Source organism: Rhodococcus sp. OS5 (genome assembly GCF_056837585.1).
The window spans coordinates 3,180,209-3,237,879 of the sequence record NZ_CM166368.1; the positions used below are offsets into that span (position 1 = coordinate 3,180,209).

Genomic DNA, 57,671 nt, shown 5'->3' on the forward strand with positions numbered 1-57,671 from the left:
CGCGCGAATCACCGGACGAGTCGACGTCGGGCAATTCCACCTCGTCACCCTCGTCGGGGATGCGGCCCAGTTCGGTGAGCACCAAGCCGCCGAGCGTGTCGTAGTCGCCTTCGGGAGCGGTGTACCCGGTAGCCGAAGTGACCTCGTCGATGCGCAGGAGACCGGAGCACGACCATCCGTCGCCGACGCGCTGCACGTCGAGTTCGGGTTCGTCGTGTTCGTCGCGCACATCGCCGACGATTTCCTCGATGAGGTCTTCCATCGTGACGATGCCGGCAGTTCCGCCGTACTCGTCGACGACGAGCGCAACCTGCATGCCGTCGGAGCGGATTCGCTCCATGACGGTGTCCCCGTCCAGGCTCGACGGCACGACGGGAACACGTTGAGCCAGACTGTCGACGCGCGTCGTGCGCCGACGTTCGGCCGGAACGGTGAACGCGTGCTTGATGTGTACGACGCCGACCGTGTCGTCGAGATCGCCGCGAACGACCGGGAAGCGCGAATAGCCGGTCCGCGACGCCGTCACGATCAGGTCTGCGACGGTGTCCGAGAGTTCCAGCGATTCGATCTTCACTCGCGGAGTCATCAGCTCTTCTGCCGTGCGGTCACCGAACTGCAGTGAACGGTCGACGAGCATCGCCGTGCCCTTGTCGATGGACCCGCGCTGCGCGGACGTCCGCACGAGGGACCCGAGTTCCTGCGGTGATCGCGCGGAGCGCAATTCCTCCGCGGGTTCGATGCCCAGGCGTCGCACGATCCAGTTGGCGGTTCCATTGAGGCCGTTGATGGCCCACCGGAAGATCAGCGAGAACCCTGCTTGCAGGCCCGCAGTCGCGCGGGCGGTGGGCATCGGCTTGGAGATTGCGAGGTTCTTCGGTACGAGCTCACCGAAGATCATGGAGAACGAGGTCGCGATCACGAGAGCCAGGATCAAAGACGTTGTCGAGGCAGCGGATTCACTGAGCCCGACGGCCTTCGTGACCGGTGTGATGAACCGTGCCAGGACCGGCTCGGCCAGGTAACCGGTGATCAGGGTTGTGATCGTGATGCCCAGCTGAGCGCCGGAGAGCTGGAACGAAAGAGTCTTGTGCGCGTGTTGAACCTGCCGCGAGCGTCGGTCGCCGCCACGAGCAGCTTCGTCGACGGTGCTGCGTTCGAGCGCGGTCAGTGAGAATTCGGCCGCCACGAAGAGGGCGGTGCCTGCAGTCAGCGCGATGAAGCCGACCAGGCTGAGAATGGTGAAAACGATGTCCATGTGTCATCGCCACCTGAGATGTGCACGGGGGCCGCCGGGTTTGTCTCCCGGCTCGCTAGAGGAGCCCTCCGAACCGGCGGAATCAGAAGATTCCTCGGATAAAACGACGGGTGTAGCGCCGGGTAAGTGTGTGGGTGCCTCGGGCACCGGGTTCCTTTCGTCAGAGCCGAGTAGTTCTCGGCTGTAGCGGGCTCGGTCGGGTCGCCGAAGGGCACCCGACCGAGTTTTGTTTTCTGTTTACGGATCCAATGATACCGGCGGGTGCCCGGGAGTAGGGACCCGAGCACCCGCCGACAGTCACAGAACGTGGTTCACCAACCAGACGGAAGCGGCCGTCCTTCGGCAAATCCGGCGGCGGACTGCACGCCCAGAACGGCCTTCTCGTGCAGCTCCTCGAGAGAGCGCGCACCCGCGTACGTGCAGGTACTGCGCACGCCGGAACAGATCTGATCGATCAGGTCCTCGACTCCGGGGCGCTCGGGATCGAGACGCATCCGCGAACTGGAGATGCCTTCCTCGAACAATCCCTTACGGGCGCGATCGAAAGCCGTTTCGGTGGCTGTGCGAGCGGCAACTGCGCGCTTGGAGGCCATACCGAAGCTCTCCTTGTACGCGTTGCCCGCCTGATCGACTTTGAGATCGCCGGGGGACTCGTATGTTCCGGCGAACCACGAGCCGATCATGACGTTCGACGCGCCCGCCGCGAGGGCGAGTGCAACGTCGCGGGGGTGTCGAACGCCGCCGTCGGCCCAGACGTGCTTGCCGAGCTCACGTGCCGCTGCAGCACATTCCGCGACGGCCGAGAACTGCGGGCGTCCGACGCCGGTCATCATGCGAGTCGTGCACATGGCTCCGGGTCCGACGCCGACCTTGACGATGTCCGCGCCTGCGGCGATCAGATCACGGGTTCCCTGTGCGGAGACCACGTTGCCTGCGACCAACGGGACGCCGAGATCGAGCGCCTTGAGGGTGGTGAGTGCATCGATCATTCTCTGCTGGTGACCGTGAGCCGTGTCCACGACGATCACGTCGGCACCGGCGTCGACGAGTGCCTTGGCCTTGGCGCCCACGTCACCGTTCACACCGACCGCCGCAGCGACCCGGAGTGCGCCGCGCTCGTCGACTGCGGGGTCGTAGATGCCGGCACGGATCGCGCCGGTGCGGGTGAGGACGCCGGCAAGAGTCCCGTCTTCGTTGACGATGACCGCCAGCGGATCATGCTTGGTTTCGAGCAGTTCGAAGACCTCACGCGGTGTGGCGGTGACCGGGGCCGTGACGAAGTCGGTGATCGCGACGGTACGGAGGCGAGTGAACCGATCGACATCCGCGCAGGCAGCCTCGGTGACGACACCGAGAGGCTTACCGTCCTCGACCACCACGACCGCGCCGTGAGCGCGCTTGGGAAGCAGCGCCAGCGCATCGGAGACGGCGTCGTCCGGACTCAGCGTGACCGGCGTATCGGCGACGAGGTGGCGACTCTTGACGAACGCCACGGTCTCGGCGACAGCTTCGGTGGGGACGTCCTGCGGAATGATGACCAGTCCGCCGCGGCGGGCGACAGTCTCCGCCATGCGGCGGCCGGCGACTGCGGTCATATTGGCGACCACGACGGGAATGGTCGTTCCGGATCCGTCGGAAGAATTGAGATCGACGTCGAACCGAGAGGTGACCTCGGTCCGGTTAGGGACGAGGAAGACGTCGTCGTAGGTCAGGTCGTATGGGGGGCGTTGCCCTTCGAGGAACTGCACGTTTCACGAGCCTACCGTCGATTCCGCCGTAGCGCCCTCGGTATCGCGCGCTTGTGAGCGGGAGAGGGCGATCGTGGTCATGATCATGACGGCGACGGCGCACCCGATGAGAGCAATTCCGGGACCGTCGACGCGAAGGCGTTCGTCGAGCACTGTCATCCCCAGGAAGATGGCCGCGATCGGCTCGCCGATCGTCAGGGCGGGTAGCGACGCCGACAGCGGCCCGACCTGGAACGCGCGCTGTTGCAGGTAGACCCCGATTGCGCCCGAGGCGATCAGCGCCCACGTCTGCCATGCCGAAATCACCCCGACGACGCCGTGGCCGAGTAGGTCGGTGACGTACTTGGTGAATGCGACGGCGACGCCGTAGAAGATGCCTGCCGCAGAGCCGAGAAGCAGTGCGCGCCAGCCGCCGTCGAGTTTGGACAAGCCGCCGACAGTTGCGGCCACGGCCACTGCGACCGTAATCGTCAGGGGCACAGCCCAATCCGACCATGGAGCATTGCTGTCTCCCTCGGTGGGATCGCCGACGACGAGGAAGATCGCCAAGGAAATCGCGAGCATGATCGCCAGTGACCACGCGGAACGGGTGATGCGGATTCCCGAGAATTTGGCCGAGAGAGGCAGCGCGAACAGCAACGAGGTCACGATCAGCGGCTGCACCACCAACACCGAACCCAACGACAGTGCAACGGCCTGCATGACGTACCCGCCGCCGTCACCGATCAACCCGGCCCACCACCGAGGACTGCGAATCAACGACGCCACCAACGCCTCGCCCTCGGGAACCGCGGACGCCGCCCGTTGCTGAGCGACCGAAGCGCACGCGAAGAGCAGTGCAGCGAGAAGTGCGCAGAGAACCGAGATCAGTGGAAGATCACCCATTCCCTCAGTGTGCGCGCTTGCCCGCCCGATTTCCGGCAGACGGCTTTCCTGCGCCGGGTGCGCCGCGACGCGGGGTCAAGCCCTTGGACGCCAGACGCTCCGAACGGGTCGGGACCGGAGTGCCGTCCGCACGGATCTTCTTCACACTCTTCGGATCGGTGACGCGCCGCGAGGAGGCGGCGCGCTTGTCGCCGTCCTTCTTCATCCGGCCTCCGGCAGCGGTCCGGCCTGCAGTGTCGTGTTCCTGACGGCCACGCTTGGCGGTGTGCTTGACGGCAACCGTCGTATCGGGAGCCTCGACCGGAATTCCCGTCGGCTCCATCGCACCGGTGATGCGCGTGAGTTCAAGATCGTCAGGACGAACCCGCACACCGTGAACCTTGATGCCTGCCTGCTTGGTCAACTTCTCGACCGAATCACGTTCTTCGTCGGTGACGATGGTGACGACGACGCCTGATTCCCCGGCGCGTGCCGTCCGGCCGGCCCGGTGCAGGTAGTCCTTCGCCTCGGCCGGGGGATCGACGTGAACGACGAGCGTCACGTCGTCGACGTGGATTCCGCGCGCGGCGACATCGGTGGCGACCAGGACCGGTGTTGTCCCGTCGGAGAACGACGCGAGGGTCTTGGTCCGATTGTTCTGCGTCTTGCCGCCGTGCAGAGCCCCGGCCGAGACGCCGATCAAATGCAGTTGCTGCGCAAGACGATCCACACCGTGCTTGGTCTTGACGAACATGATGGTCCGCCCCGCGCGCGAAGCGATATGTGCGACAACGGATCTCTTGTCGTCGCGGTCGACGAAAAGCAGGTGATGCTCCATGGTCGAGACGGTCGCAACCGGGGGAGCAGTCGAGTGCGACGCCGGATTGCGCAGGTAACCCGCGACCAGATCGTCGACCTTGCCGTCGAGTGTCGCCGAAAAGAGAAGACGCTGACCGTCTTTCGGAGTCGTGTCGAGAATCTTCGCAACCTCGTCGATGAAACCCATGTCTGCCATGTGGTCGGCTTCGTCGATGGTCGTGATCACGACGTCGTCGAGAATCACCGACTTCTGGTCGAGTAGGTCGAGTAGGCGCCCGGGGGTCGCAATCAGCAGATCGACGCCGCGGGCAAGGATGTCGGCCTGACGCTTGATCGGAACGCCCCCGACCGCATTTGCCACACGCAAACCGATCTCGGTAGCGGCGTCGTCGAGTGCCTTGTGGATCTGGATCGCCAGCTCACGGGTGGGAGCGAGCACCAAACCGCGCGGACGATTCCGCTTGCTCGCCCCACCCTTGAGGCGCACCAGCATCGGAAGCCCGAAGGCCAGAGTCTTTCCGGAACCCGTCGCACCGCGCCCGAGTACATCCCGACCGGCAAGAACATCGGGGATGGTTGCCGACTGAATGGGGAAGGGGGCATCGATGCCGCTTCGGCGCAACGCGTGCACCATCACGGCGGGGATTCCGAGGTCGACGAACGAACGCCCTTCGGTCGAGGTGGGCGAGTCGATCGTCGATTCCTGCATTTGTCCAGGCTACCGGGTATCGGTAGACGCAGATGACCGCATCTACCGATACCCGCTGTGAATCAGGCCTCGATTTCGCTGCGGTCACCGCTCCACAGTGTGTGGAACTTGCCCGGCTTGTCGATGCGCTCGTAGGTGTGCGCGCCGAAGAAGTCGCGCTGACCCTGAGTCAGGGCGGCCGGCAGACGCTCCGCGCGGAGACCGTCGTAGTACGACAGCGAGGACGCGAACGCAGGTACCGGAATGCCGAGCATCGTCGCGGTGGCGACCACGCGGCGCCAGCTGTCGATGCCTGCCTCGATGGCCTCGCGGAAGTACGGCGCCAGAATCAAGCTCGGCAGGCTCGGATCCGCGTCGAACGCGTCCTTGATGCGGTTGAGGAACTGCGCACGGATGATGCAGCCACCGCGCCAGATCGTCGCCAGGTCGGCAGGCTTGAGGTTCCAGTCGTACTCGGCGCTGCCGGCAGCGATCTGATCGAAGCCCTGCGCGTACGCCACGATCTTCGACGCGTACAGCGCGGCCTGGATGTCGGCGGCAAACTGCTCGGCGTCAGCAGGCTTGTCGCCGAGAGAGCCGGCAGCCAGACCCTGCGCCTGAGCTGCGGCGCGCTGATTGCGGCTACCGGAGAGTGCGCGAGCAAATACGGCCTCGGCGATGCCGGTGACCGGCACGCCCAGATCCAGAGCAGACTTGACCGTCCAGCGGCCCGTTCCCTTCTGCTCGGCAGCGTCGACGATGACGTCGACCAACGGCTTGCCCGTCTCGGCGTCGACCTGGCGGAGCACCTCGGCGGTGATCTCGATCAGGTAGGACTCGAGGGTGCCCTTGTTCCACTCGGTGAAGACGTCGGCAACCTGACCGGCGTCGTAGCCCAGAGCGTCGCGGAAGAGGTTGTACGCCTCGCCGATGAGCTGCATGTCGGCGTACTCGATGCCGTTGTGCACCATCTTGACGAAGTGACCGCTGCCGTCGGGGCCGATGTGCGTGCAGCACGGGGTGCCGTCGACGTGAGCGGAGATGGACTCGAGAAGCGGGCCGAGAGCCTCGTAGGACTCCTTCGGGCCGCCCGGCATGATCGACGGACCGTTGAGTGCGCCTTCTTCGCCACCGGAGATACCGGCGCCGACGAAGTGCAGTCCGCGGGCGCGGATCGCCGCTTCACGACGGATCGTGTCGGTGTAGAGCGAGTTGCCACCGTCGATGATGATGTCGCCGGGCTCCATGGCGTTTGCGAGCTCTTCGATGACAGCATCGGTCGGGGCGCCGGCCTTGACCATGATCAGGACGCGTCGCGGCTTCTGAAGTGCGGCAACAAACTCCTCGACGGTCTCGGTGCGCACGAAATCGCCCTCGGAACCATGCTCGGCGATCAGGGCATCGGTCTTCGCGATGCTGCGGTTGTGCAGGGCAACGGTGTGACCGTGGCGGGCGAAATTGCGGGCAATATTCGAACCCATGACGGCCAGGCCGGTGACGCCGATCTGAGCTCGGGGTGATTCGGTGCTAGTGGTTGACATGCTTACAGCTTTCCCTCTCGGTCCGCGGCTGTGAAATCCTGCGCTGTGCGCAGCCGAAAACGGTGCGGCCGCGACGCGCGTGAACATCAGACCGTGCATACAAAACACGGATGCAGATCACTTTAATTGCAGTGACCTGCATCCGTCTCGATACAGCTTCCGGCACAGCCGGAAGGTTCTCAGTGTTCAGTTGTCGAGCCGCAGCTCAGCGCAGGTATTACCGCTGATCGCGCTTCGGGCCGTCGAATCCGTCATAGCTACGACGGTCGGTGCGGCTGCGGAAGCCGCCACCGCTGGTCGAGGCTGCACGGTTGTCGCCGCCTTCGCGGTTTCCCTGGTATCCGCCGGAGGAGCGGTTGCCCTGGTAGCCGGTCGAGGGGCGGCTGTCGCGGTCTCCGTAGGACGGACGGCTGTCGCGGTTGCCCTGGTAACCACCGCTGGAGCGATCACCCTGGTATCCGCCGGACGAACGGTTGCCCTGGTATCCGCCGCGGCTCTCGCCGTCACGGCTTCCCTGGTATCCGCCCGACGAGCGGTTGCCCTGGTAACCCGTCGACGGGCGGCTGTCGCGGTCTCCGTAGGACGGACGGCTGTCACGGTTGCCCTGGTAACCACCGCTGGAGCGATCACCCTGGTATCCGCCGGACGAACGGTTGCCCTGGTATCCGCCGCGGCTCTCGCCGTCGCGGTTGCCCTGGTAGCCACCCGAAGAGCGGTTTCCTTGGTATCCGGTCGAGGGGCGGCTGTCGCGGTTGCCCTGGTAACCACCACTGGAGCGATCACCCTGATATCCGCCGCGGCTCTCGCCGTCGCGGTTGCCCTGGTAGCCACCCGAAGAACGATTGCCCTGGTATCCACCGGACGAGCGGTTGCCCTGGTAGCCGCCACGGCTTCCACCACGATCACCGAAGGAACGCTCGCCACGAGAAGAGCTCTCGCGCAACGGTTCTCCGGTCGGCTTCTTGGCACCGGTGATGCGAGCAAGTTCAGCAGAACCCGGGGTGACGGCAACGGCTGCGGCATTGACGCCGGCCATACCGGTCAGACGCTTGAACTGACGCTTCTGGTTGGGCAGCACGATGGCGACAACGGTGCCCTTCTCGCCGGCGCGAGCGGTACGACCAGCGCGGTGCAGGTAGTCCTTGTGGTCGGCCGGGGGATCGACGTGAACGACGAGGTCGATGCCGTCGACGTGGATGCCGCGTGCTGCGACGTCCGTTGCGACGAGGACCGGGGTGCGGCCGTTCTTGAAACGCTCGAGGACGCGGGTGCGCTGGTTCTGTGCCTTGCCGCCGTGAAGCGACTCGGCAGCGATGCCGACTGCGCGGAGGCGGTCGGTGATTCCCTCGCAACCGAGCTTGGTGCGGGCGAACATGATGGTGCGTCCGTCGCGGGCACCGATCTCGGCGAGAACGGAATCCTTCTGTCCACGATCGACGAGGAGAACGTAGTGCTCCATCGTGTCGACGCTTGCGCGGCCGTCTTCGGTGGAGTGGGTGACGTGGTTGGCCAGGAACTGACGAACCAGCGACTGGACCTCACGGTCGAGGGTTGCCGAGAACAGCAGACGCTGTCCGTCTGCGGGGGTCTCACCGAGGATCGAGCGAACCTCGGGCAGGAAGCCCATGTCCGCCATCTGATCGGCTTCGTCGAGTGCGGTGATTTCCACCGAGTCGAGGATGCAGGTGCCCTGACGCAGGTGGTCGCCGAGACGACCCGGCGTTGCGACGAGGACGTCTACGCCGCGGCGAAGCTGATCGACCTGCTTGGCGAACGGCGTTCCACCGACAGCGGGGCGAACCGTGAGTCCGAGTGCTCCGGCGTAGGAGTTGAGGGAGTCGACCACCTGGAAAGCAAGCTCACGGGTGGGGACGAGCACGAGTGCGCGGGGACGCTTGGCGGCCGGGCGATCTTCGTGGCGTGAGAGGCGGGTCAGCATCGGCAGGCCGAAGGCGAGGGTCTTGCCCGATCCGGTCTGTGCGCGGCCGAGAACGTTGGTTCCGGCGAGCGCGTCCGGGATGGACTGCGCCTGGATGGGGGACGGGACGGTGATGGAGTTGCGCGCCAATGCGGCAACAAGCTGCTCGGGCAGGCCGATCTCGGCGAAGGTGATACCCGGCTCGGTGGCGACTGCTTCTTCGGCAGCGGGGGTGTTGACGGTGGGGTCTTCGATGTTCTCGGAAGACGACATTTGGACAGCGTTGGTCACGCGGAAACCTCTCCGGACTACGGGCACGTCGCGGAGCGGAAGAAGCCATGCTGAAATACACGACACAGTTCGCAAAGGGACGAGCCAGGGCACATGTCACCTGGCAATCCGAACGCATACTGCGGGGAATTGGGCTGTGTGCCGTTATATGTTGACGGACCACGATGGTGGCCGTGATCCACTCTACGCCACCGGGGACACCGAAGTCAGGTAGCCCCGCCTGTGACCTGCACTACTGCACGGGGTTACGCAGGTCAAGACTCAGTATGCGTTGAAAAGCAGTCGAAGTTCGGTGAGCCAGGGCACAGCAACCGCAACCGTGGGAACAACGAGAATCGCGACCGCCCCGAGATACGCAAAAACTGCGATGCGGGGATCTGCGTCGTCGGCCGAGAGGCGTTGCACCCGGATGAGCGTCGACGGCCCGCCCGCTGCCATTGCCCCGCGGGGTGCCGTCGATCCGGCACACGCGACAAGCGCCCGCGCGAGGGGAGTGGGACCGGTAGCCCTCACGGCTGAATCGTCGGCGAGCAACTCCACCAGGAGTTGTACCGATCCGAGCGCCGACTTGCTACGGACGAAGCGGGGGAACGCGTGATTGACGGCCGTGAAAGCCTCGAGGACCAGATCGTGACGAGCTCGCAGGTGGGAACGCTCGTGCGTCAGGATGGCTTTGACCTCGGCATGATCGAGGTTCTGCAGAGTGCCTTGACTGAGAACCACGCGTTGACGCAGACCTGGCAGGCAGTACGCGATCGGTTCGTCGACGTCCAGTACGCGCAGATCGGGTGTGCGTTCCACCGACGCAGGCATGGCGCAGTCGTCGAGAAGGTCCACCAACACACGGTGACGTGCACGGCGACGTCGGGTTCTCACAGCGACCTGGATGATCGAGAAGATCAGCTTCGCGCCGATCAGGAGCGTCAGGGCAAAAACAACCACGTACAGAATCCACAGCGGGAGCCCAAGTGCATCGATTTCGGCGGTCGGGGCCGTCGTCGGCCTACCGTCAGCGCCGGGAACGAGCAGCTGGCTGGCAATGGCCAGCCCCGAGCTGAATGCCGACAACACCGCAGCAATTGCGACGGCTTGCCACAGAACCAACGCCGCGCGTGGAGCGCGGTAAGGCCACGTGGAGCGGCTCAGGAGTGCGGGAACCGGACCGGCCAGCAACAAGGCAAGCAGTCCGAAAACCAGTGCAGTAGTGGCGTTCATGTCCTACACATCATGCACGACGAAATCAGTTCGGCCTAGAAATTCCGGGCTGCGCAGCCTTTTTCGCGGACTCGCGCACCTCGAGGGCAGCGAGCGCTTCGCGGAGAGCATCGGCTTCGTCAGCATTGACCTGTCCCACGAAGTGGACGAGCGCCGCAGCGCGACCGCCGGACTCCGGAGCCTGGGCCAGAGCGTCGACCATCAGGCTCGCGACCAACTCTTCGCGCTTGTTGACGGGAAGATAGCGATGTGCGCGATCGTCACGCTGCTGAATCACCAGATGCTTCTTCGCCAGGCGCTGCAGAACGGTCATCACCGTCGTGTACGCCAATTCGCGATGCGTCGCGAGTGCTTCATGCACCTGTCGCACAGTTTGCGGTTCCGATGTGGACCACAAATGATCCATCACCGCGCGTTCGAGTTCACCTAGACCTGCCATTCTTCGATTCTACGGACTTCCACGACGAAATACGTACTACTGGTAGTAGTAACCACCTCGGTGGGGGTGTGGTATTGGCCATAGTGATCTGCGTGACGGTTACGGTGGTGTGAGACGACGGAATTCCCGACAATGACGATGCCCGATAATTGCAAGCCAAACAGTCGATCCGCAGAAAGTAGCCGCACGTAGATGACGATCGACAGTTCGCCGGGCACCGAAGAATCGACATCACGGGCGCGGGTAGTCACGCAGAAAGCTGCCGGCATCATCCGTTTCGGCATTCGCGACGCACCGTTGACGGTCGTTCTACTTCTCACCATGTGGATCGTGGGTGCCGCAACCGGCAGCCTCGTTCACGGACCGTCCCGCGATCTCGAGCACACGATCGGTGCCGGCATGGGCTCGATCCAGCACGGCCGCATCTGGACTCCGCTCACGTCGGTGCTGTGGGCAGGAAACCTGCTCGGGTACCTCGGCGCGACCGTGCTCCTGATCGCAGTCGCCGCACCCCTCGAACGCCGAATGGGAACGATCAAGCTTGCGATCGCCGGCGCAAGCACTCAAATCTTGGGAGTCCTGCTCGGGCTCGGCTGGGCGTCGTTTGCGAAGGTGTTCGATTCCAGTTGGGGATTCCGCCTCCACGTGGGCTCCGCGGTCGGAGCCAGTGCATGGATCGTCGGCGCTGCGATGGCCGCCAGCTCGAACATGGGCACCCTGTGGCGCCGTCGCATTCGCGTCGGAACTTTGGCGTTGACGATCACTTTGGCCTTGTTCAGTGGTCAGCTGCAAGACGTCATCCGATTCTTTGCCGCTGTGGTGGGTTTGGTGATCGGACAGTGGATCGTCGGACGATCGGCGCGCGGTGAGCGCATTGCCGGGACACAGCGAGAGGGTCGCGTCCTGGTCGCCATCGTCGTCGCGGCGAGTGCGATCGGCCCGATGATCGCCGCATTGTCCCCGCAGGCGGTCGGCCCACTCGCGGTCCTCCGTGACCTCTTCCGCGGAGTTCCCTGGACTGTCGCCGAGGTTCGAGAACTGTGCGAGGAGTCGTCGTCGGATCCGGACTGCCGACGAGGACTCCTCGAGCTCAGACTCTCCGGTATCGGCCCGACTCTGCTCTCGCTGATGCCGTCGATCTTCGTTCTCGTGTTGAGTGACGGGCTCCGTCGTGGCCGCAGATTCGCCTGGATTGCGACAGTGTGTGCTCAGGTCGTCCTACTCGTCCTCTCGATCGGGAACTTCGTCATCAGGTTCGTCGACGCCGTCGACAGTGACAGCTTGTTCTACGGAATCAGCGATCCGAACGTGTACCGAACTCTGGTGCCGTTCCTGACACCGCTCTTCGTACTGATCCTGCTGATCGCGACACGTCGATACTTCGACGTCGCGGCCCCGGCCAAGACATACCGACGTCTCGGTGCTGCGATCGTGACCTTGCTCGCGGTCCTCGCCGTGATCTACGTCGGCGGCGGAATGCTCGCCAGGCACGGGTTCGATCGCGAGCCCACCGTAACGATGTTGCTCGCGGACTTCCCTCAGCGCCTTGTACCGCCCGTGTACCTGCAGTTGATCGATCCGCGTCTGCTTCCCGTGGACATCGAGTCGACGTTGCTCTTCGAGTGGACCGGCGTCGTGTTCTGGGGCGTCGCCGCCGTGTTGGTGTTCGTGAGTTTCCTCAAGCCGGTCAAGACCGCCGATCCCAAAGCCGCCGAACGAGCGCGATCCATGTTGATCGCCGGTACCGGCAGCCCCTTGTCCTGGATGACGACGTGGAAGGGAAACACATACTGGTTCAGCGCGGACGGTTCGAGTTACGTCGCGTATCGCGTCATCGCCGGTGTTGCTCTCACAACCGGTGATCCGGTCGGTCCTCCAGATCGCATGCGCACGGCGATCGAGGAGTTTGCCGAGTTCGCGTCGTCGAACGGTTGGATTCCCTGCTTCTATTCAGTGACCGACGACGCCCGAAGCATCACTGATTCCATGGGCTGGAGCGGCCTGCAGGTCGCCGAGGAAACCGTGCTCGACCTCGGACAGGTCGCGTTCACAGGAAAGCGGTTCCAGGATGTGCGAACAGCACTGAACCGGGCGAAGAAGTCCGGGATCACGGCCGAGTGGATTTCCTTCCCTCATGCACCCCTCGCGATCAAGGATCAGATAGTTGCGATCTCGGAGGAATGGGTGGCGGACAAGGGGATGCCCGAGATGGGATTCACCCTCGGCGGACTCGACGAGGTCGACGACGAACAAGTGCGGTGCCTGATCGCCGTCGACGAGGATCGCACCGTGCACGGTGTCACGTCGTGGCTACCGGTGTACCGCGACGGCAAAGTCGTCGGGTGGACACTCGACTTCATGAGGCGACGCTCCGAAGGATTCCGTCCCGCGATGGAGTTCCTCATCGCCTCCGCTGCACTGAAATTGGAGGAGGAGGGCGTCGAGTTCCTCAGTCTGTCCGGTGCACCGTTGGCAACAATCGCCGGTGATTCCGAGAGGAATGCGAACGAACCGGAGGCCACGACTTTCTCGGCGATGATGGACAGCGTGCTCGACCTACTCGGTCGCACCCTGGAACCGGTGTACGGATTTCGTTCGCTGTTGGCCTTCAAATCGAAGTTCCAGCCTCGGTACGTGCCGATGCACATGACCTTCGCCGATCCAGCCGCGTTGCCGAGCATCGGGAACGCGGTCGGACGGGCGTACCTGCCAACCGTGACGATCGGTCAAGGATTCAAACTTGTTCGGACGATTCTGGGTCGCTGATTCGCGATCGTCACGCAGGCTTTGCCGGCCCGCCGACGGCGCCGAACACGTGCCGGGTTCCGATCGGAACGATCAGCGGCCGATCCGAGACGGGATCGTCGATGACCGCAGCTTCGAGACCGAACACCTCGAGCAGAAGTTCCGCGGAAATGATGTCCTTGGGGACACCAGAAGCGACGACGGCGCCGTCGCGCATCACGATCAGATGATCGCTGTATCTGACCGCGAGATTGAGGTCGTGCAGCACCATCACCACGGTGCGCCCCATTTCCTCGTGGAGTTGATCCACCAGGTCGAGGACTTCCATCGAGTGCGCGAGGTCCAGATAGGTAGTCGGTTCGTCGAGAAGCAGAATGTCGGTTCCCTGGGCGAGAGCCATCGAGATCCAGGCCCGCTGGCGCTGACCGCCGGACAATTGATCGACGGGTCGATCGGCGAGATCCGAGACACCGGTCAGCTCCAGCGCTTCGGCGACCTCGCCCTCGTCGTCCGCGGACCACTGCCTGATCCACGACTGGTGCGGGTGGCGCCCACGTGAGACCAGATCGGCGACCGTGAGTCCTTCGGGCGCAACCGGAGTCTGGGGGAGCATTCCGAGCACCCGTGCGACTTCCTTGGTCTTCATCGAACTGATCGCCTTGCCGTCCAGGACGACCGATCCGCCCTTGGGCTTGAGCAGACGACCGAGCGCACGCAGGAGCGTCGACTTGCCGCAGCCGTTGGGGCCGATGACCGTCGTGATCACGCCGGTAGGGATCTCGAGATCGAGTCCGTCGACGATGATGCGGTCCCCGTACCCGAGCGTCAGGTTCTTGGCGACGAGACGCGAAGGAGTATCGGTGGACTGGGCGATGGTGGTCATGCTGTGACCTTCCGATTGTTACGAACCAACAGGTAGAGCAGGAACGGACCACCAAGTGCGGAAGTCACGATTCCGACGGGGAGTTCCACAGGCAGAATTGTTCGAGCGATGACGTCGCTGCCGACCACCAGTACAGCACCGGTCAGCGCGGACGCCACGATGGGCGGGCCGGCAGAGCGCACCAGACGCATGGCGACCTGTGGCGCAGCCAGGGCGACAAAGCCGACCGGACCTGCTGCGGCGGTTGCGATGGCGGCCAGCGCCACGGCGGAGAGCAACAGTTTGGCCTGCGATGACTGCAAGCGAACACCGAGAGAGGTGGCGTTGTCGTCGCCCAACCGCAGCGCTCCCATGGTGAACGATGCGATCACCGCGTAGCCGCCGACTACCGCGACAGCGATGGCTACCGGCCACATCTGATTCCAGGTGGCACCGTTGAGCGAACCGTTGAGCCACACCTGTGCGCGGGAAGCATCGTTGATGTCCGCCGAGATGAGAAGCCATCCCGTCGCTGCCACGAGCATGGCGTTGATGCCGATGCCGATCAGGATGAGGCGGAACCCCTCGACGCCTTTTCGCCATGCGAGGGCGTAGATCACCACTGCTGTCAGTAGGCCGCCGCAGAGTGCAGCCAACGGAATCCCCAGTGTGGCAAGCAGTCCCACGAACGACCCGCCACCGCCGAGCACGATGAGAGCAACCGCGGCAGCACTCGATCCGGCCGTGATTCCGAGGATGTCGGGGCTGGCGAGGGCGTTGCGAGCGATCGTCTGGGTGACCGCACCGGCAATGCCGAGTGCCATGCCGATGAAGAGTGCGGTGAGCGATCGAGGAAGTCGGAGATCGAAGACGATCAGGTTCTGTGTCTTGCTTCCATTACCGAGCAGGACGGAAATGACATCGGGGATCGAGATCGGATAGTCGCCGCGTCCGATGTTGATGCAGAGCAGAAGGAAGAGTGCGACCGCGAGCGCAATGCACACCGACACCGCGAGTGGACGGTAGACCAGCGAGAATCCACCGATACGAATCGACTTACGTGAGGGGACGGTCCGGGGGAGTACCCGGAGTTCTTGCTTGAGCGTCACAGACTTGCCAACTTTCTGCGGCGTACGAGAGCGATGAAGAACGGGGCGCCGAACAGGGCCAGGATGATTCCGACCTGCAACTCGCCGGGGCGCACGACTACGCGACCGATGATGTCCGCGGTGATCAGCATGACCGCACCGAGCAAGCCCGCGTACGGGACCAGCCAGCGGTAGTCGGGTCCGGTGATGGCCCGGGCCACGTGGGGGACCACCAATCCGATGAACGCGATAGGTCCACACGCTGCGGTCGCGGCGCCGGTCAGCAGGGTGATCGCGATGATGCCGAGTGTGCGACTGAACGCGATGTTCGTTCCCAACGCTTTTGCGACGTCTTCACCCAGGCTGAGGACATTGAGACCAGGCGTACTCGCCAGGGCGATGACCAAACCGAGTATCAGGAAGGGGAGGACCTGCCAGAGAACGTCGAACCCGCGACCGGACACCGACCCGACTACCCAGAAACGGTAGGCGTCCAGACTGGTCTGGTCGAGGATGATCACGGCATTGGTCATGGCTTGCAGGAAGAACGCGACGGCTGCGCCCGCCAGAGCCAAACTCAGAGGACTCGCGCCGCCGTTTCCGATGGAGGACAAGCCGAAGACGACGATGCTGGCGACGAACGATCCTGCAAACGCGAACCAGAGGTACTGACTCGGGGCGGTGAAGCCGAAGAGATAGATCGCCATGACTACGAAGAAAGCCGCGCCGGCGTTGAGGCCGAGTAGTCCGGCATCTGCCAACGGGTTACGCGTGTGTCCCTGAATCAGGGCGCCGGCGATACCGAGTGCGATGCCGACGACAAGACCCAGGATGGTCCGCGGAGCGCGCAATGTTCGCACGATGATGTCCGTCTGGGTGCCGTCCGAACTGAAGATGGCGTGGAAGATCTCGGCAAACGTCAGCGGACGTGCGCCCACCGCGATGCTCGCGAGCATGACGAGCGCGAGAAGAACCGTGAGCACCGCGAGACCGATCAGCCGGCGTCGACGAGTTGCCCCGACGCTGTTGTCGCGCGCGAGTTCCTCGAACCCTTCTTCGCGCGCCGTGCTTTCACGGACCACCTCGATACCGGTTCGATCGAACGGCCTGCGCAGAGCCCGGCGAACACCGATGGGCTGCTTTGTCTTCGCGTCACGCGTGACCAGACCTACCCATCCCTTTCCCGAGGTCCGGCCTGTGGCACCTTCGCGGAATCCCAGGTTCCACACGAGGAGACCAACGGCAATGGCTATTGCCGTCCCACCGAACACTGCGCGGTCGGCTTCGCCGCCACCGTTCTCGTCTCGGAGCGACTGAACGACGTACCAGCCGACGAGCAACGGAAGCAGGAACACCCCCGCGTCGAAAATCCCAGCTAGAACACGCATTCGGACAGGAGCCGGGCCGCGCGGCACTATGCGCCGTCCGTACGTCTCGCTGGGTCCTCGGGGATGTCCGTTCCCGAGCGGTTTGATCATCGTCACTGGCGGTTCGAGCTCCTGGTCTTTGTGCGCAGGGAATTCGCATCTTAGGTTACGGAACCCTATGTGGGTGTGCTCCCTGCGGGGCAAGTTCCTGTGAATATGCGGTGCCCACCGTCACAGTTCTTTACTCTTGAATTATGGTGAGGCTAACCTACATTAAGAACCACAAGACAACTTCGGCCGATTGGAGTGCACGGTGACAATCACCTTGACCACCCAGCATGCGGATGTTCGTGAATTCGAACTCCGGTCGAACGCATTGAGCCGCACCAGCGTTCGCCTACGAGCACTCAACCCTGACTACCCGCGCGTCTACGCGGTTGCCGCCATGTCAGGTGAAGGCAAACGGCGTTGGTGGCAGTTGAGTGAAGGCTTGTGCGGGGATCGGGTGCATCAGATGTTCGCCCGCTCGCTCCAGGATCTCGACAGTGCCGAAGCTGCGGCGATACAGGTCGCAACATCACTGATTCACGCTGTGGTCGGCAGGGTTGCCGCATCGATCGTCTCGGAAGGTGCCGCTTGGGATCCAGGCCTCGAGAACCTGTTCATCCACATGGACAGCGACGGCGGTATCGACTGGGCCGGGGTGATCGACGAAACTCTGCGAGTTGCGCCGAACGGACGGGAGTCCGGCAGTGACGGCGTCGTCGACATGCCGTGCGAAGAAGCGCTCCTCGTCTGGACCGCGCACCGTTGCCTGACCTCGCTACGGGCGATCTACGACGCCGTCTCCAGGTGTGCGCCCGTCGACCAGTTCAGATTCTGGGGCTTGGTAGGGGAGTCGATCCTGGGTGCAGCGGCATATGTCCCCATCTTGGCCGGCGGGGGCGAATCAGCCGCTCAGCGCCGCGGGCAGGGGCTGCTGGACGCTTTTGTCGCCGCCGGACTGCCCGTGCGTGCACGCCGCAAGGTCTCGCTGCGTCCTCGTTGGAACCAGTTCGACGAAGGGCTTGCTAAATTAGGTCAGCCTTGCCTATGATTGTGGAACAACGCGCGGAGAGCTACACCCCGCGAGAGTGACGAAACTGCCGGACCGCGCCGGAGTCCTGAGGGCTGCAGAGACTCCCGGTCCTTCCCACGGCGGGTTTCACATCGAATGATGTGAAACCCGCCGGTTCTTTTTCCAGACCTGATTCCAAGCTCGAGTTACCTCTCGTGTAATCAGGTAGGGAGTGGCAGCCACACCGGCGCCAGAGAATCACAGATGGAGATGGCATGGTCGACACTGCTGAGACCGCAGAGATGATGAAACGGCTCGGAACGGGCTTCGACGCCACCATCGGCCTGGAATACACCGAACTGAGCCCAGATCGCGTGCGGGCGCAATGGACCGTCAAGCCCACGCTGCACCAGCCCGCCGGGATTCAGCACGGGGGTGTGTACTGCTCGGTCGTGGAGTCACTCGCCAGCGTCGGTGGCACCGTGTGGCTGGGTGAGCGAGGACACGTGGTCGGAGTCAACAACAACACCGACTTCCTGCGCGCAACGCGGGAGGGCACTCTCACCGCTGAAGCCACCCCGATTCATCGCGGACGCACCCAGCAACTCTGGGAAGTTCGCATCACCGACGAGAACGACCGACTCGTTTCCAAGGGACAGGTTCGCCTCGCGAACATCACCGAGGTGGCGAAGATCGGAAACTGACAACACGGCAGTCGATCGAATGACGGAGGGCGGCTGTGGAGTTGAACTCCACAACCGCCCTCCGCCGGTCACTCAGGTGTTGATCAGCCGGCGGCCTTCTGCTGCTTGCCGGCAGCCTTCTTGGCTTCGCCATTCGAAGCGCTGCCGGACTCCGTCGCCTCCTTGTTCTTCTTCTCCAACTCGCCCATCGCGTTTCGCGCGAAGACCTGCTGCTCGGTGGACGCCATCTGAGCACGGCCACGCCCGAAGAACGTCACCGCCCACGACAAAAGCGTCGAGGCACGGGAACGGAATCCGACGAGGTAGAGGAGGTGAATTGCCAGCCAGGCAACCCACCCGATGAAGCCGCTGATCTCGAGCTTGCCCACCTTGGCTACCGCGCTGAAGCGCGAGATCGTTGCCATACTGCCCTTGTCGAAGTACTTGAACGGAACTCGTTCCGACGGGGACTTGCCGTCCAGTGACGCTTTGATCTGCTTGGCCGCGTACTTGCCACCCTGCATGGCAACCTGAGCCAATCCGGGCAGCTTGTCGAGCGACATCATGTCGCCGATGACAAAGACGTTGGGGTGCCCGGGCAGAGACAAGTCGGGATTGACCATGACGCGGCCGGCGCGGTCGGTTTCTCCGCCGCTCTGTTCTGCGAGCTGCTTGCCGAGGGGGCTGGCCTGCACGCCGGCGGACCACACCTTGCACTGCGACTCGATACGGCGAAGCGTGCCGTCCTTCTCCTTGATGATCAGACCGTCGTTGTCCACGTCGGTGACCATCGCGTCGAGCTGGATCTCGACGCCGAGCTTCTCGAGCGTCTCGGCAGCCTTGCGGCTGAGCTTCCCGCCGTACACGGGCAACACGGCAGGGGCGCCGTCGAGGAGCACGACGCGCGCTTCACGAGGATCGATCTTGCGGAACGCGCCGTCCAGCGTTCGACGGGAAAGCTCGGCGATCTGCCCGGCCAACTCCACGCCGGTGGGGCCGGCGCCGACAACGACGAAGGTGAGCAAGCGCGCACGCTCGGCGGGATCGTCCGACAGTTCGGCCTGTTCGAAGGCCCCAAGGATTCGTCCGCGCAGTTCGAGGGCGTCGTCGATCGTTTTCATTCCGGGGGCGAACTCCGCGAACTGGTCGTTGCCGAAGTACGACTGACCGGCACCGGCTGCCACGATCAGACTGTCGAACGGCGTAACAGTGACGCGTTCGAGCAGGCGCGAGGTCACGGTCTGATTCTCGAGATCAATGGTCTCGACCTCACCGAGCAGTACCTGTGCGTTCTTCTGCTTGCGCAGCACCAGTCTCGTGGCGGGAGCGATGTCACCGACCGAGAGGATGCCGGTCGCAACCTGATAGAGGAGCGGCTGAAACAGATGGTGGGTTGTACGCGCGATCATCGTGATGTCGGCATCGGCTTTTTTGAGAGCCTGAGTGCCGAACAATCCTCCGAAGCCGGAACCGATCACCACTACGCGGTGGCGGTGCGGTTCAACCGACTGGATGCTCATTCCGTACTCCTCGAGTTCTAGGCGACAGTCCTACGGTAGTCCCACCGCGGCCGAGCTTCTCTGCGAGCAGTCCGACGCGCGCCGGTGTGTCCGAATCGATCAAGCGGCCTCGAGGGTGATCACTCCCGAGGTGATCGGCTTGGCCGGACCCCGGGGTGATCACCACTTTGTCGAGGTGTCAGCTACTGGCGGACGGACAAGATGAACAGTGCGATGCACCCGCCGACGAAAACCAGGATCGACAGGGCCACCGAGGCATACCCGACACCCACTCCAATTGCTGCCCAGTCCATGTGCCCAACCTCTCTTACGGTGTAATCCGGGATTCAGATCACATCTGCCTAGAGACATCACACCTCATCCGTCCCAACTTTCGAAACCCGGCACGCCCAACCGTTGACATGCAAGTAAATGCTTGCATATTGTGAAGTTGTGAACGACCGGATGAATGCAGCCTTCAAAGCACTGGCCGATCCCACACGAAGGCTTCTCCTGGACCGCTTGTTCGTAGCCAACGGTCAGTCGCTCGGCGAGCTGTGCGACAGCCTCGACATGAGTCGGCAAGCTGTCACTCAACACCTCACCATGCTCGAGGACGCCAATCTGATCAGCACGGTCCGACAGGGGAGGGCGAAGCTTCACTATCTCAATCCCGTTGCGCTCGAGGAGATTCGAGAGCGGTGGATCAACAAGTTCGAGGTACCGCGCCTTCATGCGCTCAGTACCGTCAAAAAAATCGCGGAGGAAGCCATGACCGACAAGCCCAGTTTTGTGTACGTCACCTACATTGCGAGCACGGCGGACAACGTCTGGAAAGCGCTCACCGACGCACAGGCCACCGCAGAGTATTGGGGACACAGCAACGTCTCCGACTGGCAGCCGGGATCGACCTGGGAGCACCGCCGGATCGACGGTTCGAACATTGCCGATGTAGTCGGCACCGTAGTCGAGAGCAACCCTCCGTCGAGGTTGGTCACCACCTGGGCTGATCCGAACGGCGAACCGGGCGTCGACATCTCTCGGGTGAGTTTCGACATCGAAGCCTTCGGCGCGATCGTGCGACTGACCGTCAAGCACACCGATTTGGCGGACGAATCGGCTCGCATGGAGGTGGCCGGTGGATGGTCGGCGGTGTTGTCGAACCTCAAGTCCTACCTCGAAACCGGAAGCACTCTTCCGGTGGCACCGTGGGAGATGCCGGCCGGCTGACGGTGATGGAGCAGGACAAACGTGCTCCCTGTACTGGAGGGAATTGTCGTACTCCCGTCCGAATTGCCGGCCCAGTCCGGTCTCAACTTCGCATAAGAACCAAATTTCGGCGGGTTCAGTCTGTAAAGTTGCCGGAAGGATGCTAGCGTTTTGCCCGACATCGAGTGAGGACGACCTCGTCTCGGACGCATGGGAGAAACACTATGGGCGGCGACGCTTTTCAGAATGTTCCTGTTGATCGACGCAAGTTCGTCAAGACAGTTCTAGCAGCCTCGGCGGTAACTGTGCCTGTCGTGACGTCGATCAGCCTCGGTGGTGCGGCTCCGGCCTTCGCAGCCGGTGACACGCCGAATCTCTCCGGAGCGCCAAGTCGTGGCCAGCAGAATCCGAATCGACCAGGCGGTGAACAACCCGGCGGGAATCAGCCCGGTGGTAACACTCCGGGAGGGAATCAGCCGGGCGGAAACGAGCCGGGCAATCCCGGATCATCGGGAAGTTCGGGATCGTCAGGCAGTTCGGGTAGTTCCGGCAGTTCGGGATCGTCTGGAAGTTCCACAGGTTCCGGATCAACCGGTAGCTCTTCAGGTTCGGGTGGAACGACGACGGCTAAGCCGACCGGGCCGACTGTGCCGACGGAGCCGACCGTCCCGACCGTCCCGACCGTACCGACAGTGCCGACCACTCGCACCGAGCCGACCTTCCCGACCCCTCCGACTCAGCCGACGAATCCCACGGAACCTACGTAGCCGACACGACGCGACTGGTTCCGAGGGGGAACACCGACGATGACAGAGTTCGACGTCGCGCTACACCGCGCTCTGAAGAAGTTTCAGAGCGCGGGGTCGGTTCAGGTGAAGGAGACTCCTCCGCACCGAGAATCGGCCGATCTGACTGTCGCGATCGCGACCTACGACGATTTCGACGGCGCGTACTTCACGATCCACTCGATCTTGGTCCATCATCGCGAGGTTCTGGACAGAGTCGAATTCGTCTTGTTGGACAACAACCCCGAGGGGTTGCCGGCGCCGATGCTCGAATCGTTTGCGGGGTATATCGATCGGTTCCGCTACGTTCCGTTCACCGACGTTCGATCGACTGCGGTGCGGGACGTCCTGTTCCGCAAGGCAACAGGAAAGTACGTCCTGGTCCTCGACTCCCACGTGATCTTGGCACCGGGATCGTTGTCGGCGTTGCTGGCGTATTTCGATGCAAATCCGGAAACCGACGATCTGATCCAGGGACCGATGCTCTCCCAGGATTCCTCGCACATCGCGGCCACCCACATGGACCCCAAGTGGCGCAACGGGATGTTCGGCTCGTGGGGAGTTGATTCGCGCGCGAAGCAGCATCCGGACGTGCCTTTCGAGATCGTCATGCAGGGCCTCGGCTCATTTGCCTGCAGGCGTGAGGCGTGGCCGGGATTGAACTCACACTTCACCGGATTCGGAGGTGAAGAGGGATACATCCACGAGAAGTTCCGGATCAACGGCGGCAAGGTCGTCTGCCTTCCGGCTTTCGGTTGGCACCATCGGTTCGAGCGCCCGGCGGGTGTCCCGTATCGAATAAACTGGGAAGATCGTGTTCACAACTACCTGCTCGGTTGGACTGAGGTCGGTTGGGACATCGATTCACTCCATCGTCAGTTCTCCGAATACCTCGGTGATTCGTATCCCGAGATCCGTCTCCGTGCGGAGCTGAGCGTCCAGAGACCCGAGTTGGCCTTTGGTGGAGTGATCGTTCTCGGCGACGACCGCCGAGTCGCTCCGTGGCGTTCATGCCTGGCGGAGGCCGAGTCGATCGAACTGACCGTTCAGCGTGCCATTCCGTCGCAGGACGACGCTCCGGATGTGTGGAGGACTGCGTCTGCGTTCGTCGCCGGAATCGACAAGGCCATTCTGTTGGCCTGGAAATCGGTAGTTTTTCTGGACGAGGCTCGCGTGATCGAACCCGCAGTTATGTACAAGCTACGGAACATCGTCGACGACCTCCCCGCCGAAGCCGATACGGCTGTCATCCACGCACACGGCGAAGATCTGGTCGGAGCTGCACTGATTGTTCGCGCGGCGACATACGGAACTTTGCGAGACGAACTCTCACGAAGGATCAACGGACCCGTGCCGTCCGACTTCTCACTGGCGGCTTATCTGCTCGAGCGAGGCGCAGTCGACGTTGTGCTCGATCGCCCACTGTCGCCTGTCCGAGTAGGGGGAGAACCCAACCCCGTTGTCGAGGATTCTCAGTCGGACCTCGGTGTTGCCGTCGTGAATCTCGATCTTGACATCGACAGATGGAAAGCGTCCTGGCATAGATTCATTCGCTTACCGCGCGTAACAGCGGTGGAAAGAGTGTCGGCTTTCGAGGACGCGATGAATCAGGACGCGGCCTTCACCGTCTCGTGGCGTCGTGCGCTCGCTCGGGCGACTGAGAAGGGCTGGGATTCGGTCCTCATCGCTGCTGACGACGTCAGTTTGCTGGATGCCGCCGCATCGATCCTTGGCCATGCCCGCGAAGAGTTGGATCACGGCGATTGGGATGTCGTCCACCTCGGACACGACCCGAAATCGAGGGACGGAGCTCTGCTCGACGGTTCGGCACTCTTGCGCACCAGTCCTGAGAACCGTGGAGTCCACGCCGTTCTCGTACATTCGCGCGCCTTCGAGCGAATTCTCGATGAGATTGCGGATCCGGAGTCAGATCCCGAAGCATTCGGACAATGGGCGGGTCACTACCGAACTCTGGGCGACTACCTGGTGGATGCGAGTGCCGGGGGAGCGCTCACGTGCCTGACGCTGTCGCCCGGCATCGCCTCCACACGCAGCCTGATTCGTTCGGGCGCAATCGAATCCGAATACTCACGACGCTTCGCACTGTGAGACCACCACCAAAACGAAATCGGATTCGCTGAATCAAGGAGATATCTTGACCGAACTACTCGAAGGTGTGAGACCGCAACGCTCTCAGACGGTGGAGAGCAACGATCTCACCGACGGTGTTGTGCTGTACGACAGTTCCAGCGAGGTTGCCCATCACCTCAACCCGGTCGCGACGTTGGTGTGGGAACTGTGTGACGGCCGGACCGTCAGCGAAATTGTCCAGGCCGTGGCAGAAGTGCTCGAGATCCCTGACGACGAGGCGAAGTCGGTAGTCAACGAGACGTACGGACAACTGAGCACCTCTCGTCTGCTGGTGTGAGAATTCCGTGACAGGCAACCACGTACCACAATTCCGGGCGCACTACCTTTGGGTTGACGCGATTGTGCGCGGTTTCCGCATACCCGAGGTCGGTGTCGTCGAGCATCGGATTGCCAGCCCGTGGCCTGCGGACAACAACGTCGAAGTTCGGATTCAGCGGAATCGAGCGACATTCGGTCGCTGGGACGTCACCATCGAATCGACCATCGGCGGCAGCCATGAAACGCTGATCGGTCTGGACGGTCTCCAGCTCGCGGAGAGCGTGTACCGCACGGTGCACCGGGATGTCATGACGGCCGCGCACGCCCGACAGTGGACACGCCTGCACGCCGCTCTGGTCGACTGCAACGGTGTGAGAGTGGCGATCGCCGGGCATTCCGGGGCGGGCAAGACCACCTTGGCGCTCGCCCTTGCCATGCGGGGTGCACAACTGCGTGCTGACGAAGGCGTCTTCATTCGTGGTACCGAAGCTGTGGGCTTACCGCGGCGGGTTCACCTCAAAGCCGGTACGTTCGACGTCCTCCCGGAGATCAAAGCGCACGATTCGCTGTATCTTCCGTACGCCCCGCCGGTGTGGGCGTTGGACCCGTCAACCTTGCCTGCTGAACGAAACGTCAGCTCGGCGGTTCGCGGAATCGACCTGGTGCTGATCCTCGATGGATGGGACGAGGCGCCGACTCGACTCGCTCCCATGCCCGTATCCCAAGCGATACAGTCGCTGGCCGGGCAATCCGCACTTTGGTCCGACAATCACGGATTGACCCTGAGAAACATCGCCGCTCTACTCTCGAATGCCCCGTGCTACAGACTGATTCGACATCACGGCGACACCGGCGCCGACACCGTAGAGGAACTGGTGGCGTCATGCGTGACACCCGGTACCTGATTTCCATGTTGAAACCCGAGTGTGGGGCCGACGTCATCCGCTTGTGTTCGCAGCAGGATTGGCCCAGAGTCATCGACGCCGCTGTAAGGCACAAGGTATTGCCGCTGCTCGCCTCCCGAGCGGTCGAGGCCGGCTTCGCATCGGTCCTACCTGCGAGCTTCGCGGAAATGCTGTCGGAATCATCGGCCACCGCATCGAGTCCGGAACTGACGCTGAGCCTTGTCCATCACCGAAACACCATAAGGATCTCGGACCTCGACGCGCAACGAGTGGAACTGCAAGAGCTGTTACACAGCAACGGATTTCCGACGGTTGCACTGAAGGGTGCCGCCCTTCTCGAGCGAAAAATCTGGCCGAACCCGGCAGCTCGACGAATGACGGACATCGACCTCTTGGTCATAGATCCCGCACACGCCGTTCCCGCCAACGACGCGATCATCGACTTCGGCTACCGAATGGTCCGCCCCGACGAAGTGGACTCCGACTCCATCGATCACGACGATCACCAGGAACCGGCACTCCTTCGCGACGACCGTCATGGCTCCGTCGAAATCCATTCGCACTTACTTCCGAGGTTCACACGTCACGCGCTGACCCGAGAGGCCGCGGTCCGAGAAATCAGCGCGGAGGCGGAAGGATCCCGCCTTGCGATGGCCGACGTGACGCTGCACGTCATCGCTCACGCGCGGCTTGCCGATCGGGCCTTGATTCGAGCCGATTTGTCGTTGAACAGTGTCTTCGACGTGGGGTACCTGCTCACTTCCGAACCGGAACTCGCTGTGACGCTCTCCAGACGCCAGTTGCCACGCGATGTCCGTCGGGCGGTGAACGTCCACTGGGCGGCGGTGGAATCGATCTTCGGCGTCAGTACCGGAATGACGACCATCTCGGCGCGTTGGTGGTGGCGATGGACGCTGTGGTTGGCGGATCGCCCACGCCTGCACTCGCTCTACCGCGATCTGGTCATGGTGCCGCTCTTTCTCGACCGTGATCGGCTTTCCATCCGGGACGGGCGCGACCTACGTGGATGGGACTTGGCCCGCTCACGCGTGTCCCACTTCGTCCGTCGTGCGAGGACTGCCGTCGAAGATGCCGGGGGAGCGGCGTGAAAGTACTGATCACGGGCGGAGCGGGATTCATCGGAAGCACCGTCGCGTCGAAGTGCGTCGACGCCGGGATCGATGTCGTGATTCTCGACAACCTGCTGACCGGCCGCGCCGAATTTGCGCACAGATTCCCGTTCTACTGCGGCGACATCGCGGACGAGAAACTGCTCGACAAGGTATTCGCAGATCATTCCGATATCGATGCGACAGTTCACTGTGCGGCCTTGATCGTGGTCGGAGATTCCGTGAGTAGCCCGGCGCGGTACTACGAGAACAACGTATCCAAGTCGCTGACGCTGGTATCGAGTGTCCTTCGGAACGGGTGTGAGCGCTTCTTGTTCAGTTCCTCTGCGGCGGTGTATGCGCCGAGCGACGGTGGGTGTGTCGACGAACATTGGGGGATCGCACCGCAGAGTCCCTATGCGCACGGCAAGGCTCAGTTCGAAACGATGCTCGACGACATTGCGGCGGCCACTAAATTATCGGCGATATCTCTACGCTACTTCAATCCGGTCGGGGCAGATCCGGAGCTGCGAAGTGGTACACCATCGGCACGCCCGACCCACGCACTCGGAAAGCTGTTCGAATCATATTCGACAGGAACGCCTTTCAGGGTTACGGGAACGGATTGGCCGACGCGCGACGGATCCGGAGTGCGTGATTACGTTCATGTCTGGGACCTTGCAGACGCTCATGTTCGAGCGCTGGAAAGGTTCGACCGGGTCACCGCTGAATCATCACGCATGACTGTGGTCAATCTGGGCAGCGGGCGGGGGACGACGGTGTGGGAATTGGTACACACATTCGAGAACGTGCTCGGCGAAGATATCGACGTGGTCGCTGCCGGCCGACGCACCGGTGACACTGCCGGCGCTTATGCGTCGAACGATCGTGCGTTGCGACTACTCGGGTGGGTTCCGACATTCACCCTGGAACAGGGGATCGAGGACACCGCGCGGTGGCTGGCAGTGCGGCCGCACTTGCTCAACTCGGTGTAGCCGAACGTCAGCCCGTCGGGTCGTCGTCAACGGTGATGTTGTTGCTACGTAGCCAGAAGGTGGAGTCCGGATCCCACCCGGCGAGCACGCTGGCCCCCGCGTTGGCCGACAACGGGATCGCGACACCTGGCGTGGTCAGATAAGCCATCATGGTCAGGTGCACGGCGTCGTAATCTGCAGCGACCGAAACCCAGTCCGGAATGAACCAGTCACGGTATTCACCGGTCGTGTCGTACCACACGGAGCGACGTGAAGCGGGCACAGGCAGGGGATAGGTATCGACCAGATTCGCCCAGTCCTGCGGACCGGTGATCTCGTAGATCCGGGGCGCGCCGTAGATCCTCACCGGCTGCACCCGCGCCTCGTTCGAGGAGCTGTCTTCTTCGAGAAACACCCCGAGGGCCCCGATACCGTCGCGGGCCCTGGTTGTTTCGGTTGTGCCGTTGGCAAAAGGGATAGACCACCATTCGCCTCCGATGTGACGGTCCGGATCTTCGATCTGGTATTCCAGAAACCGGCGTTCGTTGTCGAGTGCCTCAGCGCGCCACTGTTCGAGGCCGTCTTCTGTGCGGTAAATCCGCAAGGGTAGGTCCGACCAGCCGTAAATAGGGTTTCGCTTTTCAACCAGATTCTGGTTCAGAAGGTCAGCAGGCTCGGCCCACCAGGCGGTGTGTGACGAGTCGAGAAGGGCTTGAGCGATCGGGCGCAATGCCGCGATCACCTCAGGGCGGACGAAGATCAGATCTTCCTCGTCGGGCGGCTGCCAGTAGCGTGCGCAATCTACGGCATACGCAAGACAGTGCAGAATCTCGAGCTCGGACATTTCTGCTGGCATGCGTAACCGACGTTCGCACAGAAGCGACGGCCACGTGGTGAACCGAGGACGAGTGCAACGGAATCCATTTGGGTAAAGCTAGCGGACAAGCTGACGGGGGACGTTCGAATATCCATTACTTGACATAATGTAGATTATCGGCAAATTCTCGACCTGGCGATATCCGGCTCACGCCTGGTTCGTGCAACCTTCCTTGTTTCCGCCCACCTATGTCTGTCTGCCGGTACATTTGCCGGCTTTCCTGCGTTTCCGTCCTAGATCTGCGACCGGCTTGCACGACCCGACCATTGCGACTCCGCGATCGCCGGCTGAATTGGTACCGATCACCGCCTGGCCTCGCCGGCGACTGCGGCTACGCCGCGCGACCTGGACGTCAGGAACGACCAATAAGTGCTCTGATGTGGATTGATGCCGATAAACACGTCTCACCGACTTCCGGCTACCCCACCTCAATTCGTCACTGTGACGTATTACGGTTGACAGGCTGGAGGCGAGTTCAGTTCCATTGTCATCGCCACGGACTACTATCGCCGCATGTGTTGTATTCGACCGGCCGCTTCTCATGGTCAGTGGCCGCGATGAGCGACACACCCAAGGTCGTGCATCGCTGGCTCGCAGTGCCAGACCAGTTTGACCGATTCACGCGATTCTTGCGCGACAACGGAATTCTCATGCCGACTCGGATAGGCATCGGCGTATTGGTTTTCCTCCTGGGTATCACGATTCTGCTGAAGCGACTGGGCACTCATTCGGTACAGACCATCGGATTTCCGTTGGACGTCGTCGTCGCAGTGCTTGTGATGATCGGCGGAATTGCCCTGCCTGTCGTAGCGACCACCCGTGAAAGGTCGTATTTCTTCGTAGTTGCCGGGGACTTCGCTGTTGCGGTGATCGTGCTGGCTGAGGCGAATCCGGATCAGAGATTGCTTGGATGTCTCGTCTTCGGGCTCGTCGGCTCGTACATAGCCTTCTTTCACAATCTTCGAACTCAGCTGTGGCACCTGCTGTTTTCCGGGGCGGTCATCGTTGTCGCCAGCATCGGCGTGTTCACCGATGTACCTTCTGGCCTTCCAGACGTCCTGGGGCGCATTGCCTTTGCCATTCCTGTCATCACTGTCATACCGGTGGTCACGCAGATTGCTCTGGCGCTCCTGAGCAACGACGCTCAAAGCTCAGAACTCGATCCGTTGACGGACCTGCTGAATCGGCGCGGACTCGCACGGCGGACTTCCGAACTACTGCAAGCGAAATCCAGCCTCGACCAGTCCTTGCTGGTGGTGGTGATCGACATCGACAATTTCAAACACTTCAACGACACTTACGGTCACGACGTCGGCGACCGAGTCATACTGCGCACGGCCTATCGACTACACGACTGGGCCAGATCGGACGCGGCGATAGCGCGCATCGGCGGTGACGAGTTCGTCGTCGTTCAGATGATGCCGTTGCCGTACGTCGGCGATCTACTGGCCCGGATCGCGCCCATCATGAACTCCCCTACAGGCGAACCAATCTCGACGACCAGCATCGGCATAGCCATCCACAACGGCGCCTGGCCGGACGTACACGCAGCAGAAAGTGGCGTTCACGATCTACATCGCCTCGCCGATTCGGCGATGTACGAAAGCAAGAGAATGGGTGGAAATCACGTCCACTCCATCGTTCTCACCGATCAACAGCTACAACAGCCACAACAGTCAGGCGGTCGTTCAGTCCTCTGAATCGTCTATCAGATGCATCGCGGCTTCCTCTGCCGACGCTGCGCCGCCGTCGATTCCGACGTCTCCGGCAATGAGTTCACTTTCCTCGTCCTCGTACCTGCCCTCGTCTTCGGCAACGAGACGCCCGACGCGACGGTTACCCACTTCGTCACCGTTCGGGAATTCTTCTTCCCGTTCGAATTCGTCGGCATCGGCGGGATCCTTCAAAGGATCTCCGAGCGACGCGTACGGATCGGGTTCTTCTTCGGCCAGGCGCTCGTCGAGGGTCTCCCCCGCTGATTCCTCGCTGCCGGTCAACCCGTGGGCATCAAGTCCCAGTGGGCGTTCCGGTGGTGAGATTCCCTCGTCGAGAATGTCGTCGACGCCTCGATCGATCAGAGTGTCTTCAGGTTGAAGCTGGTCGTCGGGATCGAGACTGTAATCGCCATTGCCGGCCGCGCCGGTGTCATCCGTGTCGCTCATACGATCAACGATGCCACGGGCACACCGAGTTGGCCATGTGCCGCGCCTGCTCGATACGTCACTCCGGAGACATTCAGCACGAACGCGGGGCCGGCACTCCGTCGAATCGGTCCTGTAGGTACTCGAATGCGGTGGGCAGACCGAGGACCGCAGTGGTGAGGTGGTCCGGGCTGGGGAACAGTTGGGATTGAATCGTGGCTCCGGCGGCGCAGTACCGCGAAATCGTGTTGACCACCGAATCGATGGGGATCAGAACGTCGTCGGGTGTGTGCCATTCGAACACCGGGGCAGTCGGCACACCCGGATAGAGTTCGACGCTGTTGTCGTCCATCACTTTTCGCACTTCAGGGCTGGACAGCAAGGATGTCGACGTCGACACCTGAGAGGCACTGCGCCCGGCACCGACCCTGAGGATGTCGTTGGTGCACGCGTTGGTGAGTTCGGCCCGCATCGACCGTCCGAGGTCGTTGAGTTGGTTGCTCAGCGGCAGTAGGTCGGGATACTCGCGTTCGAGGCCCATTGCTGCGGCGAAGGCGAGGCCGAATGCCGGGTGCGGATCCTGTCCGAGGCCGTTTGCCATCTTGGACAGATTCATCGGGACGCCGCCCTCGGCTACACCGACAAGGTTGACCTCGGGTGCGTAGCTCGGGGCCAGTGCGGCCGCCCACGCGGTGGCCATGCCGCCGCCGGAGTAGCCGGCAATACCTACAGGGCTGGCGCCACTACGCAATTCGGGGACTTTCTGAACGGCGCGGATACCGTCGAGCGTGATCTGTCCGCCCAGGCGCGCGGCGCCGTACGCACTGTTGGGTCCGAGATGGTCGGGAAGGGCAATGGTCCATCCACGTTGCAGCGCGACGTTGAGGATGGGCGCTTCACGGATGACGATGTTGGGATCCGATGCGTAAAGCGCGCGAGATGGCGCACATCCCGTACCGAGTGCATTGACGATGTGCTGATACGAGAGCAACGGGCCGTCTTGTGCTTGATTCGGCGGGACCAGGATCGTGCTGACCGCGGCAATAGGCTTGTTCTCGGAGTTCGTGGACCTGTAACTGACCTGCCAGATCGCGACGCCGGGAAAGGTCATCAGGTCAGGGGCCCGGCGCACGGAGATCGGCGTGCCGGCGGTCCCCTCAGCCGCTGCTTGCGAGTAGAACGGGTCCGGGTCCGGTGCCGGATATGCGGGATCGGCCTGTGCAGTCCCCCCGGAGAGCAGTGCGGCAGTCAGTGCAGCGGCAGTCAGCATCGATCCGGTAAACACGCGTGTGGTTCGCAGTTTCAACGTTTTCCCCTCGTCCGGACCCACCCGGGGTCCATCACCCTGTGTGTTTCACTCATACCCATGTCGAACCTGGTTCAGACACCCCACTGAGCGATAACTTCTCGCAATCGTACAGCTATGGTTGCCGCCGGACCCGGTTCGATCATCTGGTTGTGTTCGCAATCGACTTCGGTGACTCGGATGTCCCCTTCTACAAACCTTCGCCATTCGGCGACATCGTGTCCGTTCTCCGTAGATCTTCCGGCTACGAAGAACTCGATGGCTCCAACGTGGACAGGCGGTTGGTGCCGATTCGTCAATTCGACGGAGTGGGAGTAACCGCGACTGATCCGCGCCAGATGCTCCGCTTCGATTCCGATTCCGGCACCCAGGGTCTGCTCCAGCAATTCCGCCGCTTCTTCGAAGGTCTCGACCGTCTTGGATCCCGCCGGCATCGCGAGCCCGGCCAGTAGTTCGGAGACCGAGAGTTCTGCGGGCTGATCGGAATCCGACGACGGATAGCTGTCGAGTATCGACAGAGTCACGTCACGTCCGCTCCGAGTGAGGCTGTGTGCCACGGCGTGTGCGATCACGCCGCCGAGCGACCAGCCGGCCAGATGGATCGGGCCGGTCGATGCCACGGCTGCAATGCGATTCGCGTAGTCGTCGGCGAGTTCGGTCAGCGAGTCGAAGCTGGGCCCGCCGCTCAGGGACGGTAGCTGAAGACCGTAGACGGGTTGATCCAGCTCGAGATGCTTGACGAATTCTGCGTAACCCCAGGACAATCCGATACCCGGATGGACGAAGAACAGTGGTGCACGATCGGATCCGGCGCGCAGCGTGATCATCGGGGCGAGAAGATCCGACGAATCGTCCGGCGAGTGTGCGTCCATTCCGTCGGCAGCCCGGGCGACTCCGGCAGGTGTCGGATCCAGGAAAAGCGATTGCAACGGCACTCGCATCCCGAGACGCTTCTCGAGTTCGATGGTGATGCGAGTGGCCACGATCGACGTTCCGCCCAGTTCGAAGAAGTCGTCGTCGACGCCGATGTGCTCGTGCCCGAGCACGGTCTCGAAGATGTCGACGACCGTTCGTTCGGTGTTGTTTGTCGGCGGTGCGTACGGGACCGTGCGTCGCTCGAAGCTCGGGGTCGGCAGTGCCTTGCGGTCCAGCTTGCCGACCGGTGTCACCGGAATGCGGTCGACGACGACGATCGCGCCGGGAACCATGTGCGCGGGCAGGCGAGAAGACAGATGGCGGCGAAGCTCCCAGTCGTCGACGGTCTGTCCTTCCACGGGCTGGATGTAGGAGGCGATCATCGTCTCCCCCGACGGCGCTTCGTGCCCGAGTGTGGCGGCGAAGTAGACGGATGGGTGTGCCATCAGGACAGAGTCGATTTCGCCGAGCTCGATGCGGAATCCGCGGACTTTGATCTGGAAGTCGCTGCGGCCCAGGTATTCGAGGGTGCTGTCGGAGCGCCAGCGCACCAGGTCGCCCGTGCGGTACATCCGCTGGCCTGGTTCGCCGAACGGATCGGCGACAAATCGGTCGGCGGTGAGGTCGGGACGATTGTGGTATCCCCGGGCGAGTCCGGGGCCGGTCACGTACAGCTCCCCGATGACTCCCACCGGCACGGGCTTGAGGTGCCCGTCGAGGACCAGTCCGGCAAAGCCGATGGCCGGTCGTCCGATGTTGATGTCCTTGCCCGGCCGCATGGGTTCACTGACGCTGGCCTGGATGGTGGATTCGGTGGGTCCGTATCCGTTGAACATGCGACGGTCGCGGCCCCAGATGTCCACGAGTTCGGGTGGGCAGGCCTCGCCACCGACTGCGAGTACGCGGAGTTCGGGTAGCGCGGAGCTTTCGATCGAGCTGAGCGCGGTCGGAGTGATGAACGCGTGTGAGACGTGTTCGTCGGCAAAGATTTCGGCCAACTCGGATCCGCCGAAGACCGTCGGTGGGATGACGACCAGGCACGCTCCGCTGCCGAACGCCATCATGAGTTCGAAGACCGAGGCGTCGAAGCTCGGTGATGCCAGGTGAGAGATCCGCGAATAGGGCTGGACGTTGAATCTCTGATGTTCCTCGGCGTTGAGGTTTGACAACCCGAGGTGGGTGACGATGACGCCCTTCGGCTTCCCGGTTGAACCCGAGGTGTAGATCAGGTACGCGGGATGCCCGTGATGCAAGGGGATCGTGCGGTCGCGATCGGTGATCGCGGCTGCGCTCTGGGCGTCGATCTCGTCGACGGTCTCGGCTTCATCGAGGACCATCCACTCGACCGTGTCGGGAAGTTGACTGCGGTGAGCGTCGTCGGTGATGCCGAGTACGGCCCGCGAATCGTCGAGCATGTGGTTGATGCGATCGTCGGGATAGTTCGGGTCGACCGGCAAGAACGCTGCACCGGTTTTCGTGACCGCCCAGATCGCGACGATCTCCGCAGTGGACCGCGGCAGACCCAGCGCCACAAAATCTTCGGGACCGACGCCGCGCCGACACAGCGCGCGCGCCAGCTTCGTCGATTCCTCGTCGAGCTCGCGGTAGGTCATCGACCTCTCGCGACTCGAGAGGGCTGGGGCATCCGGGTTCGAGGCGACTGCTTCGGCGAGGATCTCCGGCCACACCCGCGCTCGAGTCGCGGCGGCACCGGATGCCGGCACCAGGGCAGCTGTTTCATCGGCGCCGAGGATGCCGATGTCGGCGATACGTGTTGCGGGTTCGCGTCCGACAGCGTCCAGGATCAGGCGCAGTCGGTCGGCAAACCGACGAATGGTGGCGGGTTCGAAGAGATCGGTTGCGAAGTCGAAGGCTGCGGACATCCCAGCCGGGATGCCGAACTCGTCGAACTTCTCGTCGACGATCAGCTCCAGGTCCTCCTTCGCGAATTTGGTTTCCACGGTCAGTCCGTCGATGTCGAGGCCGGGTAGGTGGAAATGTGCGGGTTCGTTGTTCTGAAGTTCGAGGGCGACCTGGAACAACGGTGAGTACGACGTGGATCTGGTTGGGTTGATGACGTCGACGAGCCGTTCGAATGGCAGGTCCGAGTTCTGGAATGCGGCCAGGTCGATTTCCCGGACGTGCTCCAACAGGTCGGCAAACGTGATGTCGGGATCGACGCTGGTTCGCAGGACCAGTGTGTTGACGAACATTCCGACGAGATGGTCGAGCGCTGCCTGACCTCGGCCGGCGATCGGTGTGCCGATGGTGACTTCGTCGGCGCCCGACAACTTGGACATCAGCACTGCGAGCGCGCCGTGCAGCGCCATGAACATCGTGACACCGTTTGCCCTGGTGAGGTCCGCGAGGGCGCGGTGGGTGTTCGCGTCGATGTCGAAGGTGAATCGGTCACCGTGGAAGGTCTGTTGCACGGGTCGCGGGTGGTCGGCGGGCAGTGCGATGACGTCGTCGAGTCCGGCGAGTTGCTCACTCCAGTAGTGCAATTGGCGACTGATGACGGATTCCGGGTCGTCTTCCGATCCGAGGACGCGATGCTGCCACAACGTGAAGTCTGCGTACTGCACCTCGAGTGGCGCCCACGTGGGCTCGGTCCCTGCCGTACGCGCCAGGTAGGCCGTCATCACGTCGCGTGCGAGCGGCGCCATCGACGAACCGTCGGCGCAGATGTGATGGACCACGACAAACAGAATGTGAACGGGTTCAGCGGTGTCGAGTCGGAACAGTGCCACGCGCAGCGGCAGGTCCACCGACACGTCGAAGCCGGTCGTGGCGAGTCGTTGCATGCGCTCCGCGAGTTCGTCCTCCCCCAACGTCATTTCACGGACCGGCGGTACTGCCTCGTCGACGGTGAGCACTTGCTGAATCGGATCGCCGCCGACGGCGGGGAACACCGTCCGCAGTGTTTCGTGCCGCTCGACGACGTCGGCGATGGCCTGTTGCATGGCCGTAACGTCGAGGTCACCGGTGAGGCGAACAGCTAGTGGGATGTTGTACGCGGCTGAGCGTGTGTCGAATTGGTTCAGGAACCACATGCGCTTCTGCGCCAACGAGAGCGGGACGCTGCCATTGCGCTCCATGGGAGTGAGCGGCACAGTGCCGACGGCAGTGACAGCGCTGGAGAGCCGTTCGGCGAGCTGAGCCGTCGTCGGTGCCTCGAACAGCACGCGCACCCCGACGTCGATGTTCAGTGCGGAGTTGAGCCGCGAGACCACGCGAGTGGCGATCAGCGAGTTGCCGCCGAGCTCGAAGAAATTGTCGTCGACGCCGACCCGTTCGACGCCGAGTACGTCGATGAACGCATCGGCGATCCGACGTTCGAGGCTGGTGCCGGGCGCCCGGAATTCCACACCGGTTCCGGTGAACTCCGGCGTCGGCAACGCTTTTCGATCGAGCTTGCCGACCGCGGTGCGCGGTAGCTCGTCGACGATCATGATGCTGGCCGGAACCATGTGCGAGGGAACACGTCCGGCGAGGTGCGCGGTGATCTCTGCCCCGGTCAGCGTCGATCCTTCCTCGACGGTGAGGTAGGACGCTAAAACTGTGGCGCCGGCCGGTCCGTCGACGCCGAGTGTCACGCAATTCGTGACACTCGCCATTGCGGTGATCTGGGCGTCGACCTCGCCGAGCTCGATGCGGAATCCGCGAATCTTGACCTGGAAGTCGCTACGCCCGACGTATTCGATGGTGTGATCGCTTCGCCAGGAGACGATGTCGCCCGTGCGGTACATCCGGTCGCCTGGCTTGCCGAAGGGGTCGGCGACAAATCGCTCGCTGGTCAGGCCGGGACGCCGGTGGTATCCGCGAGCCAGGCCGATGCCGGCGATGTACAGCTCACCGGGAGCTCCGACGGGTACAGGTTGCAGGCGCGAATCGAGGATCATCTCGTGCACGCCGCGGATCGGTCCACCGATCGTGATGGGTGCGCCCACTGTCATGGGTTCGCTGATGTCTGCCATGACGGTTGTCTCGGTCGGGCCGTAGGCGTTGACGAATTCTCGTCCGGGAGCCCAGAGGCCGACGAGATGCGGCGGTAGTGTCTCTCCCCCGACGACGACGTGCCGGAACTCGTCCAGGCCGGCCGGGTCGACGGTGGCGAGTGCTGCCGTGGTGACGAACGCGTGAGTGACGTGTTCGCGGCGGATGAGACTTGCCAGTTCGGCGCCGCCGTAGATGTCGGTCGGGACGATCACCATGGTTGCTCCGACACCGAATGCCTGCAGGTACTCGAAGACGGCTCCGTCGAAGCTGGGGGTGGCGAAGTGCAGGGTTCGAGAGTGGTGATCTGCGTGGAATCGACGCTGCTGGTCGAGTGCGAAGCTGTCGAGTCCGGTGTGGGTGACGACAACTCCCTTGGGTCGGCCGGTGGATCCCGAGGTGTAGACCACGTAGGCGGCGTTGTCCATGACCACCGGTGCACGCCGTTCGTCCTGGGTGATCGGCAGCGTGCAACTGGTGGCGACGTCGTCGTCGAATGCCTCTTCTCCGAGCACCAACCAGGACACGATGGGTGGAAGTGTGTCGATGGCGTCGACGACGGTCAACCCGAACAACACCTCGGAGTCGCTGAGCATGTGTTCGATTCGGTCAGCCGGATAGGTGGGGTCGACGGGGACGAACGCTGCGCCGGTCTTGGCCACCGCCCACACCGCGAGTACGGATTCGACGGACCTTTCGATGCCGATGGCAACCGACGTCTCGGGCCCGGCGCCGCGGCGAATCATGGCTCTGGCCAACTGGTTCGAGCGCCGGTCCAGTTCGGCGTAGGTCATGGAACGGCTGCCGGCCGAGAGCGCGATGCGGTCGGGATAGGTGGCAGAGACGTCGGCGAGAATCTCTGGGAGCGTTCGCGCGGAGCGCCCCGGGGAGCCGAAGACCGGCGCAAGATCACGGCTCTCGAACTCCGTGAGAACCTGCAGACGGGCCAGCGGCTGATCCGGTGCCGAGGCGAGTTGCCCGAGGACGATGCCCACGCGCTCGGTGATCTTGGCGACTTCGCGGGCGGAGAAGTGCGTCGGCAAGTACTCCATCTTCAGATTCAGCGTGTCACTTTCGGACGCCACCACGGCAATCGGATAGTGCGCCGAGTCGCGTCCGTCGATGCCGAGAACGTGCATTCCCGCGATGTCGGTTTCGGCGGTCAGGGCTGTCTCGTCGACGGGATACGACTCGAATACCGTCAGGGTGTCGAAGGAACCGGCGGCGCCGACTGCTCCGGCGATGTCCGACAGTCCGATGTGGTGGTGGTCGAGCAATGACGCTTGCTCGGATTGCACGCGAATGGCCATTTCGGCGAGGGTTTCTCGGGCGTCGAGGCGGACTCGGACAGGCACCGTGTTGATGAACAGGCCGACTATCGATTCCACGCCGGGCACCTGTGGTGGGCGTCCTGAGACCGTTCCGCCGAAGACGACGTCGTCGCGTCCGAGAAGTTCGGCGAGCACGATTCCCCATGCCACCTGTACCAGGGTCGCCATGGTCAGACCGCGGCTTCGCGCGAACGCCCGAAGAGTCTCGGCTCGTTCGGTCGGCAGCGAGTACGAGTGGATTTCACTTGCCACGGTTTCGGCGGCGGTGTCTGCCCTCGAGAGGTGGGTGGACGTGTCGACGCCCCGTAGCGCTTCTTGCCACGCCCGTAGCGAAGTCTCGGGTTCTTGCTTCGAGATCCAGGAGAGATAGTCGCGATACGACTGAACTCGGGGCAGAATCTCGGGGTCACCGTCGGTTGCGTAGAGAGTGAGCAGGTCTCGAAGCAACAGCGGGGTGGACCAGCCGTCGAGCAGGATGTGGTGGTTCGTCACGACGAGGCGTGCTGTGTCCGGTCCGATTCGCACGAGCATGAAGCGGATCAACGGGGCTGTTTCCATGTCGAAACGATGAGCGCGATCGCGTTCGAGCAGCTGACCGAACGCGACTTCGCTGTCTTCGGCTCCGGACAGGTCGATCTCGGCCCAGCCGATGTCGACACCGGAACGGATCACCTGCAGTGCCCGCCCTCCCGGTGCGGAGACAAATCCCGCGCGCAGGCTCGGATGACGATCAACCAAGGCCTGCGCGGCGCGGCGCAGGCGCGGCGCCTCCACCCGACCCCCGAGCTCGAGGGTCAGTTGCACCATGTACGGGTCGATTTCGGTTTCGTCGAACTGGGCGTGGAAGAGCATGCCCGACTGCAGAGGTGACAGTGACCAGATGTCGGTCAGGTCGGGGAATCTGCGCTCGAGCTGTTCGATGCTCTGTTGATCCGCGGTGACGAGATCGAGATCGGTGGGCGTGAGCTCGCGCTCGGAGTGTTCCTCCACGTATTCACTCAGTGCGCCCAGTGCTCGGGTCCAGAGCTCCGCCAGTTCGGTGACTTCGGCCTCGCTGAGAATGCCGCGCGGGAAGGACCACGTAGCGCGCAGAATCGGACCGTGTGCGGTATCGGTCGTGACGGCGTTGATGTCGAGCACCGACGCGGCGGCCAATTCGCCGCTGTGCGCTTCGTCGAGGGTCACTTCCGAGATCGGCAGCCACGGCACTTCGCCGTGCTCGGGATCCGAGCCGGCAAATCGTCCGAGGTAGTTGAACGAGATCTGCGGCGTGGGCAGCTCACGAAGTTCCTCGTTTCGATCGAGGTACTTCAGGATGCCGAACCCGATTCCGTTGTCGGGCAGGCCGAGCAGCGTTTCCTTGACGAGTTTCACGGCGGAGGCGGCGGTTGATCCCCCGGCCAGTGCATCGACGACATCGAGTCCGGTGAGATCGATCCGGACGGGGAACAAGGTGGTGAACCAGCCGACCGTGCGCGAGAGGTCGGCGCCCGGTACGGCGTTCTCCTCGCGGCCGTGCCCTTCGAGGTTGACGAGCACGTCCCCGCTGCGCTGTCCGCGCGATCGACGCCAGGCGGTGACGGCAATCGCGAGAGCAGCGAGCAGCCCGTCGTTCACCGAGCCTCCGAAATGCTGAGGCACCGTCGAGATGACGTTCTCGGTCACGGAGGTCGGAACGTCGACGCTGACGCGGTCGACGGTGGCTCCGACATCGACGGCTGGGTCGAGCCCGCGTGCCCCGAGCAATGGCTCGTCGGTCCGCATTCTCGACCACAGGTCGATCTCGTCGCGTCGCTGCGCAGCGGTCTCGGCGAGCGCTGTCGCCCAGCGACGTATCGACGTTCCACCCGGCGGAAGTATCGGTGTTTCTCCGTCGAACGCCGAGGCATAAGCAGTGACCAGGCCCGGGACGAGCATGCGCCAGGACACACCGTCGACCGCGAGGTGATGAAGGACCAGGAGCAACCGTCCGGCTTCGGCCCGGTTGCCGTTCGAGCTGACGGGATCCAACCAGACTGCGCTGATCATCTTCCCGTGTTCGGGATCGAGGCGGCTGGATGCGTCCTGCATCGCGGTTTCCGCAGCGGCGACGAATTCTTCGCCGCTGGTGGACACGATGGAGGTTCGGCGCAGGATGTCGGGGGCGGTGATGCTCCCTGGCTCGCGGATCTCGAGTTGGTGAGTCGCGGCGTCCAGGCGCGCCCGCAGCACGTCGTGACGATCGAGGATCGTTTGCAATGCTCGTTCCAGCGCGGGGCCGGAGACATCCGCGGGCAGTGCGATCAGCGCGCTCTGGCTGTAACTGCGGATCGTGCTCAGGTCACCGCGACTGCGTTCGACGAGCCACTCCATGATCGGCGTGAGCGGTAGCGGGCCGGCTCCCCCGCCGGGTAGCTCCGTGAGAACCGGTGCCGTTTCCGATGATTCGATGAGGAGCACTTTGGTGAGGCCGGCCACGGTCTTCGCTTCGAAGACGTCCCGCGGAGTGAAGACGAGGCCTGCGGACTTCGCCCGTGAGACGAGTTGGATCGACATGATCGAATCGCCGCCGAGACCGAAGAAGGAATCGTCCACTCCGATACTGCCCCGACCCAGCACCTCCGCGAAGAGGTCCGCGAGGACCGCTTCGGTAGCGGTGGCCGGCGCCCGCGTCGCCTCGGTTGTTCCCGTGACGGTGAAGTCCGGAGCCGGGAGGCTGCGTCGGTCGAGCTTTCCGTTGACCGTCAGTGGAAGCGATTCGAGGACGACGATGGCGGTGGGCACCATGTACTCCGCGAGTTCGGCGGCGACGAAGTCGGTCACCGTCGCTGAATCGACGGTACTGCCTGTTTCGGCGACCACGTACCCGACGATCCGCGGTGACGCTCCCTCCGTTCGAACAAGTGCTACCGAGGCAGCGACGCCGGGGCAGCGGAGCATTGCGGCTTCGATCTCGCCGAGTTCGATGCGGAAACCACGCACCTTCACCTGGAAATCACTGCGGCCCACGTACTCCAACTGCCCCGCGTCGTTCCACCTCGCCAGGTCCCCGCTCCGATACATTCGATCCCCCGAACTACCGAATGGATCGGGAAGGAACCGCACCGAAGTCAATGCGGGTTTCCCGAGGTATCCCCGAGTCACCTGATCACCGGCGACGTACATTTCGCCGACGACACCTGGTGGTACCAAGTTCAGTCGCCGATCGAGTACGTAGACGGACAATCCCGGTACTGCTCGCCCGATGATGCTCGCCGACGCGTGCTCGCTGTCGTTGCGGTCGAGTGCGATTCGACTGACGTGCACTGTCGTCTCGGTGATCCCGTACATGTTGACCAACGTCGGAGCCGTGTCGGCCCGCCTGTCGTACCACTTGCGCAACTGCCCGAGGTCGAGCGCTTCGCCACCGAAGACGACGTAGCGCAGTGCAAGGTCGGGACCCGTGCCGTTCGGTGAGTACGCACGGTCGGCTTCGGCGAGTTGGTAGAAGGCGGTGGGTGTTTGGTTCAGCACCGTCACTCGCTCCCTGCGGAGCAGTTCGTGGAACATGTCCGGTGATCTGGTCGTGTAGTAGTCGACGACGACCAGCCGGCCCCCGTGTAGCAGCGGCCCCCACAGCTCCCAGACGGAGAAGTCGAATGCGTACGAGTGGAACATGGTCCACACGTCCGTGTCGTCGAACCCGAACGTCGGGGCGGTGTTGTCCATCAGAGTCAGGACGTTGCGGTGGCTGACCTGGACACCTTTGGGGCGCCCTGTGGATCCGGAGGTGTAGATGATGTACGCGACCGCGTCGGGCAGAAGTGGTGTCGTCCGGTCCGCGTCGGTGATGCGATGGGGCGCGGAGTGATCGAGGCGTACCGCGATCTCCGGCGATCCGAGTTCGACGATGTCGATGCCGGATTCGATGATCTCCGAAGGTAGGTCCCTTCGGAAGTCTCCGGTCGTGACCAGGCATACCGGCCGCGCGTCGTCGAAGAGGAACCGCATGCGCTCGGCCGGGTAGGTGATGTCGACCGGCAGGTATGCCGCTCCGGTTTTGATGACGGCGACGAGGGCGAGCACGAGATCGGTGGTTCTGGGCATTGCAACGGCAACCACGGATTCCGGACCGATACCGCGGCCGATCAGGAGCCGCGCCAGGCGGTTAGCGCGCCCGTCCAGTTCGGCGTACGTCATGGCGCCGTCGCTGTCGTTGACCGCGGTCGACGACGAATGTGCTGCAACAGCCTCGAAGAATCGGTCCGCGATGTTGTCCGCTGGAGCCGGTTCGGCGTGAGTGTTCCACTCGGTCAGCATCTGTCGACGCTCGTCGGCGCTCACGACGTGGATGTCACCGGTAGGAGTCGACGGCTCTCGGGAGACCGCCTCGAGGATGGTGAGCAGTCTGCGTGAGAACGATCCGATCAAGTCACCGTCGAACAGGTCTGTGGCGTAGATGAATTCGGCGTCGATTCCATCCGTTCCGCCATCCGCGTCGTAACGCTCGGTGACCGAGAGTTGCAGATCGAACTTGGCGACGGGTAGGTCGAACTCGACTCCCGAGACCGACAGCCCCGGCAATTCGAGTTGTGGGAGTGCATTGTTGCGGAACTCGATGAGGATCTGGAACAACGGAGTGTGCGAAGTCGAGCGTTCCGGGTCGAGTGCGTCGACCAACCTTTCGAAGGGCAAATCGGTGTGCTGGAACGCGCCGAGGTCGCCTTCGCGAACCTGGGCGAGGACGTCCTCGAACGACGCGTCGGGCGTGATCTGTGTTCGCAGCACGAGAGTGTTGACGAACATACCGACCAGGTGATCGAGTTCGGCCTCGCCGCGGCCGGCGACGGGTGTCCCGATGGCGATGTCCTCGGTACCGGCCAGGCGCGCCGCAAGTACCGCCAGTGCTGCGTGCATGAGCATGAACATGGTGGTGCCGTGCTCACGTGCCAGGTCGGTCAGCGCCCGATGGGTCTGCGGCGATACCGCGAACCGGTGGACCGAGCCGACCATGGACGGCTTTGCCGGACGTGGGAACGACGTCGGCAACGCGATCGGCTCGCCCAGTCCCGCGAGTCGGTCCTTCCAGTAATCGAGCTGACGGGTCAGAGCCGAGTCCGGATCTTCCTCGGAGCCGAGCACTTCGTGCTGCCACACAGCGAAGTCGCCGTACTGCACGGCCAGTTCCGACCAGTTCGGCGCACTGCCGGCACTGCGGGCCGCGTAAGCCGCTGCCACGTCCGCTGCGAGGGGGTTCATCGAGAACCCGTCGGCGACGATGTGGTGGACGACGATCACGAGTACGTGCCTGCGCTCGTCCCCGTCGACGCGCAGGACCGCGCAGCGGATCGGAACTTCGGCCGAGGCGTCGAAGCCTGCCGAGGCCAGCTCGAGGATTCGATCGGACACTCTGGCAGCAGTGACGATTTCCGGCTCCAGGATCGGCATGACCTCGTCGCTGGACATCACCTGCTGAACCGGCTGTCCGTCGATCGAGGGGAACTTCGTCCGCAAGCTCTCGTGGCGCTCCAGTACGTCCGCTACCGCGGCCTGCAATGCGGCGAAGTCCAGATCGCCGTCGAGGCGCACTGCCAGGGGAACGTTGTAGGCGGGGGACGTCACGTCGAACTGGTTGAGGAACCACATCCGCTTCTGTGCCAGTGACACGGGCAGTGGGTCCGGGCGGGATCGCCGAGTCAACGGTGGTCTGGGGTTCTCGCCGCGGCCGACGCTTTCCGCCAGACGAGACAGCTGCCGAACTGTCGGAGACTCGAACAATCCTCGAACGCCGATGTCGGTGCCGAGAAGTGCGTTGACGCGGGCGATGACGCGGGTCGCGGTCAGTGAGTTTCCGCCGACGTCGAAGAAGTGAGTGTCGATACCGATCGGAGACACTCCGAGCACGTCCTCGAAAACGCCCACCACCAGCCGTTCCAACTCGGTGGCCGGTGCAGTGAGTGTTTCGGCATCGGTGTCGAAACGAGGCGCCGGAAGAGCAGCCCGATCGACCTTGCCGACGCCGGTCAGCGGTAGTTCGTCGAGCACGACGACGCTTGCGGGCACCATGTGTGCCGGCAGTAGCTCCCGTGCCGCCGCCCGGATGTCCTCGGCGCTCACCCGGCGTTCGTCGTCGCAGACGACATATGCCGCCAAGGCCTGCTCGTCGGAGGGTCCGCGCACCGCCAACGTGACCGCGTACTCCACGCCGGGCAGCTGACCCAACGCCGTGTCGACCTCGCCGAGTTCGATACGGAAGCCGCGGATCTTGACCTGGAAGTCGCTGCGTCCGAGGTACTCGATGGTGCGGTCGCTGCGCCAGCGCACCACGTCGCCCGTGCGGTACATCCGCTCCCCCGGCTCGCCGTACGGGTTGGCGACAAATCGTTCGCTTGTCAGTGGTGAGCGCCCGTGATAGCCGCGCGCGAGTCCGACTCCGGCGACATACAGTTCGCCGGGAACTCCGACGGACACCGGTTGAAGTCTGCGATCGAGGACGACCTCGCTGAATCCGCGGTTCGGCGGTCCGAGATAGACCTTCTCGCCGGCCGGGATGGGGTCGCTGAGGTTGCAGGAGATGGTGGTTTCGGTGGGTCCGTAGACGTTGACGAACGATCTTCCCGGCGCCCAGGTGCGCACCAGGTCCGCCGAGGGCGCCTCGCCGCCCACCGTGATGGTGGTCAGTTCGTCGATTCCCTCGGGATCCACCGACGTCAGCGCTGCAGGCGTGATGAACGCGTGGGTGACATGTCCCTCGCGGAGAACGTCGGCCAGTTCGGTTCCTCCGTAGACGGTGGTGGGAGCTACGACCAGTTCGCCGCCGACGGCGAAGGCGAGCAGGTACTCGAGAACGGAGGCGTCGAAGCTCGGAGAGGCGAAATGCAGTGCGCGTGAATTCTCGGTGAGACCGTAGCGATGACGCTGTTCGTCGGCGAAGTTCTCGAGACCGGTGTGCGTGACGACGACGCCCTTGGGTCGGCCGGTCGAGCCCGAGGTGTAGATGAGGTAGGCAGTGTTCTCCAACCGCGGGGTTCCTCGACGCTCGTCCTCGCGTAGCGGCGCCGCGGATACTCCGGAGAGCCGAGCGATGCTCGTCGGGTCGTCGAGTTCGAGCCACTTCGTCACACCGCCGTCGCCGGGTCTGTGGGCAGCCGTGGTCAATCCGAGCGAGGATGCCGAGTCCTCGAGCATGAACGAGATCCGGTCACTCGGGTAGCGAGGATCGATCGGCACGAAGGCGGCGCCGGTCTTGGTGATCGCCCAGACCGCTGCGACGGATTCGAAGGAGCGTTCCACACAGATCGCCACCCGTGAGTCCGGGCCGGCGCCTTCCGAGATGAGCACGCGCGCCCACTGGTTCGACGCCTCGTCCAGCTCTCGATAGGTCATCTTTCTCTCACCACAGGACAGTGCGACCCGTTCGGGGAATCTGCTCGCGGTGTCCGAAAAGATGCGATCGAGTGTCCTGACCGAGCGGCCCTGCCGGCCGCGCGCGGGAACCAATTGCTGCACTTGCGAATCCGGCATCAGGCGCAGTTTCGCCAGCGGGAGATCCGGTTGCGCGGTGATCAGCTCGAGGGTGCGGAGCAGCCGGTCGGCGATCGCGTCGATGTCGTGATCGCCCAGGACTCCCGGGAAATACTCGAATTTGAGCCGCAGTCGCCCGTCTGCCGCAGAGGCAACGATCGCGAGTGGATAGTGCGCGGCATCCTCGGCGTCGTGGACGTCGAGAACGTGCATTCCGGCTATGTCGGTGCCGGAGGAGAGTCCACCGCGGTCGACGGGATACGACTCGAACACAGTCAGCGTGTCGAACGATGCAGCGGACCCCACAGCCGAAGTGATATGCGAAAGCCCGACATGATGGTGATCGGACAACCGCGCCTGTTCCGCTTGGACGCGAACGCACAGCGCCGCCAGGGACTCTCGCGGATCGAGGCGAACTCGGACGGGGACGGTGTTGATGAACAAACCCACCATCGACTCGACGCCGGACACCTGGGGTGGTCGGCCGGAGACGGTTCCACCGAAGACGACGTCGTCGCGGCCGAGGAGTTCGGCGAGCACGATTCCCCAGGCCACCTGGATCAAGGAGGCTGTCGTCAGGCCACGGGAGCGGACGAATCCACGCAGAAGTTCCGTCTCACGTTCTCCGAGCGCTGTGGTCGTCGAGCGTGAGGTAGCGCCGTCCTCGTCGACGGCGTGAGTTCCGGTGAGCAGCGTCGGGTCGTCGAGTCCGCGGAGTGCTTCGCCCCAGGCCTCGATCGACACGCTGTCGTCGCGAGTGCTGATCCAGCTCAGATAGTCCCGGTAGGGGTGTACGCGTGGGATGGCACTGTGATCACTGTCTGTCGCGTAGAGCGTCAGTAGGTCGCGGACCAGCAGCGGCATCGACCATCCGTCGAGGAGGATGTGGTGGTTGGTCAGGATCAACCGATACGCGTCGTCACCGGTTCGCAGAAGCAGGAACCGCAGCAGGGGCGGAGTGGCCATGTCGAAGCCGCGGACCCGATCCGCATGGAGAAGCTCGCGTATCTCGGTCGCTTGTTCGGTGGGGGCCAACGGAGAGATGTCGATCTCGGTCCACGGCACGTCAACGTCGGCGCTGATCACCTGCACCGATCGTCCACCGGTGTCGGTCGTGAACGCCGCGCGTAGGTTCTCGTGTCTGTCGAGCAGTGCCTGTGCGGCGCGGTGCAACCGGGACGCGTCGACTCCGTCGAGTTCGAGTGCGAGTTGGACGGTGTACGCGTCCACAGTGTGTTCGGCGTAGCGGGCGTGGAAGAGCAGTCCGGATTGCAGTGGTGAGAGGGACCAGACGTCGGTCAGTGACGGGAACTCGCGCTCGAGGTGGTCGATGGAATCCTGGTCGAGGTCGATCAGGTCGATGTCCGACGGGGTGAGTCCCCCGCGTTCGCTGTGTTCGGCGTAGGTGGCCAGCGCGCGCAACGCCTGCACCCAGAGGTCGGCGATGGCGCGAGCATCGCGCTCTGCCAGCACGCCGGTGGGATAGGCGATAGTGGCACCGATGTGCGGTGCGCCCGAGATCTCGGTGGTGACGACGTTGACGTCCAGGACCGAACCCACGGGCATGGCGGACCGAGCTGCCTCTTCCAGATCGACGTCACGCGCAAGTGCCCAGTCCCCCAGTGACTCTCCTGCTTCGGTGCCGGAAAAGCGACCGAGATAGTTGAACGAGATCTGCGGTTGGCGGAGATCTTCCAGTTCCGCTCGGCCCACCTCGTCGAGATAACGCAGAACTCCGTAGCCGATGCCGCTGTCCGGAACTCCCAACAGTTCTTCCTTGACCCGCTTGAGAACCACCGCTGCCGCGGAGCCGCTGCTCAACACGTTCGCGATGTCTATGTCGGCGAGGTCGATTCGCATCGGGAAGACACTGGTGAACCAGCCGACCGTGTGCAGGACGTCCGCACCGGGCACCACGTGAGCTTCGCGTCCGTGGCCCTCCATCGAGATGAGTACGTTGTCGGTTCGTATGCCCTGTGCCTGCCTCCACTGCGTCAGTGCCAGTGCGAGAGCAGCAACGAGACCGTCGTTGACTGATCCACCGAAAAGCGCCGGAAGCGTGGTCAGGACTGTGTCGGACAGTTCGACGGGTACGTCGGCGACAACTCGGCCGACCGAATCGAACGTGTCGAGCCGCGGGTCCAGCGGCCGGGTTCCGATCAGCGGGTCGGCACCTTCGAGTATCGAACGCCACCGGGGCAATTCGACTCTTCGATCGGGCGCGATGTCGCGGAGCGCATGCGACCAACGACGAACCGACGTGCCCGAGTACGACGGCTCCGGTTCCTCGCCTGCATCGATGCGGTGGAAAGCCGACGCAAGTTCCGGCACGAGGACGCGCCAGGAGACACCGTCGACGGCGAGGTGGTGGATCACCAGGAGTAGCCGGCCGGTGTTGCGCACGCCGGACAACCAGACGACCCGCACCATCACGCCCCGGCCGGGGTCGAGTTCTCGACGCGCAACGCCCAGTGCGTCGACGATCGCCGCGTCGAACACCGCGGTGCCCGGCTCGGCCTCTACCTCGATCACCCGGCAAATATTCTCGGCTGCAACAGATCCCGGCTCGCCGACAACAAGCCTGCGCTCGCCGTCGAGCTCGAGGCGTGCGCGAAGGATGTCGTGACGATCGAGAACAACTTGAAGAGCCGCGGTCAACTGCTCCACACTGCGAAGCCCGTGCGGCGCGTTGAGAAGAGTCGCTTGGGAGAACGAATCGAGACCTCGGAGATCGGAGCCGAGCCGGTCGAGCCACCACTGAGCCACCGGCATCAACGGCACGTGGCCCACGCCGTCTCCGGGAAGTTCCTCGAGCACCTCGGGTTCGTCGTCCTTGGTCGATGCCAGCAAAACCGCAAGACCGGCGACCGATTTCACCTCGAAGACGTCACGCGGGGTGAAGACGAGCCCGGCATCGCGGGCACGGGCGACGAGCTGAATCGACATGATCGAATCGCCGCCCATCGAGAAGAACGAGTCGTCGACGCCCACCGATTCGACACCGAGGACATCGACGAACAAGGCGGCCAGCGTGCGTTCGGTATCGGATTCGGCGGCCCGCGAGCGTGCCTGGGTTGCTCGCAAGTCGGGAACCGGCAGGGCTCGGCGGTCGAGCTTTCCGTTGGCAGTCATCGGCAGTTCGTCGAGAACGACCACGACCGCAGGAACCATGTACGGGGCCAGAGCCGAGCCCGCGAACGCGATGACGGCCTCGGGATCCACAGTCTGAGCGTCGTTGGCAGGCACGACGTATCCGACGATCCGTGCGGCGCCTCCGTCACGTTCGAGCGTGGTCACCACGGAATGTGCAACGCCGGGATAGCGAGCCAGAACTGCCTCGATCTCGCCGAGTTCGATGCGGAATCCGCGAATCTTGACCTGGAAATCGCCTCGACCCTGGTACTCGAGTTCTCCGTTCTTGTTCCACCTGGCGAGGTCGCCGGTTCGGTACATCCGTGTGCCCGCACTGCCCGCGGGATTGGGCACGAATCGTTCGGCGGTCGTGCCGGCGCGGTTTCGGTAACCGCGGGCGAGTCCGTCGCCGCTGACGTACAGCTCTCCCGTCACTCCGACCGGGACGCGGTGCAGGCGATTGTCGAGGACCCACGCGGTGATGCCTGTCGACGGGCGACCGATCGTCACTCGATCGGTCGGGGACATCGGCTCGGTGATGCTGGCGACGACCGTCGATTCGGTTGGTCCGTAGGCATTGATCATGATCCGGTGATCGCTGACCCAGGCGGCGACGAGGTCCGGTGGGCAGACGTCGCCGCCGGTTCCGATGCACACCAGCTCGTTCAGTCCGCTCGGATCGACCGTGGCCAGTGCGGCTGGTGTGATGAAGGCGTGCGTGACGTGCTGGTCGGCGATCAGACTCGTCAGTTCGGTTCCGCCGATGATGCTCGGTGGGGCGATGACCATCGTGGCCCCGGCACCAACAGCCATCAGGAGTTCGAGAATCGAGGCGTCGAAGCTCGGTGAGCTGAAATGCAGCGTGCGCGAGGTCGACTCGACGCGGAAGCGGCTGCGTTCCTGCTCGGCGAGTGCCGAAAGCCCACGGTGAGTGACCATGACGCCTTTGGGGACGCCGGTGGAACCGGAGGTGTAGATGACATAGGCCGGGTTGTCCAGGGACACCGCAGCCAGCAGCTCCGAGGCATCTATCCGCTGATCACCGATCTGTTCGAGGGTTGCGAGTGTCTTTGCCTGATCGAGCAGAACGGCGTCTGCCTCGTCGGGGACGACACCCACATGCTCGGCGGTGGTGAGAACGACGCCCGCTCCCGAGTCGTTGATCATGTGGTGCACGCGGTCGACGGGATACGCCGGGTCGACGGGTACGAATGCAGCGCCGGACCTGGCAACCGCCCAGATCGCGACCACGGATTCCAGTGAGCGTGATAATGCCAGGGCGACAACGGATTCCGGACCGACCCCGCGGCTGATCAACAGTCGTGCAAGCCGGTTGGCGCGGCGGTCCAGATCGGAGTAGGTCAGATGGCGGTCGCCGAAAATCAGTGCAGTCCTCTGCGGTTCGTCGACGTACTTCCGCTCGAGCAACGTCGAGAAGTGAACCTGCTCGGGAAGTTCCGGTGTGACGGCGCGAATCGTGTCGAGATCACTCACGAGATCGATGTCGCCGACCGGCGTGTGCGGTGATTCGGTGACAGCACCGAGAATCCGAACCAGGTATCGAGCGAAACCTTCGACGGTCGACTCGTCGAACAGGGCGCTGGCGTAGGTGAACCCGGCCTCGATTCCGGCCGGCCGGCCGTCGTCGTCGAAGGTCTCGGCAAGCGTGAGTTGCAGATCGAAATTCGAGACGGCGGATTCGAGTTCGAGGACCTCGACGTCCAAATCCGTCAGACGAACTGCTGGCCGAGTGGTGTTCTTGAACTCCAGCATCACCTGGAACAACGGTGAATGCGACGTCGACCGCTCCGGAGCCAGCGCATCGACGACGCGCTCGAAGGGGACGTCTGCGTGAGCGAAGGCGTCGAGGTCGGTGCTGCGAACTCTGGCCAACAGATCGGTGAACGAGGCGGCGGGGTCGACGTCGGCGCGCAGGACCAACGTGCCGACGAACATACCGACCATCGGATCCAGTAGGGCATTTCCGCGCCCGGCGATCGGTGAGCCGATCGTGATGTCTTCCATGCCGGACAATCTCGCCACGAGCACTGCGTATGCGGCGTGTACCGCCATGAACATACTGCTTCGGTGTTCGATCGCGGTTTCGCTCAGACGACGGTGGATGCCGGCATCGATGTCGAATCGAACGACGCCGCCCGAGAGATCCTGCACACGCGGACGCGGTCGATCTGCGGGGAGCGCAAGAAGTTCGGGAACACTCGCCAGTTGACGTGTCCAGTACTCGAGCTGACCGGCAAGAGTGCTGTCCGCTTCGTCGATCCGACCGAGAGCCCTTTCCTGCCAGATGGCGAAGTCCGCGTACTGGACCGGAAGAGGAGACCAGTCTGGCGCCTCACCTCGATGCCTTGCCGAGTACGCGCTCATCACGTCGAACGCCAACGGTGCCATCGAGAATTCGTCGGCGCAGATGTGATGGACGACCACGGTCAGGACGTGATCTTCTTCGTCGACCTCGATCAGTTCCGCCCTGATCGGTGGAGTCTGCGTGACGTCGAAGCCCCTCGAGGTGAGACGTTCGATCTCCCCGAGTACCGCTTCGGCGTTCGCGGCGACAACCGGCAGCGCGCCCAACGCTTCACCGGGTTCGACGATCACCTGCGCCGGCACTCCCTCGATCATGGGAAACAGCGTGCGCAGCGATTCGTGGCGAGTAAGCACGTCGGTGATCGCGCCCTCCAACACGGCAACGTCCAACCGGCCTCTCAGCCTGATCGCTATGGCGACGTTGTACGCCGCGGACGTGACGTCGAATTGATTGACGAACCACATGCGCTTTTGTGCCAGCGACAGCGGGATCGTCTGTGGCCGCGGCAATGCCTCGAGCGGAAGGACTGCCGCTCCCCCTCGTGCCGTGGCGCACTCGACCGCCAACTGCGCAACGGTCGGCGCGTCGAACAACTCTCTGATCGACAAGTTCAACGACAGCGAATCGTTCACGCGCGCCACAGCGCGTGCAGCGACGAGGCTGTTTCCGCCGATCTCGAAGAAGTTGTCGTGAACACCGACTGCCCCGGATTCGAGAAGCTCCTCGAAGATCGCCACCAACTGCGCTTCGAGCGGTGTTCGCGGCGCCAGATACGTCTGCGAACTGTCGAAGCTGGGCGCGGGCAGAGCCTTCCGATCAAGCTTGCCGGTCGAACCGAGAGGGAACACGTCGAGGGCGATGACCACCGCGGGAACCATGTAGGCCGGAAGGAGACCTCTCAACTCGGTGCGTAGGCCGTCCGTGTTGATCGAAGTGCCGGTGTCGGCGATGACGTAGCCGACCAAACTGTCACCGACCACGTCGTCGTGATGGACGAGAGCAGCAGCTTGCGCGACACCGGGCAGCCTGAGCAATGCTGCTTCGACCTCGGCGAGTTCGATGCGCTGGCCGCGGATCTTGACCTGGAAATCGCGTCGACCGACATAGTCGAGCAGCCCGTCGGCGCGCCACCGGACGACATCACCGGTTCGGTACATCCGGGTGCCAGACGGGCCGTACGGGTCGGCCACGAACCTGTCGGCGGTGAGATCGCTGCGCCCGAGGTATCCACGCGCCAGTTGCACTCCCGCCAGATACAGCTCGCCGTGAACGCCGACCGGAACCGGATGCAGCCGCCCGTCGAGGACATAGAGCTGGGTGTTCCACACGGGCGCACCGATGGGAACGGTGACGGTCATGTCGGGGGTGAATTCGGCGGCGCTGACGTCGACGGCAGCCTCCGTGGGTCCGTACAGGTTGAACAGTCCCGCAGAACTCAGACGGGTGAACGCCTCCGCAGTGGTAGGCGCGAGGGCTTCACCGCTGCAGAACACCTGACGCAGGCTCGCACACTGCCCGGCAGTCGCGGCAGCGACGAATTCCGCGAGCATCGACGGAACGAAGTGCGCCGTCGTGACGCCTCTGTCGGCAATCAACGCCGACAGGTACCCGGGATCACGGTGCCCGTCCGGTTCCGCGATCACCAACTGCGCGCCGGTCTGCAGGGGCCAGAACAGTTCCCACACCGAGACGTCGAAGGTCACCGGGGTCTTGTGCAGCACCACGTCCGACGCGTGAAGGGGGTACGTGTCCTGCATCCACAGCAGGCGATTGACGATCGAACGGTGTGATACTGCAACACCTTTCGGTCGACCCGTCGATCCGGACGTGAAGATCACGTAAGCAGCATTGTCCGGGCGCAGGGGTCCGAGCCGATCAGCGTCGGTGATCGGCGCCGTCGTGGACACCTGACGATCGAGATCGACGTCCACGATCGGGACTCGCGCGGGAAAAGCGCCGTGGTCCTGGGGCCGGCTCAGCACGCAGATCGGTTCCGCGATGTCGAAGACGTACGCGATGCGCTCGGCGGGATGATCGGGATCCACCGGGACGTATGCCGCACCGGCACGGATCACGGCGTGGACCGCGACGAGTAGTTCCGGTGACCGTCGAATCGACACCGCGACGCGCATGTCCGGGCCGACCCCGCGGGCAATGAGGGTTCTGGCAAGTTCACCGACCCTCGCGTCGAACTCCGCATAGGTCAGTGTCCGCTCGCCGAAGACCAGCGCGGCCCCCTCGGGTGTCCGGGCTGCCTGCTCCGCCACCAGGTCCGAGAGGGTGGTGATCGGTACGGCGTGTTCGGTGGCATTCCAACGCTCGAGGACCAGTTCCGCCTCGCCCGGAGCTGTGAGATCGACGTCGCCGACGACGGATTCCGGGTAGGCAGCTACCGCGTCGAGGAGCATCGTGAAGCGATCAGCGAGGCCGGACATGGTGTCCGAGTCGAAAAGCTGGCTGGCGTAGTTCAACTGGCCGTCGAGATGGTCGCCGCGGTCGGTGAGAATGACCTGAAGATCGAACTTTGCCGCGCCCGTCGACAGTTCGTCGACCGTGACCTCGAGCTCGGGCAAAGTGACCTCGGTGGGAGCGGCGCCCTGCATCACCAGCATCACCTGGAACAGCGGCGCCTGGTTGTCTGCGAGGGATTCGACGAGTACGTCGTACGGCACTTCGGTGTGCTGCAAGGCCGCCACGTCGACGTCGCGGACGCGGGTGAGAACTTCACCGAAGGTGAGTCCCCCCTCGAGAACCGTCCTCAGCACCACCGTGTTGACGAACATTCCGACGACGTCGTCGAGAGCGCGCTCGCTCCGCCCGGCCACCGGAGTGCCGATCGTGATGTCGTTCGCTCCGGATTCTCGGCTGAGCAGGACGGCCAGCGCGGCGTGGATCACCATGAACACGCTGACATCGCTGCGCGCCGCGATCTCGCCGACCCGGCGGTACGTCGCGGAGTCGATCCGGAAATCGAGATCGTCACCGCGCAGCGAGACACCCGCAGGGCGCGGATGATCCATCGGCAGTTCCGCGAGCTCACCGCGTTCGGTGAGCGTGTGCGACCAGAACCGCAACTGCTCGGCAAGAATCGAATCCGGGTCGGACGCTTCACCGAGCGCTCCGCGTTGCCACTCGCTGAAATCGCCGTACTGCACTTCGAGTGGCAGCCACGCCGGCACGCGTCCGCTCGCCCGCGAGGCGTACGCCACCATCACGTCACGAGCCAGCGGCGCCATCGACAGGCCGTCTGCTGCAATGTGGTGCACGACGAGGACCAAGGTGTGCTCGCGTTCGTTCACCTCGAGCAGAGTCGCGCGGATCGGCACCGATTCGCTGACGTCGAATCCCTCTCGCGCGAGCTCACTCGCCCGCGCCGAGGTCGCTGCGGCAGGTACCGTTTCCACCTCGAGATGATCGAACATCTCGTCCACACCGAGAACGTGCTGGACGGGGCCACGCGCACTCTCGGGGAAAACGGTCCGCAAGATCTCGTGTCGAACGATGACGTCCCGCAGCGCGGTGAACAGTGCATCGACGTCGAGATCGCCGGTCATCGAAACCGCGATCGGAATGTTGTACGCCGGCGAACTCGGATCGAGTTGATTGGTCAGCCACATTCGTTGCTGCGCCAGAGATACCGGTATCCGGTCAGGGCGATCGATACGCGTCAGTGCCGGGGCACGTGTGTTCCGCGAGTCCGCGAGGTCGGCACGTGCTGCCAGAGCGGAGACGGTCGGCGCCTCGAAGAGGTCGAGAACGCTCAGCGTCGTTCCGAGAGCTCCGTTGACCCGCGACACGACGCGGGTCGCGATCAACGAGTCACCGCCGAGGTCGAAGAAACTGTCGTCTGCTCCCGCCCGGGTGATACCGAGCAGATCGCAGAACACCGCCGAAATTCGCTTCTCGGTCGAGGTCTCGGGGGCACGGTATTCAGCCGACCCGCCCACAGAATCGATGTCCGGTAACGCTTTCCTGTCGATCTTTCCTGCCGGAGTCAACGGAATGGAGTCGAGGACGACGATCCGCGCCGGAACCATGTGGGCTGCCAACGAAGATCTCGCGTGGGCGACCAGCTCGGAGTTGTCGATGTTTGTGCCCGCAGCCGCCGTGACGTACGCCGCCAACAGTGTTTCCCCACTCGGGCCCGCAACTCCGGCGGTGACTGCCTGTGCGACGCTCGGGTGGCGGCGCAGCACGTCGTCGATCTCGCCGAGCTCGACGCGGAAACCGCGGATCTTGATCTGGAAGTCGCTCCGGCCGAGGTACTCCAGCTCACCCTCGCCGTTCCACCGCGCGAGGTCACCCGTGCGGTACATGCGCTCTCCCGCAACACCGTTGGGGTCGGCAACAAATCGTTCGGCCGTAATCGTGGCACGCGCGTGGTACCCGCGCGCCAAACCGACACCGCTCACATAGAGCTCGCCGGCGACACCGATCGGCACCGGTTGAAGCCGCGAGTCCAGGAGGACGGTTGCGGCTCCGCGCATCGGCTTCCCGATGGTGACGGGAACATCGCTGCTCAGCGGTCCGGTCAGAGTGGCGACGACGGTGGTTTCGGTCGGTCCGTACGCGTTGAACATCGAGCGTCCGTGTGACCACTGATCCACCAGCGCGGGTGAGCATGCGTCGCCGCCGGTCACGACCACTCGTAGATCCGGTAGGCCGGCGGGATCGACTGTTGCCAGCGCGGCCGGGGTGACGAAAGCGTGGGTGACCCGTCCGATACGCATCACCTGTGCCAGTTCGTCGCCGCCGTACACGGTGGGCGGCGCGATCACCATCGTTGCCGCGCCCCCGAAGGCAAGGAGGAGTTCGAGGACCGAAGCGTCGAAGCTCGGCGAAGAGAAATGCAGGGTGCGGTCTCCAGGTTCGACTCCGAACCTGACTCGTTCTTCGTCGGCGAAGCTGCTCAGCCCGCGGTGACTGACCACGACGCCTTTGGGGACACCGGTGGAGCCGGACGTGTAGATGAGGTATGCCGGATCGTCGTAGCTCAGGCGCGTACGCCGCTCGGCGTCGTCGACCGGTGCATCGGAATGGTGCGAGGTGTCCAGTTCGTCGAGGAGCAGCCAATCCACCGAATCGGCGAGCCCGCCGTGGTGCTCCCCCACACTGATTCCGACTACAGCTCCCGAATCGGTGAGCATGTGCCGAATACGATCCTCGGGGTAGTGCGGATCGATCGGGAGGAAGGCACCGCCGGTCTTGGCCACCGCCCACGTCGCGGTCACCGATTCGAGAGACCTCGACAGCGCAAGGGCGACATAGGTGCCGGGGCCGACTCCCCTGTTGATCAGTTCACGGGCGAGTGTGTTCGACTCGGCGTCGAGATCCCGGTAGCTCACCTCACGATCACCGAAAACGAGCGCTGGGGCATCGGGGTTCACAGCCGAGGCCCGGCGGAGAATATCGGGGAGAGTCAACGGGGAGGACGCGGTCGCTCCCCGCGCCGGTACCAGGGACTCACGCTCGAAGTCGTCGAGGAGATCGAGGTCTCCGACCGGCGTTCGCGGGGCTGCTGCTGCGCCTGCAAGGATCCGCACCAGTCGCGAGAGGAAGGCTCGGACCGTGGATTCGGCGTAGTGCTGCGTGGAGTACGCAACCTCGAGGGCGCCGGTATCTGCGTGGACGTCGATCGCCACGTCGAGGCCGGCAATCGTGGTCTCCTGCGAGCCGTCGTTGAGGTGGACGTGCAACTCGGGCAGTGCGGGGACACCTGCCGCCGATCGAATCGACAACGTATCGCGTTCTCGAGCAAGAGAACTCACGAACTCGTCGAACGGCGCCGCCGGATCGACCTCGCAGCGCAGGGGCAAAGTTCCCCACTCGGTCCTCGTTCCGATCAGCACGTCCCGGCGCTCGGTCGATCTCGACAGCAACGAAGCAAATGCGGCATGGACAACGGCAAAGAGGGAGACGCCTTCCGTGCGCGCAAGTTCGGCGACCGCGGGATCGAGTGGGACGCTCAGCCGATTCGTACCGGTGGGCTCCGATTCGGCGTCGATTCGCTCGAGGCCCAGTGTCTCGAGGTCCAGTGTGGAGCCCTCGTCGGAGTCCCCCAGGTATCTCGCCCAGAACCGCTCGAGTTCCCTGCGCTGTGCACTGCGCGCCCCTGCCTCGGCACTTGCCGGATGGATCCGGTTCATCGGCGTACCGGCCGGTGCTGCTGTCAGTTCTGCGACCAACTCGGTGAACGCCCGGTGGTGCTCGGCCAGTTCGTCGTGGCCGTAGCGATTGGGGTTTCCGCGAAAGTCGATCAACGTCTGCGCCGGATCGCCGCTCTGGTACACGTTGACCAGCAGATCCTCGACCGGACCCGACGTGACGATGTGATACTCACCGGTCAGTGGCCCGAGGGTTATCTCCTGCCGGAAGAGCATCACATTCATCATCGGGCCGGACAGACGCGCGTCGCCGACGGTCAGACCGGCATCACGCCGGATGTCCTCGAGGCTGCATCGCTGATGACGAAGCGCACCGAGAAGTTCGAGTTGCACGCGCCCGACCAGATCGTCGACACTTTCGTCCGGGTTTACGTGGATGTGTAGCGGCGCGACGTTGACCAGCATTCCGCCGGACCGCTGCAGCGGTGCCGTCGTCCTCGCGGAAACCGGCAGGTTGATCAGCACGTCGTCGTAGCCGGTACTGCGGGACAGGTAGCACGCCAGTGCCGAAATCAACACTGCGGCCGGAGT

At 63.5% G+C, this 57,671-nt stretch carries 27 protein-coding genes (2 of these 27 running past the window's edge); 10 read left to right on the forward strand and 17 right to left on the reverse strand.

Annotated elements, in window-relative coordinates; genetic code table 11:
• From ACVZUB_RS14980 to ACVZUB_RS15015, 8 genes are all read right to left on the reverse strand, one after another.
• A protein-coding gene (locus ACVZUB_RS14980; protein ID WP_003944847.1) for a hemolysin family protein crosses the window boundary here: on the reverse strand, positions 1-1,255 show its 5' portion. Its footprint begins 128 nt before the window's first position; only the first 1,255 of its 1,383 coding nucleotides appear in the window; it begins with the start codon at positions 1,253-1,255; its stop codon lies beyond the left edge, outside the window.
• 311 nt (positions 1,256-1,566) lie between these two features.
• Positions 1,567-3,003, reverse strand: a complete 1,437-nt coding sequence (locus ACVZUB_RS14985; protein ID WP_020969620.1) for a GuaB1 family IMP dehydrogenase-related protein — start codon at positions 3,001-3,003, stop codon at positions 1,567-1,569.
• A gap of 3 nt (positions 3,004-3,006) precedes the next feature.
• Positions 3,007-3,888 (reverse strand): DMT family transporter, encoded by an 882-nt coding sequence (locus ACVZUB_RS14990; protein ID WP_003944968.1) that lies wholly within the window; start codon positions 3,886-3,888, stop codon positions 3,007-3,009.
• Positions 3,889-3,892: 4 nt separating this feature from the next.
• Positions 3,893-5,395, reverse strand: coding sequence for a DEAD/DEAH box helicase (locus ACVZUB_RS14995; protein WP_276116939.1), 1,503 nt, complete (start codon positions 5,393-5,395; stop codon positions 3,893-3,895).
• Between the two features lie 62 nt (positions 5,396-5,457).
• A complete protein-coding gene (gene gndA / locus ACVZUB_RS15000; protein WP_007730904.1) occupies positions 5,458-6,915 on the reverse strand; it encodes an NADP-dependent phosphogluconate dehydrogenase in 1,458 nt (485 codons plus the stop codon).
• Positions 6,916-7,132: 217 nt separating this feature from the next.
• Positions 7,133-9,124 (reverse strand): DEAD/DEAH box helicase, encoded by a 1,992-nt coding sequence (locus ACVZUB_RS15005; RefSeq protein WP_475845868.1) that lies wholly within the window; start codon positions 9,122-9,124, stop codon positions 7,133-7,135.
• Between the two features lie 261 nt (positions 9,125-9,385).
• Complete coding sequence (locus ACVZUB_RS15010; RefSeq protein ID WP_003944922.1) at positions 9,386-10,339, reverse strand: M56 family metallopeptidase; 954 nt, start codon at positions 10,337-10,339, stop codon at positions 9,386-9,388.
• Positions 10,340-10,364: 25 nt separating this feature from the next.
• Positions 10,365-10,778: a BlaI/MecI/CopY family transcriptional regulator gene (locus ACVZUB_RS15015; RefSeq protein WP_003944876.1), complete on the reverse strand. Its 414-nt coding sequence runs from the start codon at positions 10,776-10,778 to the stop codon at positions 10,365-10,367.
• Between the two features lie 192 nt (positions 10,779-10,970).
• On the opposite strand from ACVZUB_RS15015, the gene ACVZUB_RS15020 reads away from it, so the two are divergent.
• Positions 10,971-13,544, forward strand: coding sequence for a bifunctional lysylphosphatidylglycerol flippase/synthetase MprF (locus ACVZUB_RS15020; protein ID WP_042450926.1), 2,574 nt, complete (start codon positions 10,971-10,973; stop codon positions 13,542-13,544).
• Positions 13,545-13,554: 10 nt separating this feature from the next.
• Here ACVZUB_RS15020 and ACVZUB_RS15025 read toward each other — a convergent pair whose 3' ends face one another.
• The 3 genes from ACVZUB_RS15025 to ACVZUB_RS15035 are packed head-to-tail and all read right to left on the reverse strand — an operon-like array spanning position 13,555 to position 16,951.
• Positions 13,555-14,406, reverse strand: coding sequence for an ABC transporter ATP-binding protein (locus ACVZUB_RS15025; protein ID WP_003945031.1), 852 nt, complete (start codon positions 14,404-14,406; stop codon positions 13,555-13,557).
• The gene (locus tag ACVZUB_RS15030) at positions 14,403-15,494 is read right to left on the reverse strand and encodes a FecCD family ABC transporter permease (RefSeq protein WP_003944960.1); all 1,092 of its coding nucleotides are present in this window, start codon (positions 15,492-15,494) and stop codon (positions 14,403-14,405) included. The genes ACVZUB_RS15025 and ACVZUB_RS15030 overlap by 4 nt, the downstream gene beginning before the upstream one ends.
• Complete coding sequence (locus ACVZUB_RS15035) at positions 15,491-16,951, reverse strand: FecCD family ABC transporter permease (protein ID WP_073512408.1); 1,461 nt, start codon at positions 16,949-16,951, stop codon at positions 15,491-15,493. The genes ACVZUB_RS15030 and ACVZUB_RS15035 overlap by 4 nt, the downstream gene beginning before the upstream one ends.
• A 202-nt stretch (positions 16,952-17,153) precedes the next feature.
• Between ACVZUB_RS15035 and ACVZUB_RS15040 the strand changes: the two genes are divergently transcribed.
• Together ACVZUB_RS15040 and ACVZUB_RS15045 are read left to right on the forward strand one after the other, a co-directional pair.
• Positions 17,154-17,936: a hypothetical protein gene (locus tag ACVZUB_RS15040; protein ID WP_003944809.1), complete on the forward strand. Its 783-nt coding sequence runs from the start codon at positions 17,154-17,156 to the stop codon at positions 17,934-17,936.
• Between the two features lie 236 nt (positions 17,937-18,172).
• Positions 18,173-18,601, forward strand: coding sequence for a PaaI family thioesterase (locus ACVZUB_RS15045; RefSeq protein WP_003945020.1), 429 nt, complete (start codon positions 18,173-18,175; stop codon positions 18,599-18,601).
• Positions 18,602-18,684: 83 nt separating this feature from the next.
• Here ACVZUB_RS15045 and ACVZUB_RS15050 read toward each other — a convergent pair whose 3' ends face one another.
• Positions 18,685-20,100, reverse strand: coding sequence for an NAD(P)/FAD-dependent oxidoreductase (locus ACVZUB_RS15050; RefSeq protein WP_003944885.1), 1,416 nt, complete (start codon positions 20,098-20,100; stop codon positions 18,685-18,687).
• A gap of 411 nt (positions 20,101-20,511) precedes the next feature.
• Here ACVZUB_RS15050 and ACVZUB_RS15055 point away from each other — a divergent pair, with 411 nt between their 5' ends.
• Positions 20,512-21,309, forward strand: a complete 798-nt coding sequence (locus ACVZUB_RS15055) for an ArsR/SmtB family transcription factor (RefSeq protein WP_482627483.1) — start codon at positions 20,512-20,514, stop codon at positions 21,307-21,309.
• Positions 21,310-21,760: 451 nt separating this feature from the next.
• Here the strand turns inward: ACVZUB_RS15055 and ACVZUB_RS15060 are convergent, their stop codons facing one another.
• Complete coding sequence (locus ACVZUB_RS15060) at positions 21,761-21,997, reverse strand: hypothetical protein (RefSeq protein ID WP_482627484.1); 237 nt, start codon at positions 21,995-21,997, stop codon at positions 21,761-21,763.
• Positions 21,998-22,094: 97 nt separating this feature from the next.
• On the opposite strand from ACVZUB_RS15060, the gene ACVZUB_RS15065 reads away from it, so the two are divergent.
• The 5 genes from ACVZUB_RS15065 to galE are packed head-to-tail and all read left to right on the forward strand — an operon-like array spanning position 22,095 to position 27,491.
• A complete protein-coding gene (locus ACVZUB_RS15065; protein ID WP_482627485.1) occupies positions 22,095-24,182 on the forward strand; it encodes a glycosyltransferase in 2,088 nt (695 codons plus the stop codon).
• A 46-nt stretch (positions 24,183-24,228) separates the two neighbouring features.
• Positions 24,229-24,501, forward strand: a complete 273-nt coding sequence (locus ACVZUB_RS15070) for a PqqD family protein (RefSeq protein WP_007732082.1) — start codon at positions 24,229-24,231, stop codon at positions 24,499-24,501.
• A gap of 7 nt (positions 24,502-24,508) precedes the next feature.
• Complete coding sequence (locus ACVZUB_RS15075) at positions 24,509-25,387, forward strand: hypothetical protein (RefSeq protein ID WP_482627486.1); 879 nt, start codon at positions 24,509-24,511, stop codon at positions 25,385-25,387.
• The gene (locus ACVZUB_RS15080; RefSeq protein WP_397524606.1) at positions 25,366-26,496 is read left to right on the forward strand and encodes a nucleotidyltransferase family protein; all 1,131 of its coding nucleotides are present in this window, start codon (positions 25,366-25,368) and stop codon (positions 26,494-26,496) included. Before ACVZUB_RS15075 ends, ACVZUB_RS15080 begins: the two co-directional genes overlap by 22 nt.
• Positions 26,493-27,491, forward strand: a complete 999-nt coding sequence (galE, locus tag ACVZUB_RS15085) for a UDP-glucose 4-epimerase GalE (protein ID WP_482627487.1) — start codon at positions 26,493-26,495, stop codon at positions 27,489-27,491. Before ACVZUB_RS15080 ends, galE begins: the two co-directional genes overlap by 4 nt.
• 7 nt (positions 27,492-27,498) lie before the next feature.
• On the opposite strand, the gene ACVZUB_RS15090 is transcribed toward galE, so the two are convergent.
• On the reverse strand, positions 27,499-28,326 hold the full coding sequence (locus ACVZUB_RS15090; RefSeq protein WP_482627488.1) for a hypothetical protein: 828 nt from the start codon (positions 28,324-28,326) through the stop codon (positions 27,499-27,501).
• A gap of 671 nt (positions 28,327-28,997) precedes the next feature.
• On the opposite strand from ACVZUB_RS15090, the gene ACVZUB_RS15095 reads away from it, so the two are divergent.
• Positions 28,998-30,047 (forward strand): GGDEF domain-containing protein, encoded by a 1,050-nt coding sequence (locus tag ACVZUB_RS15095; RefSeq protein ID WP_231915093.1) that lies wholly within the window; start codon positions 28,998-29,000, stop codon positions 30,045-30,047.
• Here ACVZUB_RS15095 and ACVZUB_RS15100 read toward each other — a convergent pair.
• The 3 genes from ACVZUB_RS15100 to ACVZUB_RS15110 all read right to left on the reverse strand — a co-directional run.
• Positions 30,036-30,509: a DUF5709 domain-containing protein gene (locus ACVZUB_RS15100; RefSeq protein WP_003945009.1), complete on the reverse strand. Its 474-nt coding sequence runs from the start codon at positions 30,507-30,509 to the stop codon at positions 30,036-30,038. The genes ACVZUB_RS15095 and ACVZUB_RS15100 overlap by 12 nt on opposite strands.
• A gap of 73 nt (positions 30,510-30,582) precedes the next feature.
• Positions 30,583-31,758 carry a lipase family protein gene (locus tag ACVZUB_RS15105; RefSeq protein ID WP_054827626.1) on the reverse strand — a complete coding sequence of 392 codons (1,176 nt, stop codon included), beginning with the start codon at positions 31,756-31,758 and terminating at the stop codon, positions 30,583-30,585.
• A gap of 110 nt (positions 31,759-31,868) precedes the next feature.
• Positions 31,869-57,671, reverse strand: the 3' portion of a protein-coding gene (locus ACVZUB_RS15110) for a non-ribosomal peptide synthase/polyketide synthase (RefSeq protein WP_482627489.1). 774 nt of this gene lie beyond the right edge of the window; the window shows 25,803 of its 26,577 coding nt (coding positions 775-26,577); its start codon lies beyond the right edge, outside the window; it ends in the stop codon at positions 31,869-31,871.

Bases quoted from the DNA above. Each gene is read 5' to 3' on its own strand.
- ACVZUB_RS15080 (WP_397524606.1), top strand. From the start codon at position 25,366: ATGCGTGACACCCGGTACCTGATTTCCATGTTGAAACCCGAGTGTGGG.
- ACVZUB_RS15025 (WP_003945031.1), bottom strand. From the start codon at position 14,406: ATGACCACCATCGCCCAGTCCACCGATACTCCTTCGCGTCTCGTCGCC.
- ACVZUB_RS15050 (WP_003944885.1), bottom strand. From the start codon at position 20,100: ATGAGCATCCAGTCGGTTGAACCGCACCGCCACCGCGTAGTGGTGATC.
- ACVZUB_RS15055 (WP_482627483.1), top strand. From the start codon at position 20,512: ATGCTTGCATATTGTGAAGTTGTGAACGACCGGATGAATGCAGCCTTC.
- ACVZUB_RS15035 (WP_073512408.1), bottom strand. From the start codon at position 16,951: ATGATCAAACCGCTCGGGAACGGACATCCCCGAGGACCCAGCGAGACG.
- ACVZUB_RS15100 (WP_003945009.1), bottom strand. From the start codon at position 30,509: ATGAGCGACACGGATGACACCGGCGCGGCCGGCAATGGCGATTACAGT.
- ACVZUB_RS15090 (WP_482627488.1), bottom strand. From the start codon at position 28,326: ATGCCAGCAGAAATGTCCGAGCTCGAGATTCTGCACTGTCTTGCGTAT.
- ACVZUB_RS15010 (WP_003944922.1), bottom strand. From the start codon at position 10,339: ATGAACGCCACTACTGCACTGGTTTTCGGACTGCTTGCCTTGTTGCTG.
- ACVZUB_RS15045 (WP_003945020.1), top strand. From the start codon at position 18,173: ATGGTCGACACTGCTGAGACCGCAGAGATGATGAAACGGCTCGGAACG.
- ACVZUB_RS15015 (WP_003944876.1), bottom strand. From the start codon at position 10,778: ATGGCAGGTCTAGGTGAACTCGAACGCGCGGTGATGGATCATTTGTGG.
- ACVZUB_RS14995 (WP_276116939.1), bottom strand. From the start codon at position 5,395: ATGCAGGAATCGACGATCGACTCGCCCACCTCGACCGAAGGGCGTTCG.
- gndA (WP_007730904.1), bottom strand. From the start codon at position 6,915: ATGTCAACCACTAGCACCGAATCACCCCGAGCTCAGATCGGCGTCACC.
- ACVZUB_RS14990 (WP_003944968.1), bottom strand. From the start codon at position 3,888: ATGGGTGATCTTCCACTGATCTCGGTTCTCTGCGCACTTCTCGCTGCA.
- ACVZUB_RS15065 (WP_482627485.1), top strand. From the start codon at position 22,095: ATGACAGAGTTCGACGTCGCGCTACACCGCGCTCTGAAGAAGTTTCAG.
- ACVZUB_RS15105 (WP_054827626.1), bottom strand. From the start codon at position 31,758: ATGCTGACTGCCGCTGCACTGACTGCCGCACTGCTCTCCGGGGGGACT.
- ACVZUB_RS15095 (WP_231915093.1), top strand. From the start codon at position 28,998: ATGCCGACTCGGATAGGCATCGGCGTATTGGTTTTCCTCCTGGGTATC.
- ACVZUB_RS15020 (WP_042450926.1), top strand. From the start codon at position 10,971: ATGACGATCGACAGTTCGCCGGGCACCGAAGAATCGACATCACGGGCG.